The sequence below is a fragment of the Sporosarcina sp. ACRSL genome, assembly GCF_022346605.1.
Taxonomy (GTDB): domain Bacteria; phylum Bacillota; class Bacilli; order Bacillales_A; family Planococcaceae; genus Sporosarcina.
In genome coordinates, this window is the sequence record NZ_JAKRNT010000001.1 from 171473 (window position 1) to 229143 (window position 57671).

At 42.8% G+C, this 57671-nt stretch carries 55 protein-coding genes (2 of these 55 running past the window's edge); 38 read left to right on the forward strand and 17 right to left on the reverse strand.

All coding sequences use genetic code 11. The features are described from left to right. From MHZ92_RS01045 to MHZ92_RS01060, 4 genes are all read left to right on the forward strand, one after another. On the forward strand, window positions 1-163 hold the end of the coding sequence (locus MHZ92_RS01045) for an AAA family ATPase (RefSeq protein ID WP_239429634.1). Its footprint begins 773 nt before the window's first position; 163 of the gene's 936 nt are visible here — the last part of the coding sequence; its start codon lies off the left edge, out of view; its stop codon occupies window positions 161-163. Continuing rightward, window positions 163-1371, forward strand: coding sequence for a DUF58 domain-containing protein (locus tag MHZ92_RS01050; protein WP_239429635.1), 1209 nt, complete (start codon window positions 163-165; stop codon window positions 1369-1371). The genes MHZ92_RS01045 and MHZ92_RS01050 overlap by 1 nt, the downstream gene beginning before the upstream one ends. Then, window positions 1314-2558, forward strand: coding sequence for a hypothetical protein (locus MHZ92_RS01055; protein WP_239429636.1), 1245 nt, complete (start codon window positions 1314-1316; stop codon window positions 2556-2558). Before MHZ92_RS01050 ends, MHZ92_RS01055 begins: the two co-directional genes overlap by 58 nt. Before the next feature lie 148 nt (window positions 2559-2706). Then, complete coding sequence (locus tag MHZ92_RS01060) at window positions 2707-3579, forward strand: NAD(P)-dependent oxidoreductase (RefSeq protein WP_239429637.1); 873 nt, start codon at window positions 2707-2709, stop codon at window positions 3577-3579. Window positions 3580-3632: 53 nt separating this feature from the next. Here the strand turns inward: MHZ92_RS01060 and MHZ92_RS01065 are convergent, their stop codons facing one another. Then, complete coding sequence (locus tag MHZ92_RS01065; RefSeq protein WP_239429638.1) at window positions 3633-4097, reverse strand: YkyB family protein; 465 nt, start codon at window positions 4095-4097, stop codon at window positions 3633-3635. Between the two features lie 188 nt (window positions 4098-4285). Between MHZ92_RS01065 and MHZ92_RS01070 the strand changes: the two genes are divergently transcribed. The 14 genes from MHZ92_RS01070 to MHZ92_RS01135 all read left to right on the forward strand — a co-directional run bounded on the left by MHZ92_RS01070 (window position 4286) and on the right by MHZ92_RS01135 (window position 22403). Then, window positions 4286-6037 carry a putative bifunctional diguanylate cyclase/phosphodiesterase gene (locus MHZ92_RS01070; protein WP_239429639.1) on the forward strand — a complete coding sequence of 584 codons (1752 nt, stop codon included), beginning with the start codon at window positions 4286-4288 and terminating at the stop codon, window positions 6035-6037. Window positions 6038-6167: 130 nt separating this feature from the next. After that, window positions 6168-6926: a 2,4-dienoyl-CoA reductase gene (gene fadH / locus MHZ92_RS01075; RefSeq protein ID WP_239429640.1), complete on the forward strand. Its 759-nt coding sequence runs from the start codon at window positions 6168-6170 to the stop codon at window positions 6924-6926. A 188-nt stretch (window positions 6927-7114) separates the two neighbouring features. Next, window positions 7115-7351, forward strand: coding sequence for a hypothetical protein (locus MHZ92_RS01080; RefSeq protein WP_239429641.1), 237 nt, complete (start codon window positions 7115-7117; stop codon window positions 7349-7351). A gap of 112 nt (window positions 7352-7463) precedes the next feature. After that, the gene (gene cbpB, locus MHZ92_RS01085; protein WP_239429642.1) at window positions 7464-7901 is read left to right on the forward strand and encodes a cyclic-di-AMP-binding protein CbpB; all 438 of its coding nucleotides are present in this window, start codon (window positions 7464-7466) and stop codon (window positions 7899-7901) included. 91 nt (window positions 7902-7992) lie between these two features. Then, window positions 7993-9480: an MDR family MFS transporter gene (locus MHZ92_RS01090; protein ID WP_239429643.1), complete on the forward strand. Its 1488-nt coding sequence runs from the start codon at window positions 7993-7995 to the stop codon at window positions 9478-9480. Further along, window positions 9467-10357, forward strand: a complete 891-nt coding sequence (locus MHZ92_RS01095; RefSeq protein ID WP_239429644.1) for a LysR family transcriptional regulator — start codon at window positions 9467-9469, stop codon at window positions 10355-10357. Before MHZ92_RS01090 ends, MHZ92_RS01095 begins: the two co-directional genes overlap by 14 nt. Before the next feature lie 81 nt (window positions 10358-10438). Continuing rightward, window positions 10439-12865, forward strand: coding sequence for a cupredoxin domain-containing protein (locus MHZ92_RS01100; RefSeq protein WP_239429645.1), 2427 nt, complete (start codon window positions 10439-10441; stop codon window positions 12863-12865). Continuing rightward, entirely contained in the window at window positions 12862-13791 is a 930-nt protein-coding gene (locus tag MHZ92_RS01105; protein WP_239429646.1) for an ABC transporter ATP-binding protein, read from the forward strand. Before MHZ92_RS01100 ends, MHZ92_RS01105 begins: the two co-directional genes overlap by 4 nt. Then, entirely contained in the window at window positions 13788-14639 is an 852-nt protein-coding gene (locus MHZ92_RS01110) for an ABC transporter permease (protein WP_239430058.1), read from the forward strand. Before MHZ92_RS01105 ends, MHZ92_RS01110 begins: the two co-directional genes overlap by 4 nt. A gap of 13 nt (window positions 14640-14652) precedes the next feature. Next, window positions 14653-16158: a coiled-coil domain-containing protein gene (locus MHZ92_RS01115; protein WP_239429647.1), complete on the forward strand. Its 1506-nt coding sequence runs from the start codon at window positions 14653-14655 to the stop codon at window positions 16156-16158. 21 nt (window positions 16159-16179) lie between these two features. Continuing rightward, the gene (locus MHZ92_RS01120) at window positions 16180-17172 is read left to right on the forward strand and encodes an AAA family ATPase (protein WP_239429648.1); all 993 of its coding nucleotides are present in this window, start codon (window positions 16180-16182) and stop codon (window positions 17170-17172) included. Further along, window positions 17172-18044 carry a DUF58 domain-containing protein gene (locus MHZ92_RS01125; protein WP_239429649.1) on the forward strand — a complete coding sequence of 291 codons (873 nt, stop codon included), beginning with the start codon at window positions 17172-17174 and terminating at the stop codon, window positions 18042-18044. The genes MHZ92_RS01120 and MHZ92_RS01125 overlap by 1 nt, the downstream gene beginning before the upstream one ends. Window positions 18045-18058: 14 nt before the next feature. Next, window positions 18059-19822 (forward strand): vWA domain-containing protein, encoded by a 1764-nt coding sequence (locus tag MHZ92_RS01130; RefSeq protein WP_239429650.1) that lies wholly within the window; start codon window positions 18059-18061, stop codon window positions 19820-19822. Then, window positions 19806-22403, forward strand: a complete 2598-nt coding sequence (locus MHZ92_RS01135) for a VWA domain-containing protein (RefSeq protein ID WP_239429651.1) — start codon at window positions 19806-19808, stop codon at window positions 22401-22403. Before MHZ92_RS01130 ends, MHZ92_RS01135 begins: the two co-directional genes overlap by 17 nt. 40 nt (window positions 22404-22443) lie before the next feature. Here the strand turns inward: MHZ92_RS01135 and MHZ92_RS01140 are convergent, their stop codons facing one another. The 7 genes from MHZ92_RS01140 to MHZ92_RS01170 all read right to left on the reverse strand — a co-directional run bounded on the left by MHZ92_RS01140 (window position 22444) and on the right by MHZ92_RS01170 (window position 29734). Next, entirely contained in the window at window positions 22444-23604 is a 1161-nt protein-coding gene (locus MHZ92_RS01140) for an MFS transporter (protein WP_370644603.1), read from the reverse strand. A 185-nt stretch (window positions 23605-23789) separates the two neighbouring features. Further along, window positions 23790-24860: an ABC transporter substrate-binding protein gene (locus MHZ92_RS01145; RefSeq protein WP_239429653.1), complete on the reverse strand. Its 1071-nt coding sequence runs from the start codon at window positions 24858-24860 to the stop codon at window positions 23790-23792. Continuing rightward, the gene (locus MHZ92_RS01150; RefSeq protein ID WP_239429654.1) at window positions 24857-25657 is read right to left on the reverse strand and encodes an ABC transporter permease; all 801 of its coding nucleotides are present in this window, start codon (window positions 25655-25657) and stop codon (window positions 24857-24859) included. Before MHZ92_RS01150 ends, MHZ92_RS01145 begins: the two co-directional genes overlap by 4 nt. Beyond that, complete coding sequence (locus MHZ92_RS01155) at window positions 25641-26465, reverse strand: ABC transporter permease (protein ID WP_239429655.1); 825 nt, start codon at window positions 26463-26465, stop codon at window positions 25641-25643. The genes MHZ92_RS01150 and MHZ92_RS01155 overlap by 17 nt, the downstream gene beginning before the upstream one ends. Further along, window positions 26458-27561, reverse strand: coding sequence for an ABC transporter ATP-binding protein (locus tag MHZ92_RS01160; RefSeq protein ID WP_239429656.1), 1104 nt, complete (start codon window positions 27559-27561; stop codon window positions 26458-26460). Before MHZ92_RS01160 ends, MHZ92_RS01155 begins: the two co-directional genes overlap by 8 nt. Window positions 27562-27577: 16 nt before the next feature. Further along, a complete protein-coding gene (locus MHZ92_RS01165; protein ID WP_239429657.1) occupies window positions 27578-28120 on the reverse strand; it encodes a helix-turn-helix domain-containing protein in 543 nt (180 codons plus the stop codon). 159 nt (window positions 28121-28279) lie between these two features. Continuing rightward, complete coding sequence (locus tag MHZ92_RS01170; protein ID WP_239429658.1) at window positions 28280-29734, reverse strand: hypothetical protein; 1455 nt, start codon at window positions 29732-29734, stop codon at window positions 28280-28282. A gap of 161 nt (window positions 29735-29895) precedes the next feature. On the opposite strand from MHZ92_RS01170, the gene MHZ92_RS01175 reads away from it, so the two are divergent. Next, window positions 29896-30348 (forward strand): TlpA family protein disulfide reductase, encoded by a 453-nt coding sequence (locus MHZ92_RS01175; protein WP_239429659.1) that lies wholly within the window; start codon window positions 29896-29898, stop codon window positions 30346-30348. 100 nt (window positions 30349-30448) lie between these two features. Further along, window positions 30449-31108 carry a potassium channel family protein gene (locus tag MHZ92_RS01180; RefSeq protein ID WP_239429660.1) on the forward strand — a complete coding sequence of 220 codons (660 nt, stop codon included), beginning with the start codon at window positions 30449-30451 and terminating at the stop codon, window positions 31106-31108. A gap of 63 nt (window positions 31109-31171) precedes the next feature. Here the strand turns inward: MHZ92_RS01180 and rnjA are convergent, their stop codons facing one another. From rnjA to def, 3 genes are all read right to left on the reverse strand, one after another. Beyond that, window positions 31172-32839 (reverse strand): ribonuclease J1, encoded by a 1668-nt coding sequence (gene rnjA / locus MHZ92_RS01185; protein WP_239429661.1) that lies wholly within the window; start codon window positions 32837-32839, stop codon window positions 31172-31174. A gap of 5 nt (window positions 32840-32844) precedes the next feature. Next, window positions 32845-33054, reverse strand: a complete 210-nt coding sequence (locus MHZ92_RS01190) for a DNA-dependent RNA polymerase subunit epsilon (RefSeq protein WP_239429662.1) — start codon at window positions 33052-33054, stop codon at window positions 32845-32847. 280 nt (window positions 33055-33334) lie between these two features. After that, complete coding sequence (gene def, locus MHZ92_RS01195) at window positions 33335-33895, reverse strand: peptide deformylase (RefSeq protein ID WP_239429663.1); 561 nt, start codon at window positions 33893-33895, stop codon at window positions 33335-33337. Between the two features lie 135 nt (window positions 33896-34030). Between def and MHZ92_RS01200 the strand changes: the two genes are divergently transcribed. The 5 genes from MHZ92_RS01200 to lpdA all read left to right on the forward strand — a co-directional run bounded on the left by MHZ92_RS01200 (window position 34031) and on the right by lpdA (window position 39816). Beyond that, entirely contained in the window at window positions 34031-34672 is a 642-nt protein-coding gene (locus MHZ92_RS01200) for a YkyA family protein (RefSeq protein WP_239429664.1), read from the forward strand. Between the two features lie 254 nt (window positions 34673-34926). Next, on the forward strand, window positions 34927-36042 hold the full coding sequence (pdhA, locus tag MHZ92_RS01205; protein ID WP_239429665.1) for a pyruvate dehydrogenase (acetyl-transferring) E1 component subunit alpha: 1116 nt from the start codon (window positions 34927-34929) through the stop codon (window positions 36040-36042). A gap of 3 nt (window positions 36043-36045) precedes the next feature. Beyond that, window positions 36046-37023 carry an alpha-ketoacid dehydrogenase subunit beta gene (locus tag MHZ92_RS01210; RefSeq protein WP_239429666.1) on the forward strand — a complete coding sequence of 326 codons (978 nt, stop codon included), beginning with the start codon at window positions 36046-36048 and terminating at the stop codon, window positions 37021-37023. Window positions 37024-37053: 30 nt separating this feature from the next. Continuing rightward, window positions 37054-38400, forward strand: a complete 1347-nt coding sequence (locus tag MHZ92_RS01215; RefSeq protein WP_239429667.1) for a dihydrolipoamide acetyltransferase family protein — start codon at window positions 37054-37056, stop codon at window positions 38398-38400. A 3-nt stretch (window positions 38401-38403) separates the two neighbouring features. After that, a complete protein-coding gene (gene lpdA, locus MHZ92_RS01220) occupies window positions 38404-39816 on the forward strand; it encodes a dihydrolipoyl dehydrogenase (protein ID WP_239429668.1) in 1413 nt (470 codons plus the stop codon). Window positions 39817-39915: 99 nt separating this feature from the next. Here lpdA and MHZ92_RS01225 read toward each other — a convergent pair whose 3' ends face one another. Then, entirely contained in the window at window positions 39916-40071 is a 156-nt protein-coding gene (locus MHZ92_RS01225) for a hypothetical protein (protein ID WP_239429669.1), read from the reverse strand. 692 nt (window positions 40072-40763) lie between these two features. On the opposite strand from MHZ92_RS01225, the gene MHZ92_RS01230 reads away from it, so the two are divergent. Genes MHZ92_RS01230 through MHZ92_RS01240 form a run of 3 tightly spaced genes read left to right on the forward strand, consistent with a single transcriptional unit; the run spans window position 40764 to window position 42882 of the window. After that, on the forward strand, window positions 40764-41621 hold the full coding sequence (locus MHZ92_RS01230; RefSeq protein WP_239429670.1) for a polysaccharide deacetylase family protein: 858 nt from the start codon (window positions 40764-40766) through the stop codon (window positions 41619-41621). Window positions 41622-41634: 13 nt separating this feature from the next. Next, on the forward strand, window positions 41635-42591 hold the full coding sequence (locus tag MHZ92_RS01235) for an NAD(P)H-dependent flavin oxidoreductase (RefSeq protein ID WP_239429671.1): 957 nt from the start codon (window positions 41635-41637) through the stop codon (window positions 42589-42591). An 18-nt stretch (window positions 42592-42609) separates the two neighbouring features. Next, window positions 42610-42882 (forward strand): UPF0223 family protein, encoded by a 273-nt coding sequence (locus MHZ92_RS01240; RefSeq protein WP_239429672.1) that lies wholly within the window; start codon window positions 42610-42612, stop codon window positions 42880-42882. Window positions 42883-42916: 34 nt separating this feature from the next. Here the strand turns inward: MHZ92_RS01240 and MHZ92_RS01245 are convergent, their stop codons facing one another. Beyond that, on the reverse strand, window positions 42917-43546 hold the full coding sequence (locus MHZ92_RS01245; RefSeq protein WP_239429673.1) for a YktB family protein: 630 nt from the start codon (window positions 43544-43546) through the stop codon (window positions 42917-42919). A gap of 158 nt (window positions 43547-43704) precedes the next feature. Here MHZ92_RS01245 and MHZ92_RS01250 point away from each other — a divergent pair, with 158 nt between their 5' ends. Both MHZ92_RS01250 and MHZ92_RS01255 read left to right on the forward strand, forming a co-directional pair. Continuing rightward, window positions 43705-43902, forward strand: coding sequence for a hypothetical protein (locus MHZ92_RS01250; RefSeq protein ID WP_239429674.1), 198 nt, complete (start codon window positions 43705-43707; stop codon window positions 43900-43902). 134 nt (window positions 43903-44036) lie between these two features. Then, window positions 44037-44828, forward strand: coding sequence for an inositol monophosphatase family protein (locus MHZ92_RS01255; RefSeq protein ID WP_239429675.1), 792 nt, complete (start codon window positions 44037-44039; stop codon window positions 44826-44828). A gap of 76 nt (window positions 44829-44904) precedes the next feature. Here the strand turns inward: MHZ92_RS01255 and MHZ92_RS01260 are convergent, their stop codons facing one another. Next, entirely contained in the window at window positions 44905-45090 is a 186-nt protein-coding gene (locus MHZ92_RS01260) for a YlaF family protein (RefSeq protein WP_239429676.1), read from the reverse strand. A gap of 94 nt (window positions 45091-45184) precedes the next feature. Between MHZ92_RS01260 and typA the strand changes: the two genes are divergently transcribed. Beyond that, a complete protein-coding gene (gene typA, locus MHZ92_RS01265; RefSeq protein WP_239429677.1) occupies window positions 45185-47026 on the forward strand; it encodes a translational GTPase TypA in 1842 nt (613 codons plus the stop codon). Between the two features lie 67 nt (window positions 47027-47093). Further along, window positions 47094-47426: a YlaH-like family protein gene (locus MHZ92_RS01270; protein ID WP_239429678.1), complete on the forward strand. Its 333-nt coding sequence runs from the start codon at window positions 47094-47096 to the stop codon at window positions 47424-47426. Between the two features lie 23 nt (window positions 47427-47449). On the opposite strand, the gene MHZ92_RS01275 is transcribed toward MHZ92_RS01270, so the two are convergent. Next, window positions 47450-47653 carry a YlaI family protein gene (locus tag MHZ92_RS01275; protein WP_239429679.1) on the reverse strand — a complete coding sequence of 68 codons (204 nt, stop codon included), beginning with the start codon at window positions 47651-47653 and terminating at the stop codon, window positions 47450-47452. A 34-nt stretch (window positions 47654-47687) separates the two neighbouring features. Then, complete coding sequence (locus MHZ92_RS01280) at window positions 47688-48188, reverse strand: peptidyl-prolyl cis-trans isomerase (protein WP_239429680.1); 501 nt, start codon at window positions 48186-48188, stop codon at window positions 47688-47690. A 193-nt stretch (window positions 48189-48381) separates the two neighbouring features. Between MHZ92_RS01280 and MHZ92_RS01285 the strand changes: the two genes are divergently transcribed. From MHZ92_RS01285 to pyc, 3 genes are read left to right on the forward strand one after another with little or no spacing between them, the layout of a single operon-like run. Further along, window positions 48382-48663, forward strand: a complete 282-nt coding sequence (locus MHZ92_RS01285; RefSeq protein WP_239429681.1) for a YlaN family protein — start codon at window positions 48382-48384, stop codon at window positions 48661-48663. 55 nt (window positions 48664-48718) lie between these two features. Further along, window positions 48719-49882, forward strand: a complete 1164-nt coding sequence (locus tag MHZ92_RS01290) for an FtsW/RodA/SpoVE family cell cycle protein (protein ID WP_239429682.1) — start codon at window positions 48719-48721, stop codon at window positions 49880-49882. Window positions 49883-49898: 16 nt separating this feature from the next. Continuing rightward, window positions 49899-53345: a pyruvate carboxylase gene (pyc, locus tag MHZ92_RS01295; RefSeq protein WP_239429683.1), complete on the forward strand. Its 3447-nt coding sequence runs from the start codon at window positions 49899-49901 to the stop codon at window positions 53343-53345. 49 nt (window positions 53346-53394) lie between these two features. Here the strand turns inward: pyc and MHZ92_RS01300 are convergent, their stop codons facing one another. After that, the gene (locus tag MHZ92_RS01300; RefSeq protein WP_304649545.1) at window positions 53395-54306 is read right to left on the reverse strand and encodes a COX15/CtaA family protein; all 912 of its coding nucleotides are present in this window, start codon (window positions 54304-54306) and stop codon (window positions 53395-53397) included. A gap of 325 nt (window positions 54307-54631) precedes the next feature. On the opposite strand from MHZ92_RS01300, the gene cyoE reads away from it, so the two are divergent. The 3 genes from cyoE to MHZ92_RS01315 form a co-directional block, all read left to right on the forward strand. After that, window positions 54632-55549, forward strand: a complete 918-nt coding sequence (gene cyoE, locus MHZ92_RS01305; RefSeq protein ID WP_239429684.1) for a heme o synthase — start codon at window positions 54632-54634, stop codon at window positions 55547-55549. Window positions 55550-55648: 99 nt separating this feature from the next. Next, complete coding sequence (gene coxB / locus MHZ92_RS01310) at window positions 55649-56713, forward strand: cytochrome c oxidase subunit II (protein WP_239429685.1); 1065 nt, start codon at window positions 55649-55651, stop codon at window positions 56711-56713. 31 nt (window positions 56714-56744) lie between these two features. Continuing rightward, window positions 56745-57671: the 5' portion of a cbb3-type cytochrome c oxidase subunit I gene (locus tag MHZ92_RS01315; protein ID WP_239429686.1), read on the forward strand. The gene runs 948 nt beyond the window's last position; 927 of the gene's 1875 nt are visible here — the first part of the coding sequence; the start codon lies at window positions 56745-56747; its stop codon lies off the right edge, out of view.

The window sequence follows — 57671 nt, forward strand, 5'->3', positions numbered from 1 at the left end:
AGGCAGAGATTATGTCACGCCTGATGATGTTAAGAACATTCTTCCACCAGCCGCATTGCACCGGATGGAACTTTCAACGGAAGGGGTATTGACAAAAACAATCGAAGAAGTGCTAGAAGAGATCGTGAATTCCATCACTGCACCACTTGAGGCGACGGTCTAATGAAGTGGAAACGTTATGAACATGGGTTTCGATCGATTCACCAAGGGATGGCGATCACAATAATCTTCTTCGTTTTCGCTTTCATCTATTTGCAAGTGTGGTTAGCAGCATGTTTTGCGGCGGTGTTCGCGATGCTTGCCTTTCAGAACATCTATTTTTCGAAGATTGGAGAAGGCTTAACCGTTAAATTCCGCGCAAAGCAGAAACGGATCTTAATCGGCGAAGAGGAAGAACTTGTGATGGAGTTCGAAAATGGAGCTGTTCCAATTTGGAATGGGACTTTGACCATATCTTTGGAAGATGCAGTGGCACCTAGTTCAGATAATAAAAAGCATTATAGTGGAATTTATGATTTGACTGTCCCATTTGCGATAGGCGGGAATAAAAAGGTGGAAATCCGTATCCCTCTCGAAGGAAAAAAACGTGGAATGTCGAGAGTCACAAGGGTCATGTTGGAAATCCCTCATCTGTTTGGAGACGGGTTTGTCAATATGGAGCTCAATGAACCGATTTACTATCAAAGCTTAGTATACCCAAAGGTGAATTCTCTCGGCAGGGAATTAACATCATCTCCATTCAAGCCTGGGGAAACCGAACAAAAGCAGTCGCTGTTCATGGATGCGTTCCAGCCGATTGGCACACGTGACTACGTACCGACGGATCGCTTTGATCAGATTCACTGGACGGCGAGTGCTCGGATGCAGAAATTGCAAACAAAAGAATTTCTACCGGTTAGCTCGCAAAATGTCGTGCTTATGTTGAACACGATTGAAAAGGAAAGAAGGTCCTTGGACTTTGAAACAAAAATCGAGCGGCTCGTTTCCTATGCGGATTTTTGTATGAAACACGGAATCCCTTATTCTGTCGCCATCAATATTCGAAGCTTTGGGTCGACACCTTATTTGCTGCTACCAAGTGGTACGGGCAAAGTTCAATTTCAGAAACTGATGCTCATGCTCGTTAAAATTTCGGACAAGCATGCGAAATTGCCTTTCGAGGAAATGCTACTCCATATGGAAAGTTCGGGACAGATTCCGCAGACGGTAGTGTTGATTACACATGAAACTAACCGAATGAAAGCTCTCGCAAAACAATGGGAAAAGCGTTATGAAGTCATACTAGACAATTCCCACGAAAGGAATGAAAGGATTTGGGACAGTCAACATACGAAAAAGACCGAAACCGATTCAACCTATCTGAACGTCTAATTGTTGAAATGTTTCTCCTATCCTATGTATTCATTTTCTTTTTAGGGGAAACTGGGTCTTTAATGCCATACGTTTGGATACTCATTTCAATTAGTACAGGAGTGCTCGCCTTTTTCCTGTTTTACAATCGGGATTACTCTCTCGGTTATGGTGCAGGATTGGCATTGGTAGTTACGGCTCCATTGTTATTATTCAATGCGCCACTCTTGAATGTACTCATTTTTTTCGTTTATGTACTATGGAGAATTCAGGCAAATTTCAATGGTTCCAGAATTCAAGGATGGCCTTTTTTAACTGTTAACACACTTGTATTCGTCATCCTGTTTTTCCTAGCACGATTAATGTTTGCCTTTAAACATCCTGAGGTGCTGATGAAGCAGCAACTCATTTTGTTCCTGATAACAACATTCCTCTACTTTTTTGTGCGAATGGTATCAATTACGGTTAACAGCCGGGTATTGAACAATTTTAAAGTGGAAGAAGCGGGCAAGATTTTTGGTTACATCATAGGATTAGGAGCGTTTGTCTTTGGAGTCGTCTTTTTTACCTTGGATCCAGTGAGAAGATTCGTTATTAGTGTACTGGGCTTTGTCTTCGGTGGTGCCCTTTCTCTAATTGGACCAACGCTGGATTCAATATTCAAGAACATTAAGTCAGGAGCCGAATTAAGAGAAGAAAACATGGAGGAACCTGAAAGTGGGTTCGTTGATTTTGAACTGCAAGATGAATTAACTATATACGGTAATACTTCCTCCATTTTCGAATACACCACTTTGGCGTTAGTGTTAGCAACCATCCTAATCATTACAATCATACTTATAAGGAGAAGAGGGAAAGAACGCGTAGTGGAGAAAATGGATAGCTATTCATTTTCGTTTAGAGGAAGAAGGCAAAAACCTGAGGACGAGCAACGTCAATTGTTGTATGATTATTCATCGGCACGCGATGAAGTAAGAAAGACTTTTGAAGAATTTGAGAAAGAAGCGCAAAATTATAATTTTAGCCGCATGCATGGGGAAACGGTACAAGAATGGTTCTCACGAATGGGTTGGAAGCAGAATGAATTGATTTTATCAATTTATAATGACGTTCGTTATGGTTCACGTACACCTTCCGAAAAGGAACATTCTTCGTTCATTGAAGAAATCGAGCAAATTAAAAAAACTTTTTTTAAAAAAGAGGTTTAAGATGTTTTGAAACGGGGGACATTATAATTGAACACAGCAACATTCTCATTTCCCCCTTTTGAGGGCAGACCCTATTACAGGATCTGTCCTCCTTTTTTTGTTCAAAACATTTATAATGAATAGTGAGAGTGAAATTGGAGGGGTTATAATGGGGAATAAGAAAATTGCATTTATTGGTACAGGTGTAATGGGCAGTAGCATCGTCAAGCATTTATTGAAGGCAAACTACGATGTGACTGTATTTACACGTACGAAGGAAAAAGCGGCTGCACTCATTGAACACGGTGCAAAGTGGGCAGAAACCGCAGGGGCTGCTACTCTTGACGCGGATATCGTGTTGACGATGGTCGGCTATCCGTCTGACGTTGAAGAGGTTTATTATTCGGAGAATGGGATAATTGAGAATGCCCGTGAAGGAATGAATTTCATCGACATGACGACATCCAGTCCAGCATTGGCGAAGCGAATCGCTAAAGATGCAGAGAAGAAAGGCATTTTTTCAATTGATGCTCCTGTTTCAGGCGGTGATATCGGTGCGAAAAACGGAACGCTTTCCATTATGTGCGGAGGGGATGAAGAGACATTCCAGCAACTACTTCCGCTATTCCAAGTGTTTGGAAAGCAAATCGTCTATCAAGGGGAAGCAGGTGCAGGCCAACATACGAAAATGTGCAATCAAATTGCCATTGCGACGAACATGATTGGTGTTTGCGAAGCTCTTGCATATGGAAAGGAAGCCGGTCTTGACGCGGAAACGGTACTTCAATCAATCTCGACTGGGGCAGCGGGATCCTGGTCGCTATCGAACTTGGCACCACGGATGATCAACGGGGATTTCGAACCTGGTTTTTATGTTAAGCATTTCCTCAAGGATATGAATATCGCGTTAGCTGAAGCGGAGCAAATGAAGCTACCATTACCAGGTTTACAATTGGCGAAGGAAATGTATCAGGAACTGGTCGAAGAAGGATACGGAGAAAAAGGGACGCAAGTGTTATACAAGCAGTATAGCGCTCGATAATGGATTTCGGGCTGTCCAGATTATCTGTAGCTACTGAGAATCTGGACAGCCTCTTATTTTCCTCCATCTAGATAAGATGATCGAAATGATTGTGTGTTGGATACTTTCGTCCGTTTTGGTACGAACTTCTTTTTTCGCTCCGTTGTAGGCGCTTTGCGTTCCCCTACAAAATCAGTCAATAATTCTTTTGCTGTTTTTAAATTCATTCTCTCTTGTGGGTTACGGAATGTTTGGTCTTGCGCGCCTAAATGAGGAAGGGACGTAAAGTCGCCTTTTTCCGGTAAGGTATGAAAGAGGAAATCGCTGCATTGCACTAGCACAGTGGAGCTTTGCTTGCTAAGCTGGGGGTTTTCGACAAAATGCAGGCCAATTTTTTTTGCGTCGCCTAATTGTAGCAGCCGCTGGATTGCTTTGTTTTTTAATGAATATAGTTCACGATTATTCGTTGCCGTCTTTGCATGCCGATTCACCGTGTATATTGCTACGGCAAGTTGACGTACGGTTTCTTCTCTTTTCAATGGATTCCCCCTCGTTTTCATTAGAATGTATTGCCCTTCTAAATTATTTTACTCATTTTCAAAACTTTTTCAAAGAGATTAACTCAACATTGCCGAAATATCTGCAAACGTCTATTTTTTTGTCGAAATTAAAGGTATACTTGTAAAATAAAGTAGAAAAATCTGTTTCGGCGTCTATAACAAAACGATTGTACATAGAAGCAGCGACATTCATGGAGGCATTCATGGACAATAAAGCAATCAGTCAATATAAAGATAAATTGATGAAGGAACGGAAGATGAGGCTGGAATACGAAGAAAAGTATAAGTCCATTATCGATCATAATCTTGATCCGATTATTACAATCACTCCGAATAACCGGATTTCATATGCAAATATTGCTGTCCATCATGCATTCGGTTATCGCTTGAAAGAATTGACTGGACGATCCATTGCTGATTTGATCGGCGAAGAAAAAGTTGCTGATTTTAAAAAGTTCCTGTCTAGTGCATTTTCTGGTGAATCCATTGAAATGGAAGGGATACCATTTTTCCATAAGCATGGTAAATTTTTATCAACTTACGTAAAGACGATCCCGGTTTCAATCCGCGGAACGATTAAAGAAATCCATTTAATCCTACGGGATACTTCCTTTCATCTTAAAAATAACGAAAGGCTGCTATTCCTTTCCTACCACGACCAACTGACAGGCTTATGGAATAGGCGGGCATTGAAGGAGCACTTTGAAGTTGATGCGGATTACTCGCTTCGGAGTGATGAAAAACTTTCATTGATCCATTTGGATTTGGATCGGTTTAATACGATCAATGATTCCATCGGTAGAAATGGCGCTGATGAAATCCTGAAAATGATCGCGGAGCGAATGAAGATGGTTTGTCCAAAAGAGGGAAAGCTCTATCGAAATGGTGGAGATGAATATCTTCTCTTGCTAAGAAACCATTCCATTGAAAAAACGGAAAAGCTCGTCCAAAAAATAATGAGCGATTTCACAAAACCATTTTACTTTAATCATCAAGAATATTTCCTATCATCGTCCGTCGGTATTTCAGTTTACCCTGATGATGGGACGATCTTAGAAGAGCTGCTTCAAAAAGCCGAGCAAGCTGTTCGATATGTAAAAGAACGTGGCCGTTCCCATTACCGGTTTTATCGTGAAGAGATGAATACCGCCTTTACCGACACAGCACTCATGGAAGCCCATTTACGCAGAGCAATCGAGTTCAATGAGCTAGAACTTCACTATCAGCCGCAAGTTAATTTGCAAACTGGAGAAATTGATAGCTTTGAGGCATTGTTGCGCTGGAATAACCGGAAGTTCGGTTTTGTTTCTCCTGCCCAATTCATTCCAATGGCGGAGGAATCAGGTTTGATCCACTCGATTGGAGATTGGGTGCTTGAAGTTGTCTGCAAACAGTTGAGGGAATGGCAGGATAAGCAATTCAGACCTGTTCGGATTGCGGTAAATATCTCCCCACAGCAATTCAGAACGGGAGCATTTGCTGAAAAGGCTAAACAAATCATTGAAAAGTACAAAATACATCCATCTTCATTTGAAGTTGAAATAACGGAAACTGCCTTGACGTATATGAAAGATACTCTTTCAACACTGCAAAAATTGAAGGAGATTGGCGTTACGATTTCAGTCGATGATTTCGGGACGGGGTATTCTTCACTCAGCTATTTGAAGCAGTATCCAATTGATATTATTAAAATCGATCGTTCGTTCATCAAAGATATTGAACTGGATGAAAAGAATGAGGCTATTGCGAAGACAATTATTAATCTCGCCCACAGTCTTGGTATGCAAGTGATTGCGGAAGGTGTCGAAAAAGATTTACAGGCGGAGATTTTGAAAGAAGCGGCTTGCCATAAGGCGCAAGGGTTTTTATTCAGCAAGGCAATTCCTGCCTCGGAAATCGTTGAAAAATATTTTGCATAACGATAAAGACTTCCTTTCTTGACGTAACTGTCATCGGAAAGGAAGTCTTTTTTGAAGTGAGTGTCGTTTATTACAGAAAGTTATGATACAATTATGAGTGAATATTCATTCATTTGAAATGGGGGATTGTATGTTTACAGACAAAGTAATCATTGTTACGGGTGGATCGAATGGAATGGGGAAATATATGGCGAAGAAATTTGCCGATGAAGGAGCGAACGTAATCATTACAGGGCGTGACGCTGATCGGTTAGAAGCCGCAAGGGCAGAAATAGGGGAGCGCGCACATACGTATCAGATGGATGTCCGCAATTTAGAAAATGTACAAGGCATGGTTGAGTTTGCCGACGAGAAGTTCGGTAAAATCGACGGGCTCGTAAATAATGCTGCAGGAAACTTCCTCGTTCATGCAGAAGAACTTTCTCCAAATGGATGGAAGGCCGTGATTGATATCGTCTTGAATGGGACATTTTATTGTACGAGCGCAGTCGGCAATTATTGGATTAAAAAAGGACAAAAAGGCGCGATACTAAACATGCTTGCCACATACGCTTGGGATGCGGGTCCGGGTGTTGTTCATTCAGCCGCAGCAAAGGCTGGTGTCATGTCGTTGACACGCACGCTCGCTGTTGAATGGGGAAGGAAGTTTGGATTCAGAGTGAACGGGATTGCACCAGGGCCAATCGAAAGAACTGGAGGAGCAGAACGTTTATTCCAATCCGAAGAAGCCGCAAAGAGGACGATCAACTCAGTCCCGCTAGGCCGTATCGGCAAGCCGGAAGAAATCGCCGAATTGGCAGCATTTATCATGTCCGACAAAGCATCCTACATGAACGGCGAAATTGTAACACTCGACGGAGGACAATGGCTTAATCAATATCCATTCTAAAGCGGAGTGCGGCGTTAGACGCGACAGGCGCTGGAGGTCTTGAGATAAAGGCGTTATTTGCCTTTATCCTCAAGACCGAAGCGACCCGAGAGGCTGCCGCACGGAGCTGGATGTAAAAAATATGTAGTATCTTTTCTCCTATCTTGCACATGCTAATCGTAATTCGTGCAAAAGGGAGGGAATCCATAATGGCAATATGGATTATTCCACTATTGATCGTCTTTGCAATCATTGGTTTTATCGCATGGAAAGCAGTAAGAAAATGGGATATGGTAGCAGCGACAACATTCGATGAAAAGGATCATGCTATACCGAGAGCTGTCGAAAAACACCCGTTTACATTAAATCCAATCATTTGGGTAATCGGTGTAGCATCGATCTTCATACTGTTTGTCATTTTCTATTACTGGGCCTCTTCCATTTAGGAAGGGGTTTTCGTCTGGCCCAACAATTTTCAATGGGATGTTCACTCTCTCTTATGGTATGATAGGGTTGTAGAATTGTTATGATAGCTTTCATCAGAAGGAGCGATTTTCAATGATTTCTGTAAATAACAGGGATTTTCTTCAGGTACCGATTGCCGATTATTTAATTCCTGCTGAAAAGGTTGCATGTGTGCAAGTCGGTAATAACGCGGAACACGCCCTTCTCGTCCTGACGAAAACCGGTTATTCTGCAATACCTGTCATTGATGTAAAGAACCAACTTAGAGGACTGCTAGGGATTGGAATGATTACAGACGCTATATTGGGATTGGAAAGGATCGAGTATGAAAAGCTAGCTGATCTGAAAGTCGATCACATTATGCAAACAGACATCCCTACAATTACAACTACTGATAAATTCCAAAAAGGATTAGATTTACTCATTAATCACACTTTCCTATGTGTCACTGAAGAGGACGGCACATTTGCGGGTATACTCACGAGAAGAGTCATGTTGAAGGAATTCAAAAAATACTTGTACATGAAATGATTTTTGTTCAATGGATAGATATTTCCTTGAATAGAAGGCTCCAATCGGGGCCTTTTGTTATTTATCGGCCTTTTTGGAAAGGGGTACACGAATGACTATACATAAAAAGACGAATCGGCCATTTGTCCTTATATCTGTCATGCTCGCGATGTTTGTCGGTGCAGTTGAGGCGACAATTGTGTCAACGGCCATGCCTGCGATTGCGGGAGAGCTTGGTGGATTTTCGAGATATAGCTGGATTTTCTCTGCTTATTTGCTTATGAGTACCGTAACAGTGCTCATCTATGGCAAACTGGCAGATCTGTTCGGCAGAAAGCCGGTATTTTTTGTAGGCTTATCTATTTTCTTAATTGGTTCCATTCTTTGCGGTTTCGCCACGTCTATGGAGCTGCTCATTATTTATAGACTGATCCAAGGTCTCGGAGCAGGTGCGGTCATGCCAATCGCAACGACAATTGTAGGAGATATCTATACGACGGAAGAACGTGCGAAAATACAAGGATATTTATCAAGCGTATGGGGTGTTTCAGCAGTCTCCGGACCTGTCATCGGCGGCTTGATTGTCCAATATATGGATTGGAAATATGTGTTTTGGGTGAATGTCCCTTTAGGCTTGTTAGCGATGGTAGGGATCTATTTCTTTCTTCACGAACCTCAGACAGACCGTAAAGTCGCCATCGATTATAAAGGAGCCGTATTATTGACTGCATCCTTGTCGATCATCCTATTTTGGCTCGTTGAAGGTGGACAATCCTTTACAAGATTTTCTTCGATCAGCCTACTCCTTCTATTGCTAGGCGGTGCGCTATTTGCGTTATTCATATGGATTGAAAGGAAAGCCGAAGATCCGATGATGCCCTTCTCCATTTGGAAAAACCCTGTCATTTTATATGCAAATCTCGTATCACTCACGACAGGGGTCATTTTAATTGGCATCTCATCATATTTGCCTACATATGTAACAGGAGTCATGGAACAGTCTGCCATGATTGCCGGCTTCACCTTGACTGCGATGTCGATTGGATGGCCGATCGCCTCTTCCGTTGCAGGGCATTTGTTGATCAGGTTCGGTACTTTTTCTGTTTCGTTTGCCGGAGGTATCTCCCTAGTCGCGGGTTCACTCATGTTTATTTGGATGTCGGGGGAATCGGGTCCTTTGTGGGCTGCATTATCAAGCTTTTTCGTCGGCGTTGGAATGGGATTGACGAGCACATCGTTCATCGTCACGATTCAAGGGGCTGTCAGTCGGGAACAACGTGGATCCGCAACGGCAGCCAACATGTTCATGAGGAACTTCGGGAATACGATCGGTGCAGCTATTTTCGGAGCCGTATTGAATGGGTCATTGCTGTCTTCCTTCCGGGGAAGGAATCTAGATTATGAAGTGAATGACATTAATCTTTTATTGACGGAAGAGTCACGGTCGACATTGCCTAGTTCCAAATTGAATATTCTACAGCAAGCGCTCGATGGTTCTTTGCAATGGGTATATGTGGCTGTACTCGTTTTTGCGGTCATTAGCCTGCTGCTTATCTTACGAATTCCTAAAGGAAAGGTGGTTCTTCATGACGACAACTGAATTAGAAATCATTAAAGCACTTGCGGAGGAAGGGAATATGCGCAAGGCTGCTGAACGACTTTTCTTGTCCCAGCCAGCCTTGTCCCAACGGCTTCAAACAATTGAAAAAGAATGGGGGACAATGCTGTTCATCCGTTCTCAAAAAGGGCTGGAGCCGACTCCTGCCGGTGAGCTCGTCATTGCTTTCGCGAAAGAGACGATTGTGAAAAAAGAGGAAACTGCCGAGATGATCGCTTCTTTGGCGGATAAAGTGCACGGCACCCTTAAAATCGCTTGTGCATCCATTGTTGGCCAAACGTGGCTGCCGCAAGTATTGAAAGAATTCGTCCAACTATATCCTGACGCAAAGGTGTCATTGATGACCGGATGGAGCTCGGAAATTGTAAAAGCACTTTATGATGGGGAAGCGCACATCGGTATTGTTCGCGGACAAGTCGATTGGAAAAGCAGGAAATCCTATTTGTTTCGGGATCGCCTCTATTTGGTTGATAAAGAAATAACATCGATCAATGAATTGACGAATACTGATCGCACATTCATTCAATTTAAAAGTGATTCGAATTATTACATGGAAATCCAAAGATGGTGGCAACGTCATTTTTCACAATACCCAAAAAGGCAGATTACAGTCGATCAGATTGAGACATGCAAGCAATTGGCGTTGAATGGAATTGGGTATGCGATTTTGCCATCAATCACTTTGGCGGGAGACGAAAAAGTGAATAAAATACCTTTGCTGAACAGCGAAGAGGAATTTGAATTGACGAGAGATACGTGGTTGATTGGCTACGACTCGACTTTTGAACTGAAGCAAGTAAGCGCTTTTACTGAAATTGTTAACTTACATGCTGAAAAATTAAGAAAAGAATTGAAGTGAATGGAACTTTCCTAATTTTGTTACGTACTAATTAGGAAAGGTAAATAGAATATTGGCGTGATCCAATAGGGGGGAACATATATGTGGAAGAAACAATTGGGGTTCGTCATTGCGATCTTTGTCGTCTTCTTACTCCTGCCAGCTGCCCACGCTTCTGCTGCTCCCGAACTAAGAGCGAAGGTGTCAGCTGGTTTTGACGGGAAAGCAAAGTTTGGTAAAGGGGGGCCTATTACAGTTGAAATTGAGAATAATGGGACATCTGCATTCATCGGGGATATGGTCATAGATACCCAACAGTCGTATGAGTCAGGGGTTGGGGAAGTGTTCCCGATTGAAATTGCTGCAGGTGAAACGAAAACCATTACGTTCATTAATCCGAAAATGTTTGATTTCAATATGTATGGCATGAATACGAAATCCATCTTTTTTTATGAAGGAGGATGGAAAAAAGGTAAAGAAATTGAACATAAAGGAGCACAGCAAATAACGGTTGCAATGTACCATGACGACACGAAAATCATTACGGCTTTTACCGACAACATTGACCGTTTATCAGCTGTAAAAGGTGTTCGGCTCACGAATATTCATAGCACCCAATTGATAGATGCTTCAAAAATCGCTTCGATGAAACTTCCGGAAGAAGCGGCAGGGTGGGGACCGGCGGATATAATCGTCATTGACGAATATCCGATTGCGGACTTGTCTGCAACTGAACAACAAGCTTTGCTCAACTGGGTAAGATCTGGAGGGGTCATTGTATTTGGCGGATCGGATCATGTTGCAGCGGAGTCTGGTATTTTTTCCGAATACTTGCCCTTGACAGTCAACGGGAAGAAAACAATCGGTCCGGAAGTGTTCAACGAATGGATGGGTAGGGAAGATTTCGATCAATCAATTCCGATTTCGACTACTCAGTTGAATGCTGACTCCAAAGCTGTCTATACGAAGGATGACGATATACTCGCAGCAATAAAGCCACTAGGAAAAGGTATTGTTCTGCAAACGGCCTTCTCGGTAGGGGATGAACCGTTTTCTAAAATGGCGGGAGCTTCTGCCGTTTGGTCAAATTTGCTCGATAAAGCGGAACAGACACGAATAGCTGGCGGTATGACGCCGTATTACTACGACCCGATGGAATCTTTACGATGGACGATTGGAAATTCAAACGAACTATTTCCGTCTTTTAAAGTGTCTGCTCCTCTACTATTCGGAGTGATCATTTTTTACATCATTATTATCATCCCTGTCTTATACATAATTTTAAAACGTAAAGACAAGCGGGAACATGCTTGGTGGATCATTCCTTCCATCTCTGTTGTAGTATCTGTCTTCATCTTTGCCTATGGGGCACGCGACCGGATCGGCCAAGCGCAAATTCAGCAAACGTCTGCATTTGATGTGAACCAAGATGGTAGCCTTTCTGGTTATTTCGTTGAGTCGATTTTGACGAATAAGTCGGGGGATTTTGTTTTTTCAGCGCCTAAAGAAACGACAATGTCAACGTACACACCATACTCAATGGGGATTTTTGGACCCCCTTCAATGGTTGGTAACTCCCACAAGCGCGCTTTGATCGAAAGGAGTGCAACAGGATCGAACTTGCACCTCCGTGATATCGGCTATTGGGATGTCGCTACAGTGTATGGACAAACGACTTTGGAGCCAATCGGGAATTTCGATATAGCGTTGACTGTTAAAGACAAACAACTGACAGGAGAAATCACGAATAACTTCCCATTCTCTGTGAATGATCTCGCCATTTGGTCAGGAAATAGAAGAATCAAAATCGGAGATTTAGGACCTGGAGAAACATTGAAGGTAAATGAAACATTGAAGACTTCAACATTGATTCGAAAAATGTCTTCCAACTCCATGTATATGGGGCCTATGGGGCAAATTCCGAGTACATCGGACGATCTTATGAAAATAAGAAAAGATAGCCTCGTCGCTTTTTCGGGAAATACGATGAACAGCGAAGCGAAACCGGTCCTCATAGGCTATACGGATACAAAAATCGTGCCGATCGAACTCGAAAATACAAAGGCCGTAACGGATTCCTTAACGATGCTTTCACAAGCGTTCACACCAAAAGTCGAGTTTAGCGGTAGCTTTACTGTTGATCCGGAAATGATGACGATGACAATCCTTTCGGAAGGAAGCAATATGCAGGCACATCCTTACGGACACCCGGCAAATATGTACTTTTTCAATGAGTCTTCCTACATCCAAACGTGGCAAGTGCCTGAGGAGTTGGTGAAAAATGTATCGAAATGGAATTCGATGGATATTTCCAAGATTCAAAATCAGGTTTACGCATTAAGTATTTGGAATGTGAAAACGAATGAATTCGATTCGCTCGAATCCAAAAGGAAATTGACGTTGGATTCAATCGGCGACTTTGTAACAGAAGATGGAAAAGTGATGTTGAAAATGGAGTTCAACAACAATCAGCATGGCAATGAAGCACAAGCTCCTGAAATTAAGCTGCATGGCGAGGTGAAGAAATGATTGAAATCAAAGGGTTGACGAAAAAATACGGACAATTCACCGCGCTCGATAATTTGAATTTAACGTTGAATGAAGGTACCGTTTTCGGTTTTGTCGGTGCAAATGGTGCGGGTAAGTCGACAACATTTCTCATTGTTTCCACATTATTGCAGCCGACTTCGGGTGATGTTTTTATAGATGGAGTAAGTGTCCGGGAAAAACCAGCAGAAATCCGGAAGCTGATTGGCTATATGCCGGACTTTTTTGGAGTGTACGATCAGTTGAAAGCAGATGAATATCTCGATTTTTACGGTGCGAGCTATGGGATTCCAGAGGAAGAGAGAAAGAAACTCATTCCTCAGCTGTTGGAATTGGTAAATTTATCACATAAGAGATATTCATATGTCGACCTTTTATCGAGAGGGATGAAGCAAAGGCTATGCCTGGCGAGATGTCTTATTCACGATCCAAAGGTGCTCATTTTGGATGAACCGGCTTCTGGCCTTGACCCGAGGGCGCGTATCGAAATGCGTGATATTTTGAAGACATTGAAAGGCATGGGTAAAACGATTTTAATTTCATCGCATATTTTGCCTGAACTGTCGGAGATGTGCGATGAAATCGGAGTCATTGACAATGGAAAGTTAATTGCCCATGGATCCGTTGCTGATATTCAGAAGAAGCTGCAAGGTGAAAAGGTAATTACAGTCCGGCTAACGGATAAAATCGATGAGGCCATATCATTTTTTGAAGATCAACCACATGTCACTTCAATTGAAGAGTTGGATGGAGACGAAGGCATATCCTTCATCTACAAAGGTGAGGACGCCGAGCAGATCGATATGCTGAAGCGGGCAGTACTCAATGATTTGCCAATCGTTTCATTCATGGAGCATGTGACAAACTTAGAAGATGTCTTTATGGAAATTACGAAAGGAGCCGACTGAAGATGAATTTTAATAATCCGGTTCTTTTTAAAGAGTTGAAGCTGAGATTCCGCTCTTTTAAAGGTTTCAATGGCATACTCTTCTTTCTGCTGGCGATGTGCATATTCGTATTTGGTTATATTTTTCTAACGGTTAATATGACAGGGACTTCTTATTTCAGGCCAAGTCAAAGCTTTGTCCTGTTCGCTTTTCTTTCGTATATTCAGCTCGGACTCGTCTTGTTCACTGCACCGGGATTGACGGCTGGCGCGATCAGTTCGGAAAGGGAAAAACAGACATTGCCAATCCTGTTGACAACTTCTCAAAGTTCTTTCCAGATTATTTCTGGAAAGATGTTGTCATCCGTAGCATTTCTATTGCTACTCATAGTGGCAGGAATGCCTATCTATAGCCTAGTCTTCTTATTCGGCGGAATTTCTCCGCTCGATTTTGTAAAGATTTTCATCTTCCTGTTTGTAACATTATTAGCGATCGGTAGTCTAGGTGTCATGTTTTCAACATTGATTCGTAGAACAGTTGTTTCAATGATTGCCACGTATGGCACGATGCTATTCTTGTCGGTAGTGACCGGCTTTCTGTTCATAATCGTCATGCAAATGAAGGCATTTAATCAGATGGGGACTTCTGTCACTTCACCATCATATGTCGGACAATTATTGGCTTCGATTAATCCGGCTGTATTATTCGCGACATTCCTATCGCCAGAGCTGAATCGATCCATTTCGGAAATGACGAAAATTGACTTTCCTGTATGGGCCGGATATTTAATTTTTTACGGAATCATTACCGTAGTTGCGCTTTTCATAGCTGTGAAAAAACTCCGCGTCAATATGAAACGATTAAAATGATAGGGTGAGACAGATGGAAGGGAAAACAGCAATACTCCGATATGTCAGAAAAGCACTCAGAGCTTTGCGCTTTGAGCGATCTGTCTATATGCTGCAAGCAGGACTTTTCATAACCGCTTTGTTGTCCACGCTGTTTCTTGCTGCTTCCAGACTGTTCGTATTACCTCATTTCGAATGGATTGCCCTATGGCTCGCCATTTTCACGATGGTTGCGACGATCGTTGTATTGTTCATAAAGAACGTCAGTCGAGATGAGGCCGTTTGGAATTTGGATCAGTATGTTCCCGATAATTTGCTTGTGACGGCTTTAGATGAGCGAGTGAATCAATCTGAATTTGCACAAGCAATTGTGGAGCGTGCAGAAAGATCTTTAGGAACTGCTTATTCGCAATTTAAGAAACGGGAAAAGAACTATTTAAACGGAAAAATGCTCGTCGGTTTTCTAATTCTGCTAACTTGTACGGTTCTATTGCTGATTTTTCCTTCCGAAGCACAGCAAGAAGCGAAAGCAGTCGCGAAAGAAAAGGAAATCATTGAGGAATTAAAGAAGGAAGTTACGGATCTTGTAAAGGAGGAAAAGGATCCTGAGCAGAAAAAAGAATTGGAAGAGTTGGCAGAGAAACTGAAAGAAGCAGAAACATCCGAGGAAACATTAAGGGAATTAGTAAAGAAACAGAAGGAGTTCAAACTGAAGGAACAGAGATTAGCTGAAAAGAAGAATGCCTCTGTAGATGGATTAAGCGAGTCAGAGGAAAAGGAGCTTGAAGAACTTAAAGCGTTAGCCGATCAGCTCGCTCAACAGGCCGGGAAGGCGCAAAGTGCATTGAATAAAATCGGCAAAGCCCCATCATTGCCTGCATTAGCGAGTGCTGGCACACCTCCGTCAGCTAGCAATGGTCAAACAGGATCTACTGCCAAACCGGGCACGGGACAGTCCCAAGCAGGTGTAGGCGGAGCTAGTCAAGGCCAGGGTGAAGGCGAAGGTCAAGGTGAAGGCGAAGGTCAAGGCGAAGGCCAAGGAGAAGGTCAAGGTGAAGGCGAAGGCGAAGGCGAAGGCCAAGGCGAAGGCCAAGGCGAAGGCCAAGGAGAAGGTCAAGGTCAAGGTCAAGGCCAAGGCCAGGGTCAAGGCCAGGGTCAAGGTCAAGGCCAGGGTCAAGGTCAAGGCCAAGGGCAAGGCCAGGGTCAAGGCCAAGGGCAAGGGTCCGGAGCTGGATCTGGTCAAGGCCAGGGCCAAGGTGGGTCCGGTGCTGGAACAGGGCAAGGTGGGCGTGAACTACTTTCGATTCCTTTCGACAGGATGGGTGGTTTTAATGATCCATCTGTTGTTAGCGGCGAGCTCGGTGAAGGGGACTTCATTGAAGAAAATGAACGAGAAGGCCTTGTTGAAAGGGGAACATTACGCCCTTACCAAGAAGTGGTTGGAAGCTATAAAGACGCCTATTTGAAAGGTTCGGATAAAATGAATCTCCCTGCAGATTTACAGCGGGTCCTTTCCGATTACTTTTCATCAATTGAATGATTAATGATGGGAGTTGTACACATGTCGTTTTCACCTGAACAATTCGAAGAAATGAGCAAAACACTTGCAGAAGTACGGGAAGAAATCGGGAAATTCATTGTAGGACAACAGGAAGCTGTCGAGTTCTCTTTATATTCCATTTTGGCAGATGGGCATGCCTTGCTCGAAGGGTTGCCCGGATTAGGAAAGACGATGTTGATCCGAACGATATCAGAAGTGTTGGACCTATCTTTTTCCCGTATTCAATTTACGCCGGATCTCATGCCTGCAGATATTACAGGAACAAGTATTTTGGAGCGGAATCCTGATGGGGTTCAACGATTTGTATTCAAGGAAGGCCCTATCTTCAGCCAAATGGTGTTAGCGGATGAAATTAACCGTGCCACACCCAAAACACAAAGTGCATTGCTTGAAGCGATGGGAGAGAAAACGGTAACAGTTCTCGGCGAAACCCGGAAAATGTCTAAACCGTTTTTCGTTCTTGCAACTCAAAACCCGATTGAGATGGAAGGGACCTACCCGCTGCCGGAAGCGCAAATGGACCGATTCTTATGCAAGATTCTACTACCCTATCCGGTTAAAGAAGACTTAAAGGAAATTATGCTAAGAACGACCGGGCCGAATACGATTGCCATTAGAAAAGTGATGGATGCAGAAGGGATTCGATTAGCCCAAGAAATGGCGAAGACGATTGTCGTTCCAGATGAAATGATGGATTATGCAGTCGATCTCGTTTCGGCGACACACCATAGAGCGGATTCAGAAGATGAATGGAGCCAATACGTCCAATATGGGAGCGGACCTCGTGGATTGCAATCGATTATCCGTTTGGCGAAAGCCAGAGCATTGATGGCTGGTCGTTTCCATGTGTCCATCGCGGATATTAAAACCGTCGCCAAACCAGCTTTACGGCACCGTGTTCTCATTAATTATGAAGGGGAAGCAGAAGGGATCGATGTCGATAAACTTATCGACAAATTGCTTGAAGATATACGTCAAGGAGCATCGGTGTAATGAGTGGGGAGCTATTTCCCGATCGATTGTCAAAACGGTTAGGGGCTTTATCCATTGTTACAAGAGCGAGACGTCTCGGCCATCATAAAGGGACACATCGTTCCAGTAAAACGGGGACGTCTTTGGATTTTTCGGATTTCAGAGAATATCACCCCGGCGATGATTTACGCCATATTGATTGGAATGTGTTCGCTCGTACGGATAAACCGTTCATTAAACAGTTTTTGGATGAACAGGAAATGCGGGTACACATATTGCTCGACTCGACAAAATCGATGGGTATCGATGGAAAATGGGATTTTGCGCGTCAATTGGCGATCGGTTTAGGCCATATTGCGTTAAAAAGTGGAGACACCGTTTCATTCTCAACTTGGTCTCCTAGCCAAAATTATTTCTTTCGGAAGAAAGGCGCCTTGCATCGTTCTTCGTTCTCCAAATACGTAGAACAATTGCAAGAGCCTGTTTCCGAAGGTGAATTTGCAGATCAAGTGTTAAAGCATGTACCGAAGGCGATGACTGTTCTATTTATTATTACGGACGGGTTGGAACAGTTGGATAAGTGGGAGCGGCTGTTCAGAAGAATGCCAGGTATCTGTAAGGATATCCGCATCTTGACCATTCACTCACCGATAGAAGAGATTCCTACTTACGATGGAGATGTTCGATTCGTTGATGTGGAAAGTGGATCGGTCGTAGAAGTTTCGATAAGTCAGAGAATCGTCAAAGATTATAAAGAGAAAAAAATGCAACATGAAGCTGCTTTAATGGTATTGGCGAAAAAATACGGAATCCAGCTTTTACGAGCGGAAGTTTCGGATGGCGCGATGGATAGTTTTACTAAGAAAATGAGACATGCCGGATGGTTGCGGTGAAAGGGGACGGCTAAGTGGGGTTCGATCAAATCAGTAATGCATGGACGGCAATTTTCCCGTTGGCCGTCCTTCTTTATTATTTTTTCCGAAAGAAGTACGTGACAACAACGATTTCGTCTACATTGTTTTGGGAAAGATCGATGCGAGAGACGAAGGTTTCGCCATATTTGAAAAATCTACAGCGAAATGCTTTATTTTATTTGCAAATGGCTGCATTATTGCTTTTACTTTTCATTTTGCTACGCCCTTATTTGCCAAAAGATACTGTCGCTGATGGTCATACCATATTTGTCGTAGACAGTTCTGCAAGCATGGCTGCCTATGATGGCGAACTTTCACTACTTGAAAAGAGTAAAGGGAAGATGCGCGAAATTGCCAAGGAACGTGCAGGTGAATCGATATCCATTATTACGACCGGAAAGGAACCTTCCCTGTTGCTGCGGGAAGAAAGTGATGAACGCGTTATCATGGCTTCGATTGATGGGCTTGACTTGAATTATGAACATGAACATTTAGGACGTTCCCTCGATTTTGTTAAATCAATCGCCTCACAGGCAGGAGCGGATGTCCATATTTTTACCGATTACTTCGATCGCTCCGCTTTCATAGATAGCGAAAGTGGAATTTCGTGGACCGTCCATAACAATGAACAACTTCTGAACAATGTAGCAATCGGGAAATTTGGTGCCATACATATAGCAGATGGCACTGAGGCCATTGTGAAACTATTAAATCAATCAATTCAGGAACAATCTGGGACGGTAAGTGTGCATAATGGCTTGACGGGTGACAAGTTGGCCGAACAGGAATTTTCAATCGATCAAGAAGGAGAGGCGCTTCTTTCATTTAAGGATTTGCCGAAGTTGCCTGCATTCCATTTACATATGGAAGTGGAAGACGACTACAAAGTAGACAACGATGCATTTATCGTCATTGGCAATGAATCCTCGGAAGTGATTGTCGACAATCAACTGCATGAATTAGTTAAAAGAGCATTTGAAGCAATCGGGCTAACTGTCAGTTCTGGATCTGTCAATGAAATGACTTCCGCTTTGAATCATGCAATGATTGTGACGAATGAGACATCGTTCTTGGAGGAAGGGTCTGAACCGATTTTATTGATCGGCCGAAATGATTCTACGACAGAACCTGTTTCCGGGGTTGTGGAAACGACAAATGATGCGCTATTTACAATTGCTTCGATGCATGATGTGTATATAAGCGCTCTCTATCCTGCTTTTGATGGCTTTTCGACATTGGCTACCATTGATGGTAAACCATTCATCCAACGTTCTCCTAGAGGCGACATTATCATCTTGACGGATATCGGTCTGACAGATTGGCCTTTGCATCCATCGTTCCCGTTATTCATTTGGAGTTCAGTCGAGATGTTGCGATCCGGGAGTGAAATCGCAGGAACATTCACACCGAATGAACGGAAAGCGTTGTTGACAGGAAGTGGACCTGAAGGAATTGAAATATTTACAGTTGACGATAAGTATATTGCATCTTATGAGGCAGGCGGGAATTTTGTCGCTCCATCAAAACCGGGAATTTATAAACTGTTGGACAGAGGAGTGGAAAAGTATTTATCCGTTCAGCTCGAGCCAATTGAAAAATCGGTTGCTTATGGTCCCGGTTATCGACTTGGAGCAGGCCCATTAAATGAAGCAGAACAAGAAGGGAAACAAATGATTGGATGGCTTTTCCTATTGCCTGTCCTCCTTCTTTTAGTAATCGAGTGGGAGGTGCAAAGACGTCGTGGATATCCGAATTGAGGAGCCGTTATGGTTATTGTTGCTAATACCAATAGCTCTTTACATGGCGTATGCTTGGAAGTCTTCCAACATGCGTTTTATCAGCAAAGGTACGATACTTTATGCTCTTAGAAGTCTCGTGATCCTCTGCATCGTTTTTGCCCTCACCATTCCCTATGTGTTATTGCCGGATGATGAGGAGCAGATACTATTCGTCGTCGATCGATCTGTTTCTGTTGAAGAGGCGGGCCAATCAATCGAACATTGGATTGCGGAAAGTTTACAGGCGAGGAAAGCGAATCAATCCGTAGGTATTTATTCTTTTGGCGGTACATTCCGCACGGATAGCCAGTTGACGGATGCCGACTTGACAATGTCGAAGTTGGAACCGATCGAATCGGGTGGAGCAACAAATATTGCAAATGCAGTCGACCTCGCCGCTGCAGTGGCAAAAAGAGACCTCGCGACGAGGATTGTGTTAGTGACTGATGGACTTGAAACGGAAGGATCCATTGAAGAGCTGTTGCCGAAGTATGAGAATAGCCATGTCCAAATCGATACGGTTGTTGTCAGGCGATCCAATCAGGCAGACGCTTCGATTTCATTATTTGAAACACCAAGAACGGCCTATGAAGGTGAGAGGCAATTATTGCGTGTAGAAATCGAGTCATCGACGAAGACTGCGGGTCAATTGCTCATTTACTTGAACGATGAAGAAATTGTTAGCGAATCAGTTACTCTTGACGAAGGAGCGAACCTATTTGCTTTTCATCATGAGGCCCGGGGAACAGGTCTCTTGAAGTATGAGGCGAAGTTGATCGTCCCAGATGATGGTCTGCTTGAAAATAACCGGATGCTTTCGGTAACGATGCTAGAACAATCTCCAAGAGTGCTTGTCGTGGAGACCGAACGAAGTCCTTCTGTCATTCCTTCATTGCTCGACAGAAATGCGATTGAAGTCGACGTCGTCGATGCGGAACAATTGCCTGAAAATCTATCTGGATATTTAGGTTATGGAGCTATCATTTTTGACAATGTGCCGGGTCATCTAGTAGGGGAGCATAAAATGACAGTCATTGAGCAAGCTGTCAAAAGCTTCGGTACAGGATTCATGATGGTCGGTGGAGATGAAAGCTTCGGATTGGGCGGCTATTTTAAATCACCGATCGAGCGTTTGTTGCCAGTTGAAATGGAAGTGAAAGGGAAGGAGCAGCTGCCCTCCCTCGGCCTCGTCATTACTTTGGATCGTTCCGGAAGTATGTCAGGTTCAAAAATCATCATAGCGAGGGAGGCGGCGGCAAGGGCGGTAGAGTTGTTACGGAATGATGATACATTCGGTTTCACTGCCTTTGACCACGACATATGGGAAGTCATTCCGGTCGGACCTTTACGCGATAAGCAAGAAGCGATGGATCAAATTTTGTCCATTCCTGCAGGTGGCGGGACTGATATTTTCCCTTCGGTAGCGAAAGCGTATGAGGATTTGGCTGATTTAAAGCTGCAACGGAAGCATATTATTCTGTTAACGGATGGCCAGTCGCCTATGCCGCCCGAGTATGAAGAAATTATAGCGGAAGGGAAAAACACTAACGTCACGTTATCGACTGTTGCAATCGGAACAGATGCCGATAGTGTATTGCTCGAGGAATTAGCGGAGTTGGGCGGCGGAAGGTTTTATAATGCTGTCGACGAGTCAACAATCCCTGCAATATTGACAAGGGAAACATCGATGCTGACAAGGACCTATATTGAGGATGATCCGTTCTACGTAACACTTAGCAATGTACCTGAGTGGATTTCCATTTTCCGAGATGGTGTTCCACAGATGAACGCCTATATTGCGACGACTCCAAAGTCGACTGCTACGGTTGCGGCAGAAAGCCCTAAAGAAGATCCGGTCATTGCGGAATGGATGTATGGATTAGGGCGTACGATTGCATTTACTTCGGATTCAACGGGAAAATGGTCGGGCGATCTTGCAAGATGGGAAGGGTATCCGGATTTTTGGAACACGGCCGTTTCCCGATTGCTGCCGTCTTATGAAGACGTTCCGTATGTCGTCAACCATGATCGTGGCGGAACGTATACGATTACGGACAGTTCCCGGAAGTCAGCATTTTTGGAAGTGACGATTGTCGATGAGCAAGGAAAAGAAGTGCCTTTCCAATCTGAACCTTTAGCGCCCGGAAAGACGAGGGTCACGTTGGACGCGAATCCTGGCCTTGTTTTCTTTAGTATTACCGATGATAGGGGAGGGCTATTTGAAGCGGGTGTGTCCGTTCCTTATGGCCTGGAATACAAACCAGCAGAACCGAATGTCGCGTTGCTTGAAAAAATTGCCGAGCGGACGGGTGGAAAGTACCTTGAAGAACCTGAAGACGTATTCCGGCCGCATCCATATAAAAGCGGGGAGAGAAAGCCGGTTGCGGATTGGCTCGTTTTAATGGCGATGATTCTGTTTTTCATTGATATTACGTTGCGCCGATTCGGCATGTTTTCGAACTTGCTCGAACGGAAAGAAAGGATTGTTGAGAACGAGACACCAACCGTCAAAACCGAAGACCATGTCGCTGAATTACTAAAAGCGAAAAAGAAGCGATAAGAAAAACCCTTATCTCTCAGCTGTCAGAGAGATAAGGGTTTCATTGTGTCCTTGTAGAGGCAAGCAGGCTCGCGTTTTTTCTTGACCAGACACCCGCAATTCCGAAACAGATCAGGAGAATGGCTGTGCCTAGTATATACGGGAATGTTATATTGATGTCGAAAATGGAACCGGCGAGTGCTGGACCAATCATATTCCCTAAACTCATGTACGCATTCATCATCCCTGCCGCATAACCTTGCTGCTCGCCTGCAAGCTTCGACACAAGCGTATTTACTGCAGGACGAAGGAGGGAAGTCGCTGTCGAGAAAATCGTAGCTACAAGAAGAATCGTCCAAAATAGGTCGACGAAAAGAATACCGAGCATAGATACTGCTGCTACGACGAGGTTTACAAGAATGACTTGCATCTCTCCGTATCTCTTGAATAGCCGATTGATGACAAAAGTTTGGACAATGACCCCGACAAATCCGCCTACCGTAATCAAAACTGCAATTTGTGCTGGTGTGTATCCGTACTTTTGATCAACATACAAGGAAATGGTTGATTGGAAATTCGCCAGACCGAACGAAAAGACGAACATGACAATCAGCATGATAAAATATGGTGTTCTCGTTGACCGTTTTAATTGTTTAAATAAGTTTTCCGCCTTGCCTTGGAGTTTCTCAGGCGAGATGACCGGTGCAACATTTGGCAATATAAAAATCGACAGGATTGCCGCGAAAAAGGAAGCACCCGTTGCTGCATAAAATGGAACCAGTAGACCGAACTTGGATAGGAATCCGCCAATTCCTGGCCCGATCATGAAACCAAGTGACATGGACGCCCCTAACAGTCCCATCCCTCTGCCTCTTTCATCGTATGTGGTGATGTCAGCGACAAATGCCATCATAGGTGGGATGAGGAAAGCGGCTCCCATTCCGGAAAAGAACCGTGCAACAAATAGCATCCATAATTCTGAAGACAAACTGAAAGCTAGCTGCGATGCTCCAAAAATAAATAACCCAACAATAATAATCTTCTTTCTTCCTAGCCGGTCGGATAAATCTCCAGATATAGGCGAAAAGATAAATTGTGCAAATGAAAATATGGCTATAAGGAAACCGAGAACTTTCCCGGCGGCTCCAAACGTCCCAAGAAACTCAGGCATAATTGGGATGATGAGACCGATGCCTGACATTGCAAGAAACATATTGAACATCAGTATGTATAAAGCCAAATTATTCGATTTTTTCTCCGCCAAAGGCAATCCGCCCCTCTATTTCTTGTTATTATTCCACTTTACCATAGAAGCAAATCATTATTTAACAGAAACGACTCCGTCACGTTCATTCATACAGAATAACCGCCCTTAACCATATAAACGGTCGAAGGACGGTTACGATATCATCTCATATCCATTTTGAACTCCAAGAATAGTTCATTGTAAACGCCTAATAATTCAAGTCCTAAGTTTTTATAAACTTCCAAGTGGCTTCTTGTTTCTTCATCTGGGTAAAAACGTTCGTCCTCGACGACTTCAGGATCCATCAAGTCAAGTGCTGATAAATTCGGAGTTGAGTATCCTACGTAATCAGCATTTTGTGCCGCTACTTCAGGATCAAGCATGAAGTTAATGAAGGCATGTGCACCTTCAATGTTTTTGGCCGTTTTCGGAATGACAAAATTATCAAACCATAAATTCGAACCTTCATTAGGGACAACAAAATCAATGTCCTCGTTTTCATACATCATATCAGCTGCTTGACCGGACCAAGTCAGTGATACGGCAGCTTCATTATTAATCATCAACTGGGTGACTTCATCACCGATGACTGCTTTGACATTCGGACTTAACGTCTTCAACTTGTCTATCGCTTCTCGAAGCTCTCCTAGATCGGTCGAATTCAAAGAGTGTCCTAACGAGTTAAGGGCCATGCCGACCGTTTCACGAGCACCGTCGACAAGAATCACTTGTTGCTTTAAGGAAGGATCCCAAAGATCATCCCAACTTTCGAACGTTTGTCCTTCAAGTAAAGTCGGATTGAATGCAATTCCTACAGTACCCCAGAAATAAGGGATCGAATACTGATTGCCGGGATCGAATGCCAAATCTAAAAAGTATGGGTCGATATGTTCTATATTTGGAATTTGGCTATAGTCAATCGGTAACAAGAGATCCTTTTCCGACATCATTTCAACCATATATTCTGATGGAACAGATATATCGTAAGACGTGCCGCCTTGTTCAATTTTGCTCATCATCGCTTCATTCGAATCGAAGGTTTCATAGACGACTTTGATACCTGTTTCTTCTTCAAATTGCTCAATTAGATCAGGGTCGATATATTCTCCCCAGTTATAAACTGTTACCGTACCTTTGCCCGATTTGCTCCCTTCATTCAACTTCGCGTTAATGAAAAGCAAAATGCCGGAAATGAGAAGGATCAGGATTGCTGAATTGATAATTGACTTCATTTTTTCACCCCCGCTAGAGGTGCCTTCATTTTACGGTTAAGTGCATAATAGCCAAGCACTAGAGCGACTGTGACGATAAATATGAGGCCTGAAAGTGCATTGATCGTCAAACTGATTCCTGTTCTTGCCATCGAATAGATTTCAACGGATAATGTCGAGAACCCATTTCCTGTAACGAAGAAGGTGACGGCAAAGTCATCAAGCGAATACGTCAGTGCAAGGAAGAATCCAGCGAAAATGCCGGGCTTGATGAATGGCAAAATGACCCTCGTCATAACGTCTTTCCGTGAAGCACCAAGATCAAGTGCAGCATCTATCAATGTCGGATGCATCTCCCTTAGTTTCGGCAATACCATAATGACGACAATCGGTATACTGAAGGCAATATGGGAAATGAGGACAGAAGCGAATCCGAGCTTCACACCGACCATCGTAAACAAAATGAGGAAGGACGCCCCGATAATGACATCTGGGCTGACCATCAAAATATTATTCATGGAAAGAACGGCGTTCCTCATTTTTTTATTGCGCATGAAATAAATGGCCAACGCACCTATAACACCAATTGTCGTTGATAATAAGGCAGAGAGCAGGGCAATGATGATTGTATTGAGGAGAATGATGATCAAACGCTTATCCTCAAAAACAGCTGCATAATGCTCCCATGTAAAATCTTCGAAATTGGACATCCCACCTCCCGAATTAAAGGAGTAGAAAATCAAATAGAAGATCGGAGCATACAAAATGATGAAGACGATCGCCAAATATAGTTTAGGGAGTTTACCTATTCGTTCCATTACCCGATGCTCCCTTCTCTTTTCCATTTGTGACAAGCATGATGATGAACATGAAGACAATGAGGAAGACGGCGATTGTCGATCCCATTCCCCAGTTTTGCGTCACTAGAAATTGTTGTTCAATGGCAGTCCCGAGCGTAATCACTTTATTACCAGCAATGAGCCTCGTAATCATGAACAATGACAAGGCAGGGATGAAAACGACTTGAATGCCCGATTTCACACCATTAATCGTTAAAGGCCAAATGACCCTTCTGAAAGTTGTCCATGAATTTGCGCCGAGGTCACGCGATGCGTCGATCAAGGTAGGATTCAATTTGTCGAGCGCGTTAAATATCGGCAAGATCATGAACGGAATGAAAATATAAACGGAAACGAATACGAAACTGAAATCCGTAAATAGAATTTGTTGTTTGCCAATGCCAATCGTTTCTAGAAATGCATTCAATGGACCGTATAGTCCCATTAGTCCGATGAAAGCGTATGTTTTCAGTAAAAGATTGATCCACGAAGGGATGATAATAAGCAAAAGCCAAAGGTGCTTATGCTTTGTCTTCGTGAGTAAATACGCAGTTGGATAAGCGATCAGCAATGAAAAGAACGTAATTAAGAAAGCATACCAAAATGAGCTGATCGTCAATGTAAGATAAACCGAAGAAAAAAAGTTCCTGTAGTTCGAAAGCGTGAAGTTGCCTGTTAAGTCGAAAAATGAATAATAAACGATCAATGCGATCGGTGCCAGGACGAATAACAGGATCCACGCTGTATAAGGAATCGAGTAGATCGAACGCAGGCGATTATTATTCATGGGCGTTCGCTCCATAAGATTCAAGTCTTGCATCGTAATCCTCTTCCGATTCATTCAACCGCATGACATGAATATCTTCCGGATCAAAGTCAAGACCGATCGTCGATCCGACTTCCGCTTTCTTCGTGGAATGGACGAGCCATTCATTTCCGTCTTTATCATATGTCGACAGTTCGTAGTGGACACCTCGGAACAGCTGGGTATCGACAGTGACATTTAGTTTTCCTTTGTCGACTGTCGTAATTTCCAAGTCTTCGGGTCTAAGTACAATATCGACTTTCTCGTTAGGCTGCAGTCCCGCATCTGCACAATCGAATCGTTTTCCAGTGAATTCAACTACGTAATCCTCAATCATCCTTCCTGAAACAATATTGGATTCACCGATGAAATCTGCGACAAATCGATTGATTGGTTCGTCGTAAATGTCGAGGGGAGTGCCCGATTGCTGGATAGCACCGACATTCATGACGAAAATCTCATCGGACATGGCAAGCGCTTCTTCCTGGTCATGAGTGACGAAGACAAATGTCTTGCCAAGTCGTTGTTGTAATTCACGGAGTTCATATTGCATTTCAGATCGAAGCTTCAAATCGAGAGCAGATAGCGGCTCATCGAGCAAGATCACTTCGGGGTCGTTGACAATCGCCCTTGCAATCGCGACTCGTTGCCGTTGGCCGCCGGACATCTCCGTTATTTCACGATTTTCATATCCAGCCAAATTGACGAATTTTAACGCTTCTTTCACCCTTGAATCGATTTCATCCTTTTTCACCTTTTTAATCCTCAGCCCGAATGCGATATTTTCATACACGTTCAAATGGGGGAAAAGGGCATAGTCTTGGAATACCGTATTCACTTGGCGTTCGTTTGCCGGGACATCGTTAATCTTTTTGCCGTTAAAGTAAATTGAACCTTCCGTCGGTTCGATAAATCCTGCGATTAATCTTAGGATCGTCGTCTTTCCGCATCCGGAAGGACCTAATAATGTGTAAAACTTTCCGCGCTCCAATTCAAATGAGACATTGTCCAGTACAGTCGTTCCGTCGCCGTATATCTTGCTGACATTTTCAAAACGGATAATCGGCTGATTTGTCATTGTGTGTTTTCCCCCTTCATAAATAAGATTCTGTTGCTACAAGCAGCAATTCACTCGGACCGTCATTTGCATTTAAGATTCGATGATGATCAGATGCTTCGTAATAGACCGAATCTCCCTCAGTAGCTATGAAAGTCCGTTTACCTAATTCAATTTCAACTTTCCCTGAAAGAACATAAATGAACGTTTCTGCAAGTGATGGTTCAAATTGCTTGAATTCACCGTTTTCCGCGAATGAAATATGAATCGGCTCCATCTCGTTTTCATTCGAACGGGGAACGAGCCAGCGGATGCTATATTTTAGTTCATCATTGACATAGGTTGTTTGATCGTCAGGCGAATAAACTACTTTCATATTTTTTTTGGGTTCATCAAAAAACTCTTTCGGTGTTGTTCCTAGAACCTCCAACAAGGAAAAGAGAGTTTCGATGGATGGGGATGTGAGTTCACGTTCCAACTGTGAAATATAACCTTTCGTAAGATCGGTCCTCTCTCCCAATTCTTCTTGCGTCAGTCCTTTTTTTAATCGAAGACTTTTGATTTTACTCCCGATTTGCATGGTCGACAATTCCTTCCTGAATTACCGAGTTTAGTATTACTGTACTTTGTGTTTACTATAAGCCTACTCAATTATACAAAAAAAACCTCGAAAATCAAGATGTTTTTTCAAAAAAAAAACAGAATCCTATTAAAAGGACTCTGGCATGTGATGGTAATATTAGTCATGCATGTCAAGCTTGTTCTTGCGCCGATTTCGCATAAGCATTTTTCCAACTGTGGAAAAAATTAAAAAAGCTGATAAACCGATACCAGAGACTGCTGTAATAAGCGAAATCCATTCGAAAATCGTATAGGAGGAATATTCTTTCCAGCCAGAAGGGGATTCCCAGTCAGAAATCACGAGATTCATGCCATAAATGCCGGAAATGACAGTGAAAATTGTCAAAATGAATAGTAGCATGTTCAAACGATCAGCTTGGCTGTTTTCCTGGCTTTTATACAATTCTTGTAAAGTTTTGCTAGCTTCATTAAACAGGGAGTCAATGTGAAAGATCTTCCTGAACATCTCTGATAATTCCTTTCCTTCTGTTCGAGTACTAATTTCTTTGAAATAATAGGAGGATGAGAAAACGTTAATCAGCTGGATGAGTGACTTTACGTAAGATTCATCCTTTTTCCACTCGATTTCACTGTACTCGAAGGAGACACGGAGTAGCATCATTTTGTAAAAATAATGAAGAAGCATATTATAGTAATGCGTCCCCATGTGCTCAGACAACTCATCCCTCAATTCAGCGGTTGGCCGATTGGAAATGGTGGAGAAACCGTGTTCGGTCACTAGCATATACAAATGGGGAGCCCATCGATCGTGTGACGAATTTGATAAAACACGTTGAATATAGTTCGGATTCGTTGAAGAAATAAAAGGATGACCTTCAGGCGTCTTTCCATTTACATTTCCGAGTCTGAATAAGTGTTCATCCGAAATAGATGTTTCCGTTTGTGCAATCAGAAAGGAAGACACGAACATCCTTTCATCTTCAAAATAAGGCAGAGAACCAAAATGCCCTTTCAACTTCTTTTCATGCTGGACGTTCTTTTTCAAAAAAGGGCATAAATACTCGAATAAATAATCATACATGGAAAATGTTTGTTCCGTTTCACAAATGATAATTGTTGCGCCACTACTTTCTTTCAGATTGGAATCCAATGCTCGAAAATGTTGAATAAAATCGAGAACATCACTTAAATCCATGGTTTTTCCTATGTCAACACGCAATGCGAGAAAAGCAATACCAAAAGGCGCTAAAATGATATCTACGCTCCGAACTGTAAAATCATACAATTCATCTCTTAGCTGCATGGTGTCTGACTTATTCATAAGTGCGGTATACCTATGAAATCCCTTATCTTCATCTGTTTCGGGAAAAAGCTTATGTTCAATGTAAGGATAAAAATATGGTTCAAGCTCCTTACCGACAACTTTAATCCCGTATCCATAAATATCGTCTTCCTTTTGTGCATCTCCCTCTAATTGAAAAAGAGTGTATCCGTTTGATTCCAAATTATTGATAATTTCTCTTCTCTTCGTTTGATCGAAACCGAACGGAAGGAGGAATGTCACATGAGAACGGGTGATATTCAATTTTTCCACGTTTTTAAGTATGGACATGGCATTGCCTCCTGTATCTCTTCTTATAAGTGGCAAGGCACTTACTATTTCATTCCCATTACTGAAGTGAAGCTAAACATTTCACATGGATAGATGCAGGTCAAACTTTAAGTTTCTCCGCATAGAATAGGCAGTGGAGATTTTTACGGAGGAGGTAACGTATGAAGTTGGGTGATCAAATGCCTGAATTGATAGGGGAAACAACCTGGTTGAATGGGTATAGAGAAAGAGTGGATTTAATTGGAGAAAAGCCGACACTCATCCATTTTTGGTCGGTTAGCTGCCGTTTATGCAAAGATGTCATGCCATATGTCAATCATTTCCGTGATCACTATAAAGGTAAATTGAATGTGATAGCAGTGCATATGCCTCGTTCGAAAGACGATGTAAATTTGGAGAAGATTAAATCTGCGGCTTACCGCTATAACATTACGGAGCCGATATTTGTTGACAACGACTTACAATTATCGGACGACTTTAACAACCAGTACGTCCCTGCCTATTACGTTTTCGACAAACATGGGCGGTTGCGCCATTTCCAAGCGGGTGGAAGTGGTATGAAAATGCTAAAAACGCGTGTGAACCGCTTAATGCAAGAAATGAATAATTACTGACTCGTACATGAGATGACTTTACAGCAGTCGTCTTTCTTTTTTGTGTAAAAATAATATGTTACACTCATCTTATTCATCAATCGGAATGGAGCGGAGTGGAATGAAAAAGGAATTTGTTGTCATTGGATTAGGACGATTTGGCGGAAGTATCGTCAGAGAATTAGTATCGTTGAATGCGGATGTTATGGCAATAGATATTTCACCAGACCGCGTTGATGACTTCGCGCAAATTGCAACAACTGCAGTTGCAGCAGATACTACTGATGAATCAGCACTTCGGTCATTAGGCATCCGAAATTTCGAACATGTCGTCGTTGCCATTGGGGAAAATATCCAAGCAAGTATACTGACAACACTGATATTAAAAGAGGTTGGTGTAAAGAGGATTACGGTCAAAGCACAAAACGACTATCATGCCAAAGTATTACAAAAAATTGGGGCTGACCAAGTTGTCCATCCGGAGAGGGATATGGGGAAGAGGATTGCAAACAATTTAGTTTCCAATAATATATTGGACTATCTCGAGCTTTCCGATGAATATTCAATTGTGGAAATACGTGCGAATGAAAAACTGGCTGGCTATACATTAATCGATCTCGATATCCGGGCAAAATACGGAGTCAACATCGTTGCCATTAAAAGAGGCACACATATCCTCGTGTCACCACAAGCAATCGAAGAAATCGAGTTGGACGACATATTGATTGTCATTGGTTCAGATTTAGATATTCATACATTTGAGAAGAAGGCCCTTCATTGAGGAATGGTCTTTTTTGCATTGAAAAAGCCCCAGTGCGTTGGCACTTGGGACTTTTTTGTTTTATTAAACTTCCATTACAACAGGAAGTACCATTGGTCTGCGTTTCGTCTGATCGTATAAATAAGGTGAAAGAATATCGACGATGTCCGTTTTTAAAGAACTAGCTTCCGCAGGTGAGTTTGCTAGTTTTTTGTTCAATTCCTTCGAAAGCAAATGCTGTGCTTCGCTGATCATCATACCGGATTCCCTCATGTATACAAAACCGCGGGAAATGATATCTGGCCCTGAGACAACTTTATTGCGTTTCTTATCGACTGTCGCGACGACAATCACTAAGCCATCTTCTGAAAGAATTTTTCGGTCGCGCAAGACGACGCTTCCAATATCCCCGATGCCGCTTCCATCAATGTATACATCACCAGAAGGGATTTTGCCTGCGATTCTTGCCGTATCTTCTGTCAACGCAAGTACATCTCCGTTGCTCATGATGAAAATGTTATCCGGTTCGACATCACATCCGATCGCAAGATCTTTATGCATTTTCAACATACGGTATTCGCCGTGTATCGGCATGAAGAATTTTGGTTTGATCAAACGTAGCATTAGCTTTTGCTCTTCTTGTGAACCGTGACCTGAAGTATGAATATTATTCAGTGCACCGTAAATGACTTCTGCACCAGCTCGGAACAAAGCGTTGATTGTTTTATTGACGCTTAATGTATTCCCGGGAATCGGCGAAGATGAAAAAATGACTGTATCGCCGGGTTGGATTTGCACTTGTCGGTGCGTCCCATTTGCAATTCGAGATAGGGCGGCCATTGGTTCACCTTGACTTCCCGTACATAAGATCATCACTTCATTTGCTGGAAGCCGGTTAAGTGATTGGGTGTCGACGAACAAATCTTTCGGTGCGTTAATATACCCGAGTTCCCGTCCGATTGTGATCGCATTATCCATGCTTCTACCGAACACTGCAATTTTGCGGCCGTAATGTTCGGCGGCTTCAATTACTTGTTGAAGTCGGTGGATGTTCGAGGCAAATGTAGCAAAAATAATTCTTCCGTCCACTTTCCGGAAGATCTCATTCAAGCTATCGCCAACTTTTCGCTCAGACATCGTGAAATTAGGCACTTCCGCGTTCGTACTATCCGACAAGAGGCAAAGTACTCCATCACTGCCGACTTTCGCCATCTTGGCAAGGTTTGCAGGCTCTCCGACCGGTGTGAAATCGAATTTGAAATCACCCGTATGGACGATATTCCCCGAAGGAGTTTTGACGACAATGCCAAAAGCGTCCGGGATACTATGGGTTGTCCGGAAGAAGGAGACGGATGTCTTTCTGAATTTGAAAATATCTTCTTCCTTGAACTCAACCATTTTTGTTGTTCGGAGAAGGCCATGCTCATCAAGCTTATTGCGAAGCAATCCAAGTGCTAATTTACTTCCGTAGACGGGAATGTTCACCTTCCGTAGCAAATAGGGGATTCCTCCGATATGGTCTTCGTGACCGTGCGTGATGAAGAGTCCTTTAATTTTGTCGATATTACGTTCTAAATAGGTGTAGTCCGGAATGACATAATCGATTCCGAGCAGATCGTCCTCAGGAAATTTGATACCCGCATCAATGAGGATGATTTCGTCTTGGAATTGCACACAATATGTGTTTTTGCCGATTTCACCAAGTCCGCCTAAGGCGAAAACGGCTGTTTCATTGTTTTTTATTAACTTCATGTTGATTAGACCTGCTCTAGCTCAAAATGAGGGGATGCTTGCTCATATTTGAGATGTTCGCCTTCGAGTAGCTGGATCAGTTCGATATTGTACTCACGGTCTTTTAACTTTTCGCGGACGGATCTTATAGAATCGGCTTCAATGTACAAATGTTTTGTGTTTTCTCGGATTGGTACTTGTGTAGCGTTTTCTTGGTAGTACACTTTGTAAATCATGGTAAACTCTCCTTTTTTACGTTCGTTTGAATCTTTCTCTTCATCTTATCATGACAGTAGTTGAAAATAAACTATGATGATTTTCTTCATTAGTCAATTCGACTGAAAAGGAAAAGCCCGCCAAGCAGCTTGGCGGGCTATAACTATGCGATCGTCTTTTTGCCGAGTATGCCATTGAGCCGTCTTAACAGTTTACGTTTGAGGCGCTTGTACATGGGCATATCACTCCTTGAAGACATTATACAGGAAACCAAAAATTCTGTCAAATTTGATTTCCTTGTTAATCCCTTTCGAGTGGGGTGGCGTCAGGTATCACTTTAAATGGAGCGTTGACGTCGATATGATCATAAAACATTATACCGTTCAAATGATCTAGTTCATGTTGGAAGGCGATGGCTGGAAGACCCTTCAGCCTCATTTTATATTCTTTGCCGTCTGGATCAAACGCTTTCACCGTAATTCTAGCATAGCGAGGAACAAAGCCGTCCACGTCCCGGTCAACGGAAAGGCATCCTTCACCTGAGATTAAATAAGTCTTTTCGACGGAGTGGCTGACAATTTTAGGATTAATAGCGACGAAACTGAGCGGTTTTTTGCCTTCTTCCTCTTCGATATGCAAAGCGAAAATCCTTTTGGAGACATTCACTTGCGGAGCTGCAAGGCCGATGCCTGGTCGTAAGCCGTATCGTTCACATAATTCATCGTCCTGGCTATTTATAATATATTCAAGTAAATCGTTACAAAGCTTTCTTTCATCATCTGTTAAAGGAAATGTCACTTCCTCCGCAATTTTACGGAGTGTCGGATGTCCTTCACGAATAATATCGTCCATTAAAATCATTGCGTACTCTTCCTTTCGATAACCATGCTGTACTACTATTATAAGCCAATGGGGGAAAGGGTGAAAGGTTTTTTGTGCATGCTTGAATTGCTTTACGGATACAGTTATAGTGAAACTCAGATTGGAGGAAATTACATGAAGAAAAAAGTTGTAAGTTTAGTTGCAATCGGCATGCTAGCATTATCCGGCTGCAGTATCGGACAGTCGACCGAAAAACAACTTTCTGAAACATTGACGAAAATGAATGAATCGGAAACTGAATATCGTACTACGCAAAGTAAATTAACGGAGCTTGAAAAAACAGAACAAAAGACGTTTACTGAAACAATGGAATTAACAAAAGAAGATGTTGACAAGCTTCGTTCCAAAGTGGGTGAATTGGAAGGTCTATTAGATGAGAGACTTGAACATTTGGATAGAGAAGAAGCAGCGATGAAGGAAGCCGAAGCATTTGTGTTAGAACTTGATACAATTATAGAGAACGCTTCCGATTCAGAACGTAATCAAATTGTAAAATTAAAAGAAGCGGTGCTTAAGCGATATGACCTTCATACTTCATTCGTAGAAGAGTATAGAAAGCTTGCAGCAATCCAAAAAGAATTTTATAACATGCTTTCCGCCGAGAATATTACACTATCGGAGTTAAAGCAAAAGGTGAAAGACGTGAATGAACAAAATGAAATCGTTCAAACCGCCATCTCTGAATTCAATGAAGCAACGAAAGAAGTAAATTCCTTGAAAGATGATGTGTTTTCAAGTTTAGAACAAGAAGAATAAAGGAAATGATTAAAGTGGAGGCAAAATTGTCTCTACTTTTTTCTATTATGAAAAAACTATTATACTACAGTCTTTTTATTGTAGTAGTACAGAACGGTTATTTTGAATAATTCTGAATACAAATTAAAACTCAAATGCTACTAATAACGGAGATTGACCTAATTGTCCCCTTTCAGTATACTGATTACAGATGATGATTGTATCATTATTAGAAACAGTAAAAAATAATACAGATACAAAGGAGAGTTGCCGCCATGGCTGCCAAAAAAGAAAAGCAGTTCGATCCGGTGAAAACGCTTCATTCTATTGAAGAACAGTTTGAAATGTTCCAGATTTTGAATGAAGAAGGTGAGATTGTCAACAAAGATGCGGATCCGAAATTATCTGACGAAGAATTGACGGAATTGATGACGCGTATGGTCTATACGAGAATTTTGGATCAACGTTCCATTTCTTTAAACCGTCAAGGAAGACTAGGATTCTATGCGCCGACTGCAGGTCAGGAAGCATCCCAGCTTGCCTCCCATTTTGCACTTGAAAAAGAGGACTTCATTCTTCCAGGTTATAGGGATGTCCCGCAACTTATTTTCCATGGCTTACCGTTACATATGGCGTTCTTATGGTCCCGAGGGCATTATTTAGGAAGCGCGTTTCCGGAAGGGTTGAACGTGCTATTTCCTCAAATCATTATCGGTGCCCAATATATCCAGGCTGCAGGTGTTGCACTCGGATTCCAAAAACGCGGCATTAAAGCGGTTGCAATGACGTATACGGGAGACGGTGGAACATCGCAAGGTGATTTCTATGAAGGTATAAACTTTGCTGGAGCATACCGCTCGCCTGCAATTTTCGTCGTTCAAAATAACCAATATGCGATTTCGACGCCTCGTGAACTGCAAACGGCTGCTAAAACTCTAGCGCAAAAAGGTGTGGCGGCAGGAATCCCGAGTATTCTTGTCGATGGAATGGATGCCCTTGCTGTTTACGTTGCAACACGCGATGCAAGAGAACGCGCCATTAATGGCGAAGGCCCTACTTTAATTGAGACAATGTGCTACCGCTATGGTCCACATACGATGGCAGGGGATGACCCTACACGCTACCGTACGTCAGATACGGATAATGAATGGGAAAAACGCGATCCGCTCGTCCGTTTCCGCAAATACCTTGAAGGCAAAGGAATTTGGAATGAAGAGAAGGAAAACGAAGTGATCGAGCGTGCGAAGGAAGAAATCAAAGAGGCTATTAAGCAGGCTGATGCTGCACCAAAACAAAAAGTGACTGATTTCATGAAAATTATGTACAAAGGCGACATGCCATTCAATTTGCAGGAGCAATTTGATTTGTATACAGAGAAGGAGTCGAAGTAACCGATGGCACAAATGACGATGATTCAAGCAATTACCGATGCAATGCGCACGGAGCTGAAAAATGATGAAAACGTCCTCGTCTTCGGTGAAGACGTTGGCGTTAACGGCGGTGTTTTCCGCGCTACAGAAGGTTTGCAAAAAGAGTTTGGTGAGGAACGTGTCTTTGATACGCCTCTTGCTGAATCAGGTATTGGCGGGCTTGCAGTTGGGCTGTCGCTTACAGGCTTCCGTCCAGTTATGGAAATCCAGTTTTTCGGTTTCCTATTTGAAGTAATTGACTCAATCAGTGGCCAATTGGCACGTCAATCTTTCCGTACAGGCGGGAGATACAACGCGCCGGTGACGATTCGGTCACCATTCGGCGGTGGTGTTGCGACACCAGAAATGCATGCGGACAGTTTTGAAGGGATCGTTGCCTCTCAACCTGGCTTGACAGTAGTTATTCCTTCTACGCCGTATGACGCAAAAGGATTATTGATCTCGGCCATCCGTGATGAAAATCCAGTTGTCTTCTTAGAGCATATGAAACTGTACCGTTCATTCAGACAGGAAGTTCCAGAGGAAGCATATACGATTCCTTTAGGAAAAGCGGATGTGAAGCGCGAAGGTACAGACCTTTCGATTATTACGTACGGAGCGATGGTGCACGAAAGCTTGAAAGCTGCAGAAGCACTTGAAAAGGAAGGGCACTCAGTAGAGGTGGTTGACTTGCGAACTGTTCAACCATTGGATATTGAAACAATTATCGCTTCTGTCGAGAAGACGAATCGTGCAATTGTTGTCCAAGAAGCGCAAAAACAAGCTGGAATCGCTGCGAACGTCGTTTCGGAAATCACAGAGCGAGCGATTTTGAGCTTGGAAGCACCAGTTTTGCGAGTGACAGCTCCTGACACAGTCTATCCGTTCGCCCAAGGTGAAAATGCTTGGTTGCCGGATGCAAATGATATTATTGAAACAGCTAAAAAAGTATTGACATTCTGATTGTAACTCTGATAAGAAAGGGTGATTCTTGTGGCATTTGAATTCCGTTTGCCAGATATCGGGGAAGGGATTCACGAAGGCGAAGTCGTAAAATGGTTCGTTGCCAAAGGCGATAAAATCAATGAAGACGACACGCTTCTTGAAGTCCAGAACGATAAAGCAGTTGTAGAGATCCCGTCACCTGTAACAGGCACAGTTGAGGAGATTCTCGTTGAAGAAGGTAAAGTTGCTGTCGTCGGTGATGTATTGATCCGTATTGACGCTCCAGGGTATGAAAGTCCTGAAGTTGAGGAAGAGGGCAAAGAAGAAACTGAAGCACAAGTCCAGGCAACTGCAGAAGCAGGTCAGGAAATTAATAAAGAAGAATTAAAGAAGGATCAGCCTGAGAATAAGCAAACTACTCCGTCTTCACAAGAGCAGCAAGGTGATGAAGCATCTAAGCGTGTCATTGCCATGCCATCCGTCCGTAAATTTGCACGGGAACAAGATGTCGATATCCGTCAAGTACAAGGGACAGGTAGAAATGGCCGTATTTTGAAAGAGGACATCGAGGCCTTCCTAAATGGTGACCAACAGCAGCCTGCACAATCGGTTGAAGAGTCACAAACTGCAGTCGAAGTTGAAACGCAAGAAACTGGAGCGAAGCCTGCTGCGCCGGTTGAATTAGAAGGCGATTTCCCTGAAACACGTGAAAAAATGTCTGGAATAAGGAAAGTCATCGCGAAGGCGATGGTCAATTCCAAGCATACAGCACCTCATGTGACGCTGTTGGATGAAGTCGACGTGACAGAGCTCGTGGCGCATCGTAAGAAATTCAAAGCGATTGCAGCTGAAAAGGATATTAAGCTCACATACCTTCCATACGTTGTAAAGGCGCTCGTATCTACATTGCGTGAATTCCCTCAATTAAACACGTCTCTTGATGATGAAAAAGAGGAAATCATTCAAAAGCATTATTACAATATTGGGATTGCGGCGGATACAGAACGCGGTCTGCTCGTACCGGTCATTAAACATGCAGATCGAAAATCGGTATTTGCCATTTCAGATGAAATTAGCCAACTTGCAGAAAAAGCACGAGACGGCAAATTAAGCCCTGCCGAGATGAAGGGTGCATCTTGCTCTATCACGAATATCGGCTCTGCAGGTGGACAATGGTTCACGCCAATTATCAATCATCCGGAAGTTGCAATTCTCGGAATTGGTCGTATTTCTGAAAAACCAATAGTCAAAAATGGTGAAATTGTAGCCGCACCTATGTTAGCATTATCATTGGTATTCGATCACCGTGTAATTGATGGTGTTACAGGTCAGCAGGCTTTGAATCACATTAAGAAATTGCTCGGTAATCCAGAACTTTTATTAATGGAGGCGTAAAAAATGGTAGTGGGTGACTTTCCAATCGAAGTAGATACGCTTGTTGTAGGATCCGGTCCTGGAGGATATGTAGCTGCAATCCGTGCAGCTCAATTAGGACAAAAAGTTACAATCGTTGAAAAAGGAAGTCTTGGTGGGGTTTGTCTTAACGTAGGTTGTATACCTTCGAAAGCACTCATCTCTGTCGGGCACCGTTATGCGTCCGCAAAAGATTCCGATGATATGGGAATTACAGCAACTGATGTGAAGCTTGACTTTTCTAAAGCACAAGCGTTCAAAGACGGCGTCGTCAAGAAGTTGACGGGTGGTGTTGAAGGACTTCTCAAAGGAAACAAAGTGGACATTGTGAAAGGTGAAGCATACTTTGTTGACGCAAACACTGCTAAAGTGATGGACGAGACATCTTCACAGACGTACAAATTTAAAAATGCAATTATTGCGACAGGTTCACGACCAGTAGAAATTCCTACATTCAAATTTTCAAAGCGCGTTATTAATTCCACAGGCGCTCTTAACTTGGAAGAAGTACCTGGACATCTTGTTGTTATCGGTGGCGGTTATATCGGTACTGAACTCGGTTCAGCTTATGCAAACCTCGGTTCTAAAGTAACAATTATCGAAGGGGCAGACGACATTCTAGCTGGCTTCGAAAAACAGATGACGCAAATCGTTAAAAAAGGCTTGAAGAAAAAAGGCGTCGAAATCGTCGTCAAAGCATCAGCCAAAGGCGTTGAAGAAACTGACAATGGCGTAATTGTAACGTATGAAGCAAAAGGCGAAGAGCAAAAGGTTGAAGCAGATTACGTTCTAGTTACGGTTGGTCGTCGTCCGAATACGGATGAAATTGGACTCGAAGAAATGGGCATCAAATTCCTTGAACGTGGTCTGATCGATGTGGATAAGCAATGCCGCACGAGCATCCCGAACATCTATGCAATCGGTGATATCGTCTCCGGTCCTCAGCTTGCACACAAAGCTTCTTATGAAGCGAAAGTCGCTGCAGAAGCGATTTCTGGAGAAAAATCCGAAGTCGACTATTTGGCAATTCCAGCGGTCTGCTTCACGGATCCGGAGCTTGCTACAGTCGGATTAAATGAACAACAAGCAAAAGATCAAGGTTATGATGTAGTTGCGGGCAAATTCCCGTTTGCTGCGAATGGCCGTGCACTTGCACTTAACGCAACTGACGGATTCGTCAAGCTTGTTTCACGCAAAGAAGACGGGCTTCTATTAGGTGCACAAATCGTCGGTGAAAATGCATCTGACATGATCGCTGAGCTCGGTCTTGCAATTGAAGCAGGAATGACTTTGGAAGACATCGCTATGACAATCCACGCGCACCCAACACTCGGTGAAATATCCATGGAAGCTGCAGAAGTAGCTCTTGGTAAACCGATTCATATGATTACAAAGTAATAGTTTATAGACACGTAGCGTCCGGTCGTACAATGCACCGGACGCTTTTTCAATTTCATGTAAATATAAGTAAAGTGTTTAAGGTTAATTGAGAAATTTTTAGCCTACCTCAAATACCATTGATTTCCGTTTCGATTGGACGCTTTCCGCGGGCACGGCTTCAGCCTCCTCGTCACTGCGTGCCTGCGGGGTCTTCAGCTCGCGCTGTTCCCGCAGGAGTCGCCAATCTCCACTCCAATCAATTGGAAAATACATGAAATCCGCCAACTCAACGTAATCATACTAATATTAGTGGTACAGACCAAGACCATGGTTAGTAGAGTGTTTGAAGGAACGTACTGAATTCCAAGTACTCATATCGTTTCCTAGATTCGGAGATCTCAAGGACGTATGGAAAAAACTCTTGGATAAGCCTAATAAGGTTGCTGTGATTGAATGTGTGAATAAGCTGCTGAAAGTCACATCACTTTATTCAAAATGGAATCATGTATGAATACGAATTAGCTAAAGCCAATTCGTAAACATTCAAATATAGCATTATAGATCTTTGACAAAACTAATCTTTGTTGGGTCTATTTCACGTACCGTTATAGGTTTCTGTTTATTTTCATAGATAGCGAAGATATCACAATTTATTTTGTGGTGTCTTTAGAAAATCGCCAGAAAAGGCGACACTCCTGCGGGAAAAGCGTCAGGTGAAGACCCCGCAACGGAGCGAAGCGCAGTGAGGAGGCTGAGGCGACGCCCGCGGAAAGGGAGCCGTTCTGGCGATTTTCGGTATATAGGACAGCCCTCTATCACTTTTTCAAAAATAATCTCCTTAAAGGAGAAGAAGAATAAAAAATTCGAATCAATTTCATCCCAAGGTTCGATTGAAGCCGTATTCCAACTCATGGTAGGATTAATCTAGTCAACAGTGCATAGACATAAGAAAAGGAGAGGATTCCGTGAAACACAAATTGTTATACATACCGCTGCTTTCCGTGCTCTTTTTGGCAGCTTGCAATGAAGAAGCTAAACCTGAAGAAGTAGAGAGAAATGAACAATCCGCTGAATCGGAAGAGCCTGCGGAAGAAATTGTAGAAGTCGATAAACAGCACGAGAACGAAGAAGTTGATGAACCAGAAGATGAAAGTGAAGTTGTCGAACAGACTCCGCTTTACGAATTGAACCCGGTTACGTTTGCGATCGAGCCGATAGATGAAGCAAATCCTAAAGTTGTATTATTAACAATAGACGATGCGCCGGATAAAAGAGCCCTTGATATGGCGAAAACATTAAAGCGTTTAGAAGCTCCTGCGATTTTTTTCGTCAATGGTCATTTTATTGCAACCGATGAAAAGAAAGCGATATTAAAAGAAATATACGATATGGGGTTCATTATCGGTAATCATACGAACACACATCCAAATTTAAAGACGTTGTCGGAAGAAGAGCAACGTGAAGAAATTATTGCAGTTAACGATATTGTGGAAGAAGTGACCGGAGAACGTCCTGTTTTTTTCCGTGCCCCGTTTGGAGTGAATACTGATTTTAGTAAAGCTCTAGTGCATGAGGAAGGGATGCAATTGATGAATTGGTCATATGGCTATGACTTTGAAAAAGAGTATATGACGAAGGAGAAAATTGCACATATTATGGTCAATACGGAATTACTCCGAAATGGCTCTAACTTGTTAATGCATGACAGAGACTGGACAGCCGACGCCATGGAGGACATTGTCAATGGATTACGGGAGAAAGGCTATGAAATTGTCGATCCTAAATTAATTAAAGGACTAGATGCTCAACAAACAGGAGAATAAGGGGGAGTTATTTGTGGAATGGAAAACGAGGGTGACGGAATTACTAGAAATAGACTATCCGATCATTCAAGGGGGATTGGCCTATCTTGCCTATTCAGAACTTGCTGCCGCAGTTTCCGAGGCAGGAGGGCTTGGACAAATTACAGCGATGAGCTTGGAATCACCTGAAGCGTTACGGTCAGAAATAAGAAAGGTGAGAGAGCTGACGAAGAAGCCTTTCGGTGTGAACTTTGCAATTGGACAACACGGAAGGCGATATGATCAATTACTCGATGTCGCGTTAGAAGAAAACGTACCAGTCCTTTCCGTTACTGGCGGAAACCCTGCTCCTTTCTTTGAGTATATTAAAGGTGCACAGGTAAAGAAGCTTGTATTAGTCGCTGCGAAGAGACAAGCCATCAAAGCCGAATCGCTAGGTGCTGATGCAGTAATGGTCGTTGGACATGAGGGTGGCGGGCATTTAGGGCGTGATGATATCGGCACAATGGTGTTAGTTCCCCAGGTGGTGGATGCTGTCAACATACCTGTCATCGCTTCTGGAGGCATTGGAGACGGCCGTGGCTGGATGGCTGCACATGCACTAGGGGCTGAGGGCATTGAAATGGGTACGCGATTCATAGCGACGAAAGAATGTGTGCACGCTTCAAAAGAATATAAACAAGCCCTTTTGGAAACAGATGAGACGGGCACTGTTGTCATTAAGCGTTCGCTCGGTGCACCAGCAAGGGCACTTTCCGGGAGTTGGACTGAAAAGATTTTACGTATGGAAACGGAAAACGCGGATTATGATAAATTGAAAGACTATATTAGCGGTGTTGCAAACCGTCGTTTCATCCATGATGGCAATGAACAAAGCGGTTTTGGATGGGCCGGACAAGTTGCCGGGATGATTGAAGACATTCCAACTGTGGAAGAATTAATCGGCCGCATGGTAAAGCAAGCTGAGGAAATTAGAAAAAAATGGTCTTGAGGAAAGGTGTTGTCAAAAATGGAATATAATTATCCTATCAGTCATCATTGGACAACCGAAGAAATTATTGACGTCGTTGCATTTTTTCAAGCAGTGGAGAATGCTTATGAGTCGCAAATTGCTCGAGAGAAATTCATGGATGCATACAAGGCGTTCAAGAAAGTCGTACCATCTATAGCCGAAGAGAAAACGATCTTCAAGGAGTTCGAAGAAGCAAGCGGGTTCAACAGTTACCGAATTGTCAAGAAGGCAAAAGAAGGACAAGACGGTGACATGATCACATTTAAATGAAAAAGGAGGAGGTGCATAATTATGCACTTCCTTTTTAGTCTTTTCCGGTAATAATATCGTAAATCGGTAAAAGTTGATCGATCGTTTCTTCAGCGACGTTTAAAAATTGTTGTTCCGAAAGACGAGTCGCTTCAGTGATAGACAAATGTTTGCCGATAATGAACTCCGCTTTTTTAACAGACGTAAGCCTCTCCAATAACTGTTCAACGCCTTCAGCGCCTATTTTCTCTATTTTAAACGCTTCAGGTTTCATATGGTCTCCCGAGACGACAAAGTCACTTGGCAAGGAAGTGATTACTTTACTGTTTTTGCTAAGCCTTTCCGCGATGCCTTTCTTATCAGGGTTTTCGTAAATGACAGCCAAAATAATGAAGAGATGAGTTCCCCATAAGCCAACTTGGAAATGCGGTAAAGCTTTATAACCGCGTTTTGCAGGCGCGAATGCGACCCAGCTGTCATTTGGTGGATTGACTGTCCTCCTTGCATGCTTTGCGACATGGGGAAAAAATTCACCAGTCCCACGGGACGATAAATAGAGTGAAATCTGTTTGCCGATCAACTCGAACTTCGGCTGTATTCTTGTCTGAAGCGCATTCATTCTATTTTCCAAACCATCGATTGAAAAGACATTAAAGTCATCGGTTGTCCAAAAACCTTTTGTCAATTTAATTCCTCCATTTCATTAACCACGTTTATCGTAACAGAAAATGGGGAAGAATCTTATACAAGAAGGCTTATAACTAACAAAAGCTTCATGGACAGCATAAGTTAGAAGTAAGTAAAACGCATCGTTTAAAAAATGACATCAAAGGGGTGTTAGTAATGAAACAAGTCGTCCATATTATTCGTAAAGCTGAAATTGAAAAGGAATATGTAAAGCTTTTGCATCTTGAATTGGATTATGAACTGGCAACATTGTATGATGCCGTTCAAGAAAAAGACTCCAAACAAATCGAGAAAAGCAAAAAGAGACTCACTGAAATACATGGTGAGCTGGAGATTTTCAATGCTTTTGCGTAATCGAATGACGATGAACCGAATTAGGCGCCTTCACTGAAACTCTTCATTCCGGGGGGACAGTGCAAAGGCGCCTTTTTGTTTGAGCGGAGGCCATATGCTATAATGAAATAACTTGGATGTAATGAGGTGTTCATATGAATTGGGGTGCGATCGACCGGTATGCAAAATCACTAATAAAAGAAGCTGGCCATAAAATTAGAATTTCTTTTTTCAGTACGATCGATATTGATTCGAAAGCGGAAGCAAATGATCTCGTTACGAATATCGATCGGGAAATTGAGCGGTTTTTCATTCGCCGGATCAAGAACGATTTCCCGGATCACCGGATTTTCGGGGAAGAGGGCTTCGGCGACGAAATCGATTCACTTGAAGGGATCATTTGGATGCTTGACCCGATAGACGGGACGATGAATTTTATTCACCAGAAAAGGAATTTTGCAATTTCCCTCGGCATTTACGCTGACGGAATCGGAATGCTTGGCTATATCTATGATGTCATGAATGATGATTTCTATCACGCATTTAAAGATGAAGGTGCGTACTTTAATGATGAAAGACTTCCGGTGCTTGAGAACACTCCGCTTGAGGAGGCGATCATCGGCGTTAACGCAAGTTGGGTTGCGCCGAATCGAAAAATTGAAAATGAACCCATTGTTGAAATGGTTCATAAGTGCAGAGGAACGCGATCTTACGGTTCTGCGGCGATGGAGCTTGCCTATGTTTCATCCGGCCGGATCGATGCGTATTTGTCTTTGCGATTATCCCCATGGGACATTGCGGGAGGGATTGTCATCGCGCATGAAGTGGGAGCAATCGCTACGAACTTGAAAGGGGAACCGCCGCACTTGCTCGGCCAGGATACTTTTATCGTCGCGCGACCAGGATTGCATGATGAAATCCTTAGGAATTACATTAAATTAAAATAAATAAGGGACTGCCATTTTGCAGTCCCTTCAGCCTGTTGCAGAGGAAATCGCTATTTATGCTTCGATTTTCTCTTAATTATAATATTCCTTGTTCGCGCATTTTCTTCTTCGTCTTGAAGCCGTTCGCCATGACAAAAATAAGTGCGAGGATAGCGATTATAGCAACGGGGATACTACGCATACCGACTGCGATACCAATACCGCACATTGCAGCGACCGCAGCAAGGGAATAGATGACAAAAACCCATTTAACGTCCTTCAATATGAAACATCTCCCGAAAAATGTTTTTTAATACTGTTCTCATGTGCTATAATATCACAGTTACACATCTGATAAAAGATAACGGAGTGAAAACATGACAAACTATCGTAATGATTTACGAAATATAGCGATCATTGCCCACGTAGACCACGGTAAAACAACGTTAGTCGATCAACTTTTGAAGCAGTCCGGAATTTTCCGGTCGAACGAACATGTAGAAGAACGTGCCATGGACTCAAATGATCTTGAGCGTGAAAGAGGTATTACGATCCTTGCTAAAAATACAGGGATTGAATATAAAGATACAAAAATTAATATTCTTGATACACCAGGACATGCTGATTTCGGAGGAGAAGTGGAACGGATCTTGCGAATGGTCGATGGTGTCGTATTAGTCGTCGACTCCTTTGAGGGATGTATGCCGCAAACTCGGTTTGTATTGAAAAAAGCATTGGAAACTAACTTGAAACCAATAGTCGTAGTTAATAAAATCGACCGTGACTTTGCGCGTCCCGAAGAAGTAGTCGATGAAGTGCTTGAACTCTTCATCGAATTGGATGCAAATGACGAACAGCTTGAATTCCCGGTCGTCTATGCTTCCGGATTCAATGGAACAGCAAGCCTCTCGCCGGACCCTGCCGATCAGGAAGATACGCTACGTGTATTATTCGATGCAATTGTTGAACATATTCCGGCTCCTGTTGACAATCGGGACGAACCGCTTCAGTTCCAAGTATCGTTGCTCGATTACAACGATTACGTAGGCAGAATTGGGATCGGACGCGTGTTCAGAGGGACGATGAAAGTCGGTCAGCAAGTAACTGTATTGAAGCGTGACGGATCAACAAAGAACTTCCGTGTAACGAAAATGTATGGATTCCTAGGACTCAAGAGGATTGAAATCGAAGAAGCCTATGCGGGTGACTTAATCGCGGTCTCTGGGATGGAAGACATTGATGTCGGTGAAACAGTTTGTCCGACCGATCACCAGGAAGCATTGCCGGAACTTCATATCGATGAACCGACACTGCAAATGACATTCCTCGTTAATAACAGCCCGTTCGCAGGGAAAGAAGGCAAGTGGGTGACAGCGAGAAAGATCGAAGAAAGACTCGAACAGCAATTACAGACGGATGTTTCTTTGCGTGTTGAACCGACTGATTCACCGGATGCGTGGGTCGTCTCGGGCCGTGGGGAGCTTCATCTATCCATATTAATTGAAAATATGCGTCGCGAAGGATTCGAACTTCAAGTATCGAAGCCTGAAGTTATTATTAAAACGATAGACGGGGTTCGTTCAGAGCCTGTTGAACGTGTTCAGATTGATATTCCGGAAGAGTATACCGGAGCCATCATTGAATCGATTGGTGAACGTAAAGGCGAAATGCAAGATATGATCAATAACGGCAATGGACAAGTCCGTTTGATTTTCCTCGTTCCTGCACGTGGTTTGATTGGCTACTCAACTGAGTTCCTGTCACTTACGCGAGGATACGGGATCATTAATCATACTTTCGACTCGTATAAGCCAGTTGCATCAGGAAAAGTCGGGGGCCGTCGTCATGGAGTGCTCGTCTCGATGGAAACGGGAACAGTGACAGGTTATAGTATAATGCAATTGGAAGACCGCGGAATCATGTTCGTAGAAGCGGGAACAGAAATTTACGCCGGTATGGTCGTCGGAGAGAACAACCGTGATAACGACTTGACGATTAACTTGACAAAAGTTAAGCATGCAACAAACGTCCGTTCCGCAACGAAAGACCAAACAGTTACAACGAAAAAACCCCGTATATTATCGTTGGAGGAAGCGTTACAATATGTCGGAGACGATGAGTATTGTGAAGTGACACCGCAATCGATCCGTTTGCGTAAAAAGATCCTCGATAAAAATGAACGGGAACGTGCGGAAAAGAAGAAAAAACTCGGCGAGTGATTTATAATAACAGAAGGCAGTAAAAAAGAATGCGTACAATCGCTTTGTTTAGAAGGGAATGTGCTACATGAATGGTACTATCGGGGATGCAGAAACAATTGAAGCAATGTCTCCAGTTGTCCGAATGATTTATGAAATGACATCTTCATCCATGACTGGAATGTTGCTGTTCGTTGTTGTTTTCATCCTGTCGGCCATCGTATATAAGTTAGGCTTCGCTAGGAAAATAAAGTTCTGGCAAAATATCGTCGTTTATAGTTTCCTTTTTTTAGGGTGCATCATGTTGACGTTTTTTGCTATTTTCCTTCCGATTGTAGAAGGACTTCTAGTAGCGGCGCTCATTTTGATCATTTACAGAGTGCGCAGGATGAATGAACATAAAGAAAACTCCACCGTGTAAGTTGGTGGAGTTTTTTTATATCGTTAAAAATTTTCTTCTGCGGAGTGGGAGCTTCGATAGAAAATAAATTTACCTGAGGCGAGCCTCAAATTAGTTTGCTCTGTAATCCGTTCGTTGCAAGTTTCACACATATACGTATTGATTGGGTGATTCCTAAGTTTTTTTGCGAGGGGAGTATCATCTACCAGCAGTCCAATTTCATCGCAAATAACGCATTTCACTCGCATATCATCAACTCCTTCTTAAGATGTGTCTAAACGATTAATCGATGACGATCCTTGTGATGTTTCGCAAAGGTTGTTCGATATTCGATCCATCTTTGAATAGTAAGTATGCAGGTCCATCTTCTGTCAACGGTTTGCCGTCCTGACTGAACTTGAACAGGAAGTTGCCGACTTCGGAAAGAGAGAACGTTTCCTTCGAGCCGTCTGCTGTCAAAAATGTGATTGTCTTTGCATCTTCTGCCGGTTCTGCGTTTTTAATGAAATGATCGACTGAAATGCCGAAAGTACCAGTCATCATTTTCTTACGATCAAATTTCTTTTCCGTTTTCAATGTAGGCGGGAAAATTGCCCCTTCCATAATTTCACGGGACCAGTGTTTCCCCATGCTTCTTTTATATTCTTCATCCTTATCTTTTTCGACATATAGTCCTGAAAAGAAAGTGTCCAAGTCGATTCTGCGGTCATCAAAGATCCAAACAGTAGGATCGAGCGTTATAATATGTTTGACATTGCCTGATATCGTAATGATTGACTCCACGTGAATAGCCTCCTACAGCAATTGCTAAGCATTTTTAATATAATAACTAGTATACCCCTTCCAAGGGAAAGTGGGAAGCTATTGAATTTTTAGGTATCCGTTGAAAAGGGAAACACTTGCAATTTAGCCTCTTGAAAGATACAATTTATTCATAATCACCACGTAATGATAATAGGTGAATGGGGGCGTCCTCATGGATATTGAATTGCAGGAAACATATCAGGAAAAAGCATTGAAGCAGCTCCAAGCTGATGCGGATAAAATTGCACAACTCATAAAAGTACAGATGGATAATTTGACGATGCCTCAGTGCCCGCTTTACGAGGAAGTGTTGGATACGCAAATGTATGGCTTGTCTAGAGAAATCGACTTTGCTGTTAAGCTTGGGTTGATTGAACGTGAAAGAGGGAAGGAAATCCTTTCATTGCTTGAAAAAGAGATGAATATTTTACACGAGCTATATACAAAAAAATAAACGAAAGACTCAAACTCATTACTGGTTTGAGTTTTTTATTTAAGAGGGAATTCTAATGGGAAATTACTTTAAAAAAATGATACGGAACTTTGATTATCCTTTATTTACAGCATATATCGTACTTTGCCTTTTCGGATTAGTGATGATATACAGTGCAAGCATGGTTTGGGCAGTCCACGAGTATAATTGGCCGCCTGACTATTTTTATAGAAAGCAATTGAAGAATCTTGCAGTGTCGATTCCTGTTTTCCTATTAGCAGCATTCTTTCCGTATCAGAATTACAAAAGAAAAAAGTTCATGGTGTTTTCGATAGCAATTATGTTCGTATTGCTTGTACTTGTTCATTTCGTTGGATTTTCGGCGGGTGGTGCCCAAAGTTGGATTCAAGTTCCGGGATTCGGAAGCATCCAACCTTCGGAATTTGCAAAGATTGTAATCATCGTTTACTTCGCAAGCGTCTTTGCGAAAAAGTATGAAGCTGGCACAATTGATTCCATTAATAAATCAATCTTGCCGCCAGTAACTTTTCTCGTTTTGGCGATTGGTTCGATTATGTTAGAGACGGATATCGGTACATCTCTCATAATTATGACGACTGCTATAGCAGTCATTGCAGCGAGCGGCATAAAACTGAAGACATTCACAAAGTTAAGCGGGATTTTATTCCTTTTTATGATTCCGATAGCAACCATCCTTTATCTATTTAGGGACTACGTCTTCACAGACAGTAGGAAAGGCCGTATTCTAGCCTTCTTAGATCCTTTTGATTATATACAAGGATCAGGCTATCAAGTTGCTAATGGATACATTGCGATAGGTACTGGTGGGGTTAAAGGACTTGGGCTAGGAAACTCCATTCAAAAAATGGGCTATTTGCCAGAACCGCAAACAGACGTCATCATGGCTGTCATTTCCGAAGAAACAGGCCTTCTCGGAACTTTTATCGTAATCGGCGGACTAGGGTTCATTGTTTTACGTGCCCTTTATATTGCCATGCGCACGAAAGACCCGCAGGCTCGAATGCTGGCAGCGGGAATCGGAAGTGTCATCGGCATTCAAACTTTTGTCAATATTGGCGGTTTAACTGGACTTATTCCACTAACGGGTGTTCCTTTGCCTTTTATTAGTTATGGCGGAACTTCGATTGTTCTGTTATCTTTATCATTAGGAATATTGATGAATGTGTCAATGTTCTATAAATATCAAAAAAATAAATAGAAAAGGAAGTGCTTTTATGGTGGAGAAGGGTCAAATAAAGAAAATCCTCGTAGCAAACCGGGGTGAGATCGCCATTCGTATTTTTCGCGCGTGCACCGAATTGGAGATTCCTACTGTCGGAATTTATTCGGCGGAAGATAGGGGTTCTTTCCACCGTTACAAAGCAGATGAATCCTATTTAGTCGGAGAAGGCAAGAAACCGATCGATGCTTATTTGGATATCGAAGGGATTATCAAGATCGCGAAGTTATCGGGGGCAAATGCAGTCCATCCCGGATATGGTTTCCTTGCAGAAAATGAGGAGTTTGCGCGCAGGCTGGAAGAAGAGGGCATCATTTTCATCGGACCTCAGTCCAAGCATCTCGAAATGTTCGGGGATAAAGTGAAAGCTAGAGAACAAGCGATCAAGGCAGGGATTCCAGTAATTCCCGGCACGGATGGACCAGTAACTTCTGTGAATGAAATTGCTTCATTCGGTGAGAAGTATGGGTACCCGATTATTATTAAAGCGTCGCTAGGTGGCGGCGGCAGAGGTATGCGGATTGTGAATTCTGCCGAAGAAGTGTTTGAAGCATACGAACGAGCGAGGTCAGAAGCGAAGTCTGCTTTTGGTTCAGATGAAGTCTATGTTGAAAAGTACATCAACAAGCCAAAACATATTGAAGTCCAAATATTAGGTGATACATACGGCAATGTAGTTCACTTGTATGAACGTGATTGTTCAATTCAACGTCGTCACCAGAAAGTCGTGGAAATCGCTCCATCCATTTCGTTGGATGATCAGCTCCGTCGTGACATTTGCGAAAGCGCTGTCAAATTGGCGAAAAACATTTCCTATATTAACGCAGGGACCGTAGAATTCCTTGTTGCTGACGGAAAATTCTATTTCATCGAAGTGAATCCGCGTATTCAAGTGGAACACACAATTACTGAAATGGTGACAGGCATTGATATTGTCCATTCGCAGATTCATATTGCGAATGGGGGAAATCTTCACGAAGGGGAAGCAGCCATACCGGCTCAGGAGAACATTCCACTCTTCGGTTATGCAATCCAATCGAGAGTAACAACAGAAGATCCATTGAACGACTTCATGCCTGATACAGGCAAACTGATGGTCTACCGATCAGGTGGAGGCTTCGGTGTACGTCTAGATGCAGGGAATGGCTTCCAAGGGGCTGTCATCACTCCTTACTATGATTCCCTTCTCGTCAAAGTATCTACATGGGGTACTTCTTTTAGGGATGCCGCGGCTAAAATGGACCGTAATCTTCAAGAATTCCGGATTAGGGGAATCAAAACGAATATTCCGTTTCTGGAAAACGTTGTCCGCCATGAAAACTTCCTGACAGGCAATTATGACACTAGTTTCATCGACACGACACCTGAATTGTTTGAGTTCCCTATAAAGAAAGACCGTGGGACGAAAATCTTGAATTATTTAGGTAATGTAACCGTCAACGGTTTTCCGGGTATTGGCAAGCAGTCAAAACCGGTGTTCCATCCGGTAAGGAAACCTGCAGTAGACTTACTCGCACCGCCTGCGCGCGGTACGAAGCAAATATTGGAGGAAAGCGGTCCTGAAGGATTGGTCCAATGGATCAAGGAACAGGATGATGTCCTTCTGACAGATACGACATTCCGCGATGCACACCAGTCATTGCTTGCAACCCGCATCCGCACTTCAGATATAACGAATATTGCTGCTGAGTCTGCAAGGCTCATGCCAGATTTGTTCTCTTTTGAAATGTGGGGAGGAGCGACATTTGACGTCGCCTACCGCTTCTTGAAGGAAGACCCGTGGGAAAGGCTTACGAGGCTACGGGAACAAATCCCTAACGTCTTATTCCAAATGCTATTTCGCGGAGCTAATGCGGTCGGCTATTCAAATTATCCGGACAATGTCATTCGTGAATTCATCAAAACGTCAGCGAAATCGGGAATTGACGTTTTCCGTATATTCGATAGCCTAAATTGGATCAAAGGAATGGAAGTCGCCATCGATGCGACGCGTCAAGCTGGAAAAGTCGCTGAAGCTGCGCTTTGCTACACGGGTGACATTTTAGATGATTCACGGGCTAAATACACCGTTCAATATTATAAGGAAATGGCAAAGGAGCTAGAATCGGCAGGAGCGCATATTCTTGCGCTGAAGGATATGGCTGGACTTTTAAAACCGGAGGCTGCTTATCGGCTTATATCTGAATTGAAAGCGACAGTGGATATCCCGATTCACTTGCATTCTCATGATACAAGCGGAAATGGCATCTATATGTATGCAAAAGCGGTAGAAGCCGGAGTGGATATTGTTGATACAGCGCTCGGTTCAATGGCTGGTTTGACGTCACAACCATCCGCAAGCTCGTTATATTATGCATTGCAATATGGCAAGCGGCAAGTGAAGGCGGACGTCAATGCTCTTGAATCACTCTCCTATTACTGGGAGGACGTGAGGAAGTATTACCAAAACTTCGAAAGCGGTATGGTAGCCCCTCACTCGGAAGTGTATGTTCATGAGATGCCTGGAGGTCAATATTCGAACTTGCAACAACAAGCAAAAGCGGTAGGGCTTGGTGAAAGATGGGAAGAAGTGAAAAGAATGTATTCCCGTGTAAATATGCTCTTCGGGGATGTCGTCAAAGTAACACCTTCGTCAAAAGTAGTCGGTGACATGGCGTTGTTCATGGTGCAAAATGATTTGGATGAAAACTCTGTTATTACACGAGGGCAATCAATCGATTTCCCTGAATCCGTCATCGAGTTTTTTGAAGGCTATATCGGTCAACCGTACGGCGGATTCCCGGAGCAATTGCAGCAAGTCATCTTGAAAGGTAGAAAACCTATAACTGTTCGTCCAGGAGAGCTACTTGAGGATGTTGATTTCCAAGAACTTCTCCTCAAAACGGAAGAACTTCTCGGACACTCTTCCACGATGAAAGACGCTCTTGCATATGCACTCTATCCGAAAGTGTTCGAAGAATATGCAACAATGAAAAAGGAATTTGGCAATATCTCGGTGATCAACACACCGGAATTCCTATTCGGAATGAGGTTAGGCCAAGAAATAGAAGTGGAAATTGAACGAGGAAAGACCTTGATCGTCAAACTCGTTTCGATAGGCGAACCACAAACAGACGGCACACGTATTATTTATTTCGAACTGAATGGTCAGCCGAGGGAAGTCATCATACAAGATATGAATGTACAATCAGATGTAGTCCGTAAACAAAAAGCGGATCCTTCAAATGATTCCCATATTGCAGCGACAATGCCAGGAACGGTATTGCAAGTAGCGGTTTCAAAAGGGGCGAAGGTAAGAAGGGGAGAGCATTTATTAATTACGGAAGCAATGAAGATGGAAACGACGATCCAAGCGCCATTCGACGGAATCGTCAAAGAAATTCATGTATCTTCAGGCGATGCGATATCCACAGGTGATCTCCTACTGGAACTCGAACATTGATTTAAAAAAGCACCCGTTTGAAATTCAAACGGGTGCTTTCATTTTATATTTACTTATGATACTTGCTTCTGGAAACGAGTAGCACCATATACGTCAATAGCCCAAACAAAAGAATAACGAATAATGAGTGAGCCAAGGCGACATAAAGATTCAAACGTGTCATAATGACTGCTGCACCTGCTAATACTTGTAACAATACGAGAATGAAAGCGATGATCCATCCCCAATAAATGACTCTCTGATTTTTATAATGCCGTATTGCATGGATTGCAATAATTCCTAGCCAAATGAAAATCAACGCAGCGGCAGTCCGATGACTCATCTGCACCCACTCCCAGAAGTTGGAGGGTAGCGAAAAGTCGCCGTTTTTACACATCGGCCAGTCGGTACAGCTCAATTCTGATTCGGTATGGCGGACTAGAGCCCCCGTGTACACTACGAAATAAGAGTAGATTGTGACACCAATCGTATGGAATCTTAAAGTCTTGCCTATTGAAAGCCTATCTGCATCAAATTTTTGATCGACTTCAAAGATGAGTAATGTAAGCAGTAATACGGATGCAAAGGAAATGAGCGAAATTCCGAAATGGAGTGCAAGGATAAAATCACCTTGTCCCCAAAGCACCTGTGCCGCACCGATGAGTGCCTGCAAAACCAAAAAGAATATTGCTAGAATTGATAGTAGTTTCGTTTCCCTTTTGTGTCCAATTGCTTTCCAAGACCAAACCGCAAGGATGACAATTAATATACCGACAGTTCCAGTCACGACACGATGTGAGAATTCAATCAACACTTCGGCCGTGATTTCATCCGGTATCAATTGACCGTTACACCCCGGCCAATGCCTCCCGCATCCCATCCCGCTGTCAGTCTTTGTAACGAGTGCCCCGCCTAAAAGAATGAGCAACATCCCGATCGTAGAAGCGACTCCGAACCATTTTAAATATTTATTATATCGCAAACAAGACACCTACTTTAAGAAATGATGACCGTTATGAAAAAAGACCCCGTTTGTTGATGATAGCGAAAAATAGACGAAAAAACAACGCAATTTGACCGAAATGGGCTTTATGATGAGCTTTTTCACAAATTGTTCATAAAAAAGACCCTTTAACTTCACAAAAGGCATAGGGAAATGATTTACTATAGATACGGCGAACAAATTCATAATGACAAATATACTTCACATATCGTGTGAAATTCGGTTTATATATAGAAATCATTACCGAAATTCGATATAGTTAAGTATAGCGGTCCTTGCCGACATCCTTGAAAGGAGGGTACATATGTCAAACGGTCGAGCGATTTCTACATCCGTTGAACCGGATATCGGATCGACTTCCATAATGAAGGATTTTTTAGCACTTATAAAAATTGGCATAGTGAATTCGAACTTGATAACGACATTCACCGGTCTGTTTCTAGCATTTCAATTCACTGGTACTAGTTTCATTGGCAACTTGGATTTACTTTTCTATGGACTATTCGGTACCGGATTGATCATCGCGGGCTCAGCGGCTTTGAACAATCTCATTGATCGGGATATCGATCCTATCATGTCGAGAACGAAATCACGTCCAACGGTCACCGGCAGATTTACAGCACCGGCTGTCTTGGCACTGGCATTCACTTTCATTATCTTAGGCGAAGTGATGTTATTTGCGGCATCACCGGCGGCAGGGCTATGGGGACTTGCAGGTGTGTTCAGCTATGTTGTACTCTATTCAATGTGGTCTAAAAGAAAGCATGTCAGCAATACGGTTGTAGGCAGCATTTCTGGAGCAATTCCACCATTGATCGGTTGGGCGGCTGTAGAACCATCTCTTGGAATGGGTGCATGGGCACTGTTCCTCATTATGTTTGCATGGCAACCACCACATTTTTATGCGTTGGCGATGCGTAGGACGGAAGAATATCGGGCAGCCAATATACCGATGCTTCCAGTAGTGAAAGGTTTTGAAAGAACGAAGAAGTCAATTTTAGGCTGGGTTCTACTTTTGTTCCCCTTGCCATTCCTTCTTCAAGAACTAGGAATTATATTTATTGTACTTGCAACTGTCTTGAATATTGGTTGGTTATATTTGTCGATAAAAGGATTTAAAGTGAAGGACGATTTGAAGTGGGCGACGTCCATGTTCATCTTCTCCTTGAATTACATGACGATCCTCTTTGTCGCAATGATCATTTTCTCGATATTCATCTAACTGATGGAATTCTTTCTTTATTACAGGAATTCATTATAGAGAGGTCAACAGTCCTCGTTAAGAAAATATTTTTTTTAGAAAGAGAGGTATTAGTTAGCGATGATGAAAGGACTCAAAAAATGGCGTCTCTTTTCACTATTGGCTGTACTAACAGTATTCCTTGCAGGGTGTGGACAAGAGGAACTTTCAACTCTTTTGCCTGCAGGACAAGTAGGTCAAGACCAGTTCAACTTGCTATTATTGTCGTCAGGGATAATGTTGCTCGTCATTATCGTTGTTGTAGCAATTTACTTAATCGCGTTAGTCCGTTTCAGACGTTCAAGATTAGGTGAAGATCATATTCCAGAGCAGGTCGAAGGAAGCCATAAATTAGAGCTTATTTGGACCGTTATTCCGATTCTATTAATCTTACTACTCGCTGTTCCGACAGTTTATTATACATATAAACTTGGCGACGTATCAGCGATGGGTGCTGTGGATGACGATGGGAATGCAGAAAATCTAGTTATTGATGTAACAGCGAAACTATACTGGTGGGAGTTTGAATATCCAGAACTTGGTATTGTTACCGCTCAGGAATTAGTAGTTCCTATGGATGAAAAGGTTTACTTCAATTTGATTGCTGCCGACGTGAAACACTCATTCTGGATTCCGGCAGTAGGTGGAAAACTTGATACGAACGTAGAGAACGTAAACAAATTCTACTTAGTATTCGAGAAAGACTCCAAAGATTTAAAAGACGGTGTATTCTATGGTAAATGTGCTGAGCTTTGTGGTCCTTCACATGCTTTGATGGACTTCAAAGTGAAAACGATGCCACGTGCCGAATTTGACAATTGGGTAACTGCAATGCAGGCATCCGCCGATAATCAAGTTGTTGCAAATCCTCAAGGCGAGGAAGTATTCCAACAAAGCTGTATCGGTTGTCACGCGACTTCAGGTGTAGGTGAAACCGGAGCGGTCGGACCTAACTTGGCAACATTCGGGGATCGTAACCGCGTTGCAGGATTTATGGATCATACAAAGGAAGATTTGATCGAATGGATCAAATATCCACAAAAATATAAACCTGGCAATAAGATGCCTGGATTTGCCGATCAGCTTTCCGATCAGGAATTGGATGCATTGGCTGAGTACTTAATGGGATTATCAGTTGAAAAATAATCTTTTGTGATTTTGAGAAGGAGGTAACAAAGTGAGTTCAGTTGCTCAAAAAAAGGGTTTTGGCGCAACGCTATGGGACTGGCTGACTACAGTCGACCATAAGAAGATCGGAATCCTTTACTTCCTTGGGGGCGGATTCTTCTTCGTGCTCGGCGGTATTGAAGCGATGTTAATTCGTTGGCAGCTTCATAAGCCAAATAACGATTTCGTTAGTGCGGGACTATTCAATGACTTGATTACAATGCACGGAACGACGATGATCTTCCTTGCGGCCATGCCTTTATTATTTGGTTTTATGAACGCCATCATGCCTTTGCAAATTGGTGCACGTGACGTTGCGTTCCCATTTGTTAACTCATTAGGATTCTGGATGTTCTTCTTTGGTGGAGTATTCCTTAACATCTCTTGGTTAGTAGGTCAAGTTCCGGATGCAGGATGGACTTCTTACGCATCACTTGCAATTGCTTCGGAAGGCCATGGTATTGACTTCTATGCAATCGGGCTTCAAATTGCAGGGGGCGGTACGTTAATGGCGGGGATTAACTTCCTCGTAACGATCATTAATATGCGTGCGCCAGGTATGACGTACATGCGTATGCCTTTGTTTACATGGACGACATTCGTAGCGTCTGCGATGATTTTGTTCGCTTTCCCTCCACTAACTGTCGGTCTATTCTTCTTGACGTTTGACCGGATGTTCGGAGGTAACTTCTTTGATCATACGATGGGTGGTAACACGATTATTTGGGAGCATATTTTCTGGATTTTCGGTCACCCTGAAGTTTATATTCTAATTTTGCCTGCTTTCGGTATATTCTCGGAGATCTTCCCGGTATTTGCCCGTAAGCGCCTCTTCGGATACTCATCAATGGTGTTCGCGACTATTTTGATTGGTTTCTTAGGATTCATGGTTTGGGCTCACCATATGTTCACAGTAGGTCTAGGACCGACAGCGAAC

Coding starts and splice junctions, on each gene's coding strand:
- MHZ92_RS01115 (WP_239429647.1), top strand. CDS start 14,653: ATGGAAGGGAAAACAGCAATACTCCGATATGTCAGAAAAGCACTCAGA.
- MHZ92_RS01255 (WP_239429675.1), top strand. CDS start 44,037: ATGAATTGGGGTGCGATCGACCGGTATGCAAAATCACTAATAAAAGAA.
- coxB (WP_239429685.1), top strand. CDS start 55,649: ATGATGAAAGGACTCAAAAAATGGCGTCTCTTTTCACTATTGGCTGTA.
- MHZ92_RS01095 (WP_239429644.1), top strand. CDS start 9,467: ATGACGACAACTGAATTAGAAATCATTAAAGCACTTGCGGAGGAAGGG.
- MHZ92_RS01155 (WP_239429655.1), bottom strand. CDS start 26,465: ATGAATAATAATCGCCTGCGTTCGATCTACTCGATTCCTTATACAGCG.
- MHZ92_RS01175 (WP_239429659.1), top strand. CDS start 29,896: ATGAAGTTGGGTGATCAAATGCCTGAATTGATAGGGGAAACAACCTGG.
- MHZ92_RS01200 (WP_239429664.1), top strand. CDS start 34,031: ATGAAGAAAAAAGTTGTAAGTTTAGTTGCAATCGGCATGCTAGCATTA.
- MHZ92_RS01090 (WP_239429643.1), top strand. CDS start 7,993: ATGACTATACATAAAAAGACGAATCGGCCATTTGTCCTTATATCTGTC.
- rnjA (WP_239429661.1), bottom strand. CDS start 32,839: ATGAAGTTAATAAAAAACAATGAAACAGCCGTTTTCGCCTTAGGCGGA.
- fadH (WP_239429640.1), top strand. CDS start 6,168: ATGTTTACAGACAAAGTAATCATTGTTACGGGTGGATCGAATGGAATG.
- MHZ92_RS01145 (WP_239429653.1), bottom strand. CDS start 24,860: ATGAAGTCAATTATCAATTCAGCAATCCTGATCCTTCTCATTTCCGGC.
- cyoE (WP_239429684.1), top strand. CDS start 54,632: ATGTCAAACGGTCGAGCGATTTCTACATCCGTTGAACCGGATATCGGA.
- MHZ92_RS01140 (WP_370644603.1), bottom strand. CDS start 23,604: ATGTTCAATATGTTTCTTGCAATGTCAGGCATCGGTCTCATCATCCCA.
- MHZ92_RS01270 (WP_239429678.1), top strand. CDS start 47,094: ATGAATGGTACTATCGGGGATGCAGAAACAATTGAAGCAATGTCTCCA.
- cbpB (WP_239429642.1), top strand. CDS start 7,464: ATGATTTCTGTAAATAACAGGGATTTTCTTCAGGTACCGATTGCCGAT.
- MHZ92_RS01150 (WP_239429654.1), bottom strand. CDS start 25,657: ATGGAACGAATAGGTAAACTCCCTAAACTATATTTGGCGATCGTCTTC.
- MHZ92_RS01060 (WP_239429637.1), top strand. CDS start 2,707: ATGGGGAATAAGAAAATTGCATTTATTGGTACAGGTGTAATGGGCAGT.
- MHZ92_RS01180 (WP_239429660.1), top strand. CDS start 30,449: ATGAAAAAGGAATTTGTTGTCATTGGATTAGGACGATTTGGCGGAAGT.
- MHZ92_RS01225 (WP_239429669.1), bottom strand. CDS start 40,071: ATGTATTTTCCAATTGATTGGAGTGGAGATTGGCGACTCCTGCGGGAA.
- MHZ92_RS01105 (WP_239429646.1), top strand. CDS start 12,862: ATGATTGAAATCAAAGGGTTGACGAAAAAATACGGACAATTCACCGCG.
- def (WP_239429663.1), bottom strand. CDS start 33,895: ATGATTTTAATGGACGATATTATTCGTGAAGGACATCCGACACTCCGT.
- MHZ92_RS01290 (WP_239429682.1), top strand. CDS start 48,719: ATGGGAAATTACTTTAAAAAAATGATACGGAACTTTGATTATCCTTTA.
- MHZ92_RS01240 (WP_239429672.1), top strand. CDS start 42,610: ATGGAATATAATTATCCTATCAGTCATCATTGGACAACCGAAGAAATT.
- MHZ92_RS01275 (WP_239429679.1), bottom strand. CDS start 47,653: ATGCGAGTGAAATGCGTTATTTGCGATGAAATTGGACTGCTGGTAGAT.
- MHZ92_RS01165 (WP_239429657.1), bottom strand. CDS start 28,120: ATGCAAATCGGGAGTAAAATCAAAAGTCTTCGATTAAAAAAAGGACTG.
- MHZ92_RS01210 (WP_239429666.1), top strand. CDS start 36,046: ATGGCACAAATGACGATGATTCAAGCAATTACCGATGCAATGCGCACG.
- MHZ92_RS01170 (WP_239429658.1), bottom strand. CDS start 29,734: ATGTCCATACTTAAAAACGTGGAAAAATTGAATATCACCCGTTCTCAT.
- MHZ92_RS01080 (WP_239429641.1), top strand. CDS start 7,115: ATGGCAATATGGATTATTCCACTATTGATCGTCTTTGCAATCATTGGT.
- MHZ92_RS01250 (WP_239429674.1), top strand. CDS start 43,705: ATGAAACAAGTCGTCCATATTATTCGTAAAGCTGAAATTGAAAAGGAA.
- MHZ92_RS01100 (WP_239429645.1), top strand. CDS start 10,439: ATGTGGAAGAAACAATTGGGGTTCGTCATTGCGATCTTTGTCGTCTTC.
- pyc (WP_239429683.1), top strand. CDS start 49,899: ATGGTGGAGAAGGGTCAAATAAAGAAAATCCTCGTAGCAAACCGGGGT.
- MHZ92_RS01190 (WP_239429662.1), bottom strand. CDS start 33,054: ATGATTTACAAAGTGTACTACCAAGAAAACGCTACACAAGTACCAATC.
- pdhA (WP_239429665.1), top strand. CDS start 34,927: ATGGCTGCCAAAAAAGAAAAGCAGTTCGATCCGGTGAAAACGCTTCAT.
- lpdA (WP_239429668.1), top strand. CDS start 38,404: ATGGTAGTGGGTGACTTTCCAATCGAAGTAGATACGCTTGTTGTAGGA.
- MHZ92_RS01120 (WP_239429648.1), top strand. CDS start 16,180: ATGTCGTTTTCACCTGAACAATTCGAAGAAATGAGCAAAACACTTGCA.
- MHZ92_RS01285 (WP_239429681.1), top strand. CDS start 48,382: ATGGATATTGAATTGCAGGAAACATATCAGGAAAAAGCATTGAAGCAG.
- MHZ92_RS01050 (WP_239429635.1), top strand. CDS start 163: ATGAAGTGGAAACGTTATGAACATGGGTTTCGATCGATTCACCAAGGG.
- MHZ92_RS01125 (WP_239429649.1), top strand. CDS start 17,172: ATGAGTGGGGAGCTATTTCCCGATCGATTGTCAAAACGGTTAGGGGCT.
- typA (WP_239429677.1), top strand. CDS start 45,185: ATGACAAACTATCGTAATGATTTACGAAATATAGCGATCATTGCCCAC.
- MHZ92_RS01160 (WP_239429656.1), bottom strand. CDS start 27,561: ATGACAAATCAGCCGATTATCCGTTTTGAAAATGTCAGCAAGATATAC.